Origin of the sequence: Glutamicibacter sp. MCAF14 (assembly GCF_052114325.1) — a bacterium.
In the GTDB taxonomy this organism is placed as follows: Bacteria; Actinomycetota; Actinomycetes; order Actinomycetales; family Micrococcaceae; genus Glutamicibacter; species Glutamicibacter arilaitensis.
Genome location: NZ_JBFREO010000008.1, coordinates 1 through 56,010, shown reverse-complemented (window position 1 = coordinate 56,010; position 56,010 = coordinate 1). Strand labels below are relative to the sequence as shown.

The window sequence follows — 56,010 nt, the reverse complement described above, 5'->3', positions numbered from 1 at the left end:
TTTGAATTTTCTGGTTTCAGCGCAAAGATCGAGCGGGCCAAGCGGATCTCGGGGGCATCCACGATGCGGATGCCTTCCGGAGCATTGGCCATCGCCAGATCAGGAACCAGCGCGGCACCCAGCCCGGAGGAGACGAGGCTCAGCGAAGCGTTGAAATCATCGCAGTACGCAGCGACCTGCGGGTGGATGTTGTAGGAAGAGAACAATCGCGAAATCAAGGTGGCGTCAGAGGTGCCAGGATGGTGGAAGATCCACGGCCATTCGGCCAGCTGGTCCACGGTCAGCTGCGAGTCTTCAGCGATATGCCAGGAAGCTGGGATCACCACACGGAACTGGTCATCGCCCAGCCAGGTGCGTTCCAAGGAGGCTGGCCATGACAGCCCGCCAGGGCCTACTTGGAAGATCAGCGCCAAATCCAGGTCTCCGCCAGTTCCAAGGCCGGCCACGGTTTGCTGGGGTTCGCCAATCCACAGGCGCAGGTTGACACCCAAGGAGGCCCAATCGGGGTCCTTGAGGATTTGCGGCAGCGCGTAGGTCGCGAGGGAAGGGAAGATGCCGAGCTTGATTTCTTCAAGGTCGGTCGTTTCTGTGGAGATGGTTGCGACGTCGGCCATCAGGGCGTCGAGGTCGGTCAGGACGCGTTTGGCGTGGCGCACCATGCGCAGCGCCCCGGGGGTTGGCGTGATGGAACGTGCCCCGCGCAGGAACAGCGTGGTTCCGGTGCTGCGCTCCAGTGCTGTCATCTGCTGCGAGACGGCACTGGCCGTGTAGCCTAGGCGGGTTGCGGCCGTGGCGAAGGAACGATGCGCCACCACTTCGAGCAATGTGCGCAAATGAACTGGATTAATCACTTCTAAAGTCTATGGCCTTAGCCAAAGATTTGCTTAGCCCACGGCCTAGAGTTCGTCCTCAAGGTCAACAAGCTCTGTGGTTTCCTCGTCATCATCGTCGTTTCCGGCGAATTCATTATCGAGCTGATCTTCGGTTTCCAGATCATCATCGTAGAGGTAATTGCGCTGTGCCAGCGGATCGAGATTGCGCATGGTTTCGGGCATGTCGCTTGAGCCCTCATATGCCTGGGAATCGCGTCCGTCATCCGGCTCGTAGATGTCGTTGCCGTACTGTGGCGCAAACTCTGTGGTGTCGAAATCCTTAGTCATCGCGTACTCCTTCGTCGAATACGAGGGATCCGCCGGAAGCCGGGAATTTACCTCGTGACTTCTCGTATCACCAGAGTAGGTCGCGACAACTAGAAACGAAAGACTTGTTTTCTGCAGTGGATGGTGAATGACTTCCTAGTGGTCATGTTCGGCATAATGTTCTAGCAGCGGAGCGGCACGGTAAGCCAAATGCGTATGCAGCGCGAAGGTCGTTTCTGAACGGGTGACGCCCTTGACACGCAAAATCTGGCGTAGTGCAGATTGCAGCTGGTGGGTGTCGGTGGCGATAAGCCTTACCCACGCGTCACCCCGCCCGGAAGTCTCGTGGATTTCCAGCACGCTGGGGATCTGGCGCAGTGCGGTCACTACGGAATCCAGATCGCGGTGATTCACTTCCAGGGTTACGAAGGCGAGTACGTCGTAGCCCAGCTTGCTCAAGTCGATGTCGCGGCCGCCGTCGCGAAGGATTTCCGCACGCTGCAAACGGCGTAAACGCGACTGCGCTGTGTTGCGCGCAACACCCACCTCATCTGCGAGTTCAGAGATTTGGATGCGTGGGTCCTTGATCAAGGAGAGCAGTACTTTCAGGTCTACATCGTCTAATCGCACTATATGCTCACTCCGGGTCCACTGAGGGGTTAATTTTTTGAACAAACTGCTCAAATCCTAACAAGAAATATCTCTGGTTGCTTTCAACCGGAGGATATTAGTGACTGAACGATCTGTTGCAGTAGACAAACTCAAGCAGAACGCTCAACTAACCGGTGGGGCTGCGAGTGGCTCCACCGGTAAAAACTTTTTCTGGGCAATATTCAAGCCCGAATATTCTGAACTACTTTGATCCTGGGAGTGAATTTGTCGGTCATCAGCGAGCTGCGCATGCAACCAATGAACCACCGCGTGCTCTCCTGGAATCCAGGGCTGACCGCCCGACTGGTGATCACCGTAGCCGTCAGCTTCCTGTTGCTGGTAGGCGCCAACCTGGCCACCCCGCTGTACCCAGCCCTTCAAGCTGAACTGCACCTTGGCGCCATGGGAACCACCGTGGCTTTCGCCAGCTATGTCTGTTCGCTGATGCTGTTCCTCTCAACCGTGGGACATTGGTCAGATCATATTGGCCGCCGGGCCGCATTGGTGGTCGCAGTGGTCATTTCCTTCGCAGGGACCCTGGTCTTCGGATCGGCTAGCAACCTACTGGAGCTGTGCCTTGGCCGCGGACTGCAAGGTACCGGCGTCGCCTTGGCTACCGGTGCCAGCGCTGCCGCGCTGCGTGAACTGCTGCCTGCCCGTCCCGAATGGGCATCGCGCTTCACCCTCCTTGCGTCCTCGGGCGGCGTCGCTTTCGGCCCAGTCCTTGGTGGGCTGTTGGCTGACTTTCCCGGCGGGCGCACCACTGTGTTCACGGTGCAGGCAATCTTATTGTTGCTGGTGCTGATTCCATTGAGCACCTTGCAGGCCCGGCCTGCCATTGCGCAGGCCGAACGCGGGCAACGAAGCAAGGCGCTGGCCCCACGCCGTTTGGGTGTTCCAAGTTCTGCCCGTTCGCAGTTCTGGCTCGCTGCCCTAGTGGGCTTCCTGAGCTTTGCCATCTTCGGCTTTGTATTGTCCTTAGCCCCGGGCTACTTCGCTCAGGCTTTCGGACTGGAGTCGTTGCTGGCTATTGGCTTGATTGCCGGTCTGCCCTTGGGTGTCTCGGCGCTTTCGCAGCTGGTAGTTCGTGGCGGCAAAGTCTTGCTGCCTGTCGGATTGGGTTTGATGGCAAGCTCGGTCATCCTGCTGGCCTTGGCCGTGGAGCACCAACTTCTGGTGTGGTCCATCCTTGCGCTGGTTCTCTTGGGTCTGGGCCAGGGCATCGCCTTCCGCACCGCTTTTGCTTCAGCCGTTGACGCCGTAAGCGACCATCAGCACGCCCAAACCGTCTCCACGATTTACCTGGTGACCTACCTTGGCAGTGCTCTTCCAGTGATCGCGCTGGGTTGGGCTGTTAGCGTCTTCGGACAGCAGCAGAGCATTCTTGTGTTCTCCATCTTCTGTGCCGTACTGGCGACCGTGCTGGCTAGCTGGGCCATGGCAGGACAGCGCAAAGCACGCTGATTCGCGCGTAATGTGGAAGGTATGACTAGTCCTCTTCCAACGCCTGCGGCCAAGGGGGCAACGTGGGCCGTTGCGGCCCGTATCTTTATTCCTGCACTGTGGCTCGGCCTGATCATCGGCATTTCATTCATTGAAGCACCGCTAAAATTCACGGCCCCGGGAATCACTATCCCGTTAGGTCTGGGGATTGGCCGTTGTGTTTTCTTCGCCATGAACATGGTAGAAATTCTGTTCTTCATCGCGCTGTTGGCCGGTTCGATCAAGCGCGGCGTCGACAAGATGTGGGGCTGGGGCGTTGGAGCAGTTGGTCTCTTGTTCTTGATTAAAACCGTAGCGATCCGCCCGGGACTCTCAGCACGTACCGATGCGGTACTTGCTGGATCATCCGAGAGCGGATCGCTATGGCATTACGCCTATATTGGCGTGGAATTCTTCTTATTTATCGCATTGGCAGCCTTGCTTGTGATGGCCACCAAACGCTGGGTGAGGATTACTTCGCGCTAGCCAATTGGGAAGCTTCGGCGGTAATCATCACAGAATCCAGACGAGCCTGCTCGCCGGTGGGGTAGTGAATGGTAATCAGTTCATCGGCCTGTGCTGCTGAAGCGAAGTGGCGCAGGTATTCAGCTACCTGATCTCCGGTGCCCACCGCGGTGTAACGCATCATGTCGAGGATTTGCTGCGCCTGCGGCGTATCCATGAGCATGTCCACTTCTGCTTCGGTGAACTCCTTCTTCGCGCTGCGTCCCAGGAAGCTTGCTACGCGGTGGCGCTTGGCCACTTCCAGCAGCTCATGGGCGCGTTCAGCGGTTTCCGCGGCAACTACGCCCACTCCGGCAATGACATATGGCTCGGCCAACTGCTCGGACGGGGTGAATTCTTCGCGGTAGACGCGGATCGCTTCATGCAAGGCCGCTGGTGCGAAGTGCGAAGCGAAGGAATACGGAAGGCCCAACTGGGCCGCCAGCTTGGCACCGAAGAGCGAAGACCCCAAGATATACAGCGGAACGTTGGTTCCGGCGCCGGGGGTCGCTTGCACCGTTGGAATCCTGGATTCCCCGGCCAGGAAGGCCTGCAATTCCAGTACATCGTGCGGGAAGGAATCAGCGGCTGACGGATCACGGCGCAGGGCGCGCAAAGTGGTCATATCGGTACCGGGTGCGCGTCCCAGACCCAGATCGATGCGATCGCCATAGATTTCAGCCAACGTGCCGAACTGCTCGGCAATCACCAAAGGCGAATGGTTAGGCAGCATGATGCCGCCAGAACCCAGACGGATCGTCTGCGTGTGGTGGGCGATGTGGCTGATCAGCAGCGAGGTCGCACTGGAAGCAATGGTCGGCATGTTGTGGTGCTCGGCGTACCAGATGCGTTCGTACCCATGGCGCTCTGCAGTTTGCGCCAAACGGACGGAGGACTTGAAAGAGTCGGAAATAGTTGATCCAGGTTCAACCGGAGCAAGATCCAAAATAGAAAGCTTCACACTTGGTATAACCGGTGATCGCCAGGAAGTATTCCTGTAATTCCTATCCCAAACGCAAGAAACGGTTATCCGCAGTGCGGATAACCGTTTCTTGGCTAAGTCTGGCGTTAGTGCCAAAGACCTTCTTTAGAGAGCGCGAATGTCTGCAGCCTGCAGACCCTTTGGACCCTCAACAACTTCGAACTCCACCTTCTGGCCCTCGTCCAGGGTACGGAAACCCTGGGTCTGGATTGCAGAGAAGTGTGCGAAGACGTCTGGATCGCCGCTGTCTGGAGCGATGAAGCCGAAGCCCTTTTCAGCGTTGAACCACTTGACGATTCCGGTTGCCATATTCTTATTTGGTCCTTTCAGACGTTTCTCGCCGGTTTAGTTGGCGAGCTTGGTTGTAATCTACGCACGTCTCAGGAGTCCGGGTTGGAAGCCTGATAATGCGAAGCAGCCAAGTCATTCACTTCACGTCTAGAAGGGGCTCGCGTCAACCGAGGTGGTACGACATTCACAAACTTCTAACGGGTACTTCGCGAATTACTTTGGAACTACAATGCCTAGCCTACGTGTTTGCTGACGACAATTGAACAACTTTGAACCAATTAATCAAAAATTTGGGAAACTGGTTCACCAGGTTCATCGAAATGCGGGCTTGATGACGCGGAATACTACCCCTGCAGCCAGCAATGACAGCACCGCGGCAATGCCGGAAGTAAGTAATACGCCGTGATCAAAGGCGTGGGTAGCAGATTCCAAGAGCGTTTGGGCATCGCCGGCTGGCAAGGTTGCTGCGAGCTGATGTGCACCACCCAATGTCTCACCTGCCTGCTGGGCCTGCTGGGCTGTCAAAGAGCTTGGAACCAGCAGTCGCGCGGAGTACACCGTATTCAAGATGGTGCCCAAGACTGCGACACCCAAAACGGATCCCACTTCGTAGGCGGTTTCCGAGATCGCCGAAGCGGCCCCTGCCTTGGAAGCTGGAACGGCGGCCAGCACCATGTCATTGGAAAGCGTCTCGGTCATGCCGATGCCGGTACCCAAGACCGCAAAGGCAGCCATGAGCATGAAGGAATTGGATCCTTCCCCAGCCAGAATCACTAGCAGGTAGGCGATGGCGGAAAGAATCAGGCCAACGGCCATGATGTTCGGGGTGCCGAAGCGCCGGGACAGGGCCACCGAGAGCAACCCGAATCCCATGGTCAGCACCAAGCCAGGGGTCATCCACAGACCTGCCTGCATGGGGGAGAAGCCGGCAATGAGCTGCAGGTGCTGGGAAACGAAGTAGATGAATCCCACCAGCGAGAAAATGCCGATCAGGTTAACCATCAGGGCACCGGAGAACAAGGCGTTGCTGAACAAGCGGACGTCGAGCATGGGCTGTTCGGCCTTGAGCTGTCGACGCACGAAAGTCACACCGCAAAGCACGGTCAGCGCAATTGCCGCCGCCGAGAAATACCACGGGGAAGTTGCCGCGGTTTTGATGGCGTAGACAAAGGGCAGAAGGGTGAAGACCACCAGGATGATTGAGAAGGGATCCACACGCCCGGGATTCGGGTCCTTGGATTCGGGGACTAGGATCATTCCGCCGATGAGCAGCGGCAGCAGCATCGGTACGGCCATGAGGAATACCGAGCCCCACCAGAAGTGCTCCAGTAGCACGCCGCCGACAATTGGGCCGAGCACGGCGCCGCCGGAAAATGCTGCAGCCCATACCGCGATGGCTGTGCGGCGCTCAGCATCATCGGGGAAGATGTTCCGGATCAAGGACAAGGTGGCTGGCATCAGCATGGCGCCGAAGACGCCGAGCAGTGCACGGGCGGCCACCAGCTGGGTGGCGTCGGTGGCAAAAGCAGCGAGGGCGGAAACCAGTGCGAAGCCAGTTGCGCCGATCAGCAATAGCTTGCGACGGCCGATCCGGTCGCCTAGTGAGCCCATGGGTACCAGCAGGCCGGCCAGGATCAGCGGGTAGATGTCGATAATCCATAGCAGCTGGTTGCCCGAGGGAGATAGGGCTTTGGTGATTGCCGGTACAGCGAAGGACAACACGGTGTTGTCCACGGAGATCAACAGTACGGGGAACAGCAAGACCGCCAGTGCCGCCCAACGGCGCGGCTTGCTCAGCACTGATGCTCGTAAGGAGATATTTGAAGTCATGACGTTCGCCCTTGGGGTCGTAAGCGGATGCGCGGAGTGTTACCGCAATTATTAACTGTACCGTCCGGACGGTATAGTTACAATTATTGGTAAGGTCAGATCGATCACCAATAAACTTTGGAATGGAGAACCATGGCGCGCCCACCTGCTGCCCGCGGCAAAGTGCTCGATGCTTATATCGCACTGCTGTGTGAAGAAGGAGACCGTGCTGCCACGCTCGAAGCAACGGCAGCCCGAGCGGGAGTCTCCAAAGGGGGGCTGCTCTACCACTTCGCCTCCAAGGAAGCCTTGGCCGACGCCGTGATCGAGGCCAGCGAAGAACCCATCGCCAAAGACATTGAAAGCATGTCCAGCTCTGCTGAAGGAGCCTCGGTTTATTACGTGCGCACCAGCGCGGAAGTCAACACCGACCTGGACCGCTATCTCAATGCCTTGCAGCGGCTGGCGCAAGCCGGAAACAAGGCTGCATCAGAGAAGATCGAAAGCACCAGTGAGCGCTGGTACCAGTGCATTCTGCACGAAGTGGGAAGCAAGGACGTGGCACATCTGGTGATGCTCACCGGAGAAGGACTCTATGCCCAGCTCGCTCTGCCCGGGACATGGTACGAACGGAATTTTGATGGTGAGCTGGATCGCTTACTAGAGTTAGTCACTAGTATCAAGAAGTTGGGACATCTCAACAAAAAATGAGCAGGAAGTAAGCAATGAAAAAAGACAGCGTTGTCTCTCCACGCGCAGGAAGAGTTGGAGCGCTTCTTGGCATCCTGCTACTTGCTCTGTCGTTACGCGCAGCAGTTGTTTCCGTATCCCCATTGCTCTCCCGCATTGAAACGGATATCCAATTCACGGAATTCACCACCGGTCTTTTGGCCATGCTCGCTCCCATCGCCTTCGCCGTCTTCGGGTTGCTTACTCCACGACTGATCAAATCATTCGGCTTGGAAACAACCCTGATGATCTCCTTGGGCTTGGCCGTCAGTGGCCAGATTGCCCGCATCTTCATGCCAGAGGTCTACTCTTTCCTGGGCCTGTCCATCGTGACCCTCGCCGGCTATGGCATGGGCAACGTGGTGCTGCCGCCACTGGTTAAGAAGTACTTCCCGGATCGAATCGGCATGGTCACCAGCGGCTACGTCACGATGCTGGCCATTGGCACCTGGATGGCCCCGCAGTTCTCCGTTCCACTGGCTGACCTCACCAGCTGGCAGATGTCCATCGGTTCCTGGGCCGCGCTCTCGGGCATCGTCCTGATTCCATGGTTGGTTCAGCTCTTTGCCGACCGCGGGGTTGAGCGTCCGGATAACCCGGTCCATGCCAGCGGGCATCCGCAAACTATTGCCAAGATCAATCCTTGGAAGTCCAAAGTCGCCTGGGGCTTGGCAATCTTCTTGGCTGGAAATTCAGCGCAGACCTACGTCTACTTCACCTGGCTTCCGCCATACCTGCAGAACCGCGGCCTGGATGAGCTGGCAGCAGGCAATATGCTTGCGCTCTTTGCAATCCTCGGTTTGCCGGTCAGCCTCTTGGTGCCGCTATGGGTTCCGCGCCTGAAACACCCGATCTTCGCCGTGCTGATCTTCACCGCTTGCTGGGTGTCCGGACACCTTGGCATCTACCTCTCGCCAACCCAGAACACTGCGGTGTGGATCTGCCTTGCGGGCCTAGGCCAGGGAACCTTCGCGATCGCCTTGCTGATGATGAACCTGCGCTCGCGCACGACCTACGGCTCCGGCGTGCTCTCTGGCTTCGCCCAAGGCTTGGGCTATGCCGGAGCCGCGGTAGTTCCGATGCTCTTCGGAGTGGTGCAAAAAGCCACAGATTCGTGGGGCGCGGCCTTCTCCATGCTCGGTGTCTGCGTCATCGTGATGCTGATCGGAGCATTTATCATCAACTCTCCGCGCACTATCGAAGATGATTCGCCGGGCACCGAAGACCTGGGCAAGCTGGAACGCATCAACTAGAAATGACGCTGCGGTCCGTCGCTGGCAGGAGGCGTGGGATTGGGCCGATGCCAATGGCCGGCGGCCAGTGGGACCGACCAGCCAAAGCGGATGGATGCCACACGGATGGCAAAAGCCAGACCGGCAATCCCGGCACCCACCGCAACATTCATGATCCCCAGATGCCACACCACGGCTGTGAGCGCCGCACCAACCATGGCGGCTAAGGCATAGATATCGCGGGGATTGAACAAATCGGGGGTGACGTTGGAAATGACATCACGCATCAACCCGCCGCCCACACTGGTGATCACGCCAAGGAGGACCGCGGTGACCGGATTGAAATCATTCTCCAAAGCCTTGAGCGTACCGGTGACGCAGAACAGTCCCAGTCCGGCGGCATCGAAGAGCTGGACCAGCCGGTGCAGCTTTTGTACCGACGGGGTGAATGCATAAACGCATAGGGCTGCGAGTACCGGTGGAATAAAGTAGATCGGATGCGCGAATGTTGCCGGGGACTGATTGAGAATCAAGTCTCGGACCACGCCGCCACCTAGGCCGCAGACTCCGCCAAGGAAAGCTGACCCGAGCAGGTCAAAACCGCGGCGGGCGGCCATCAGGGAACCCGCGACGGCGAAAAAGAAAATGCCAATGAGTTCAATCAGGATGTACATTCAAGGCCTCTGACAGGTCAATCGGTCGGACAAGGCACAATTATTGCGCACCATTGATCTCAGATGAGAATCTTTGCGACCTTCACTAAGGTGTTGTGATTTCGTGTGCTCACGATGCGCTGCTTTGCCTGCGCATCCATGAGCTTGCCAATGGGATTAGTGGTGCTTTCTCCCTTGCGGACAATCCATGCCACCGCACGGCCCTGGATAGCGTATTCACCATGGTTCGCCAGCCTATCGATGGCCGTTCCAATCTCTTGGGCATCCTGTGCCGTTTCGCAGAGCGTGTAGTACCCATGATGCTCGCCAGCTGGCTGCGGCAAAGGCAACGGGAACGCCGCGGAGAGCTGCTGGATTTCTTCAACGGTATAAACAAGCGTGGGAATCGGGCGCTGATAATGAGATGCCAAGAGCGCGTTGCATTGTTCTTGGATTGCCAGCGGATCGGTGATCTGAACGCTGAGCACCACATTGCCACTGGCCAAAAGTGTTTTCACCTCGGTGAAACCAGCATCCAGAAGCAGCTGCGTCAGATCTTTCATCAGAACTTTGACCCCGCCGACGTTTACTCCACGCAGAAATACGGCGTATCTAGTCATAAGACAATCCAAGCGCATCCGATTGATGCTTGTCGAGCATCGTTTTGCAGGCGAAAGATCGCTAGGATCAAGAACATGCCTCAGCACTTACCTTTTGGATCATGGCCATCAACAATTTCCGCGCAAGAAGTTGCCGCTGGAACCAAACCACTGGGAGGCGCCTGCTTCTTTGCGGACAAGCTCATTGTCCAAGAAGGCCGTCCTGCCGAAGGCGGACGCATCACGCTGATGGAATACGGCACCGACGGAACACCCGGTGCTGAGCTCATTGCGGCTCCATTCAATGTGCGTTCGCGGGTCCACGAATACGGTGGGTCCAGCTGGATGCTGATCGAAGGCGCCACCCCAACCGTTGTCTTTGCGAACTTCGCTGACCAGCGGGTCTACTCCCAGACCGCAGGCGGACACGATGCCATTGAGCTGACTCCGGCCAGTGGTGAGAACGCGGATCCGAAGCTGCGCTTCGCTGAGTTCACCCCAGGACCCGAAGGCACCGTTCTGGCCATTATGGAAGACCTGCGGGCTGAACCGGTGCGCCACATCGTGCAGATCCCGCTTGATGGCAGCGCAGCTAACGATCTGGGCAAGATCCGCATCTTGAGCAGACCTGCACGCTTCGTCGCAGCGCCGCGTTTGAACCCAGCTGGAACCCGGCTGTCCTGGATCAGCTGGGAACACCCGAATATGCCGTGGGATTCCACGCAACTGCACCTGGCTGACTTCACTGAGCAAGGCATCCTTGAGGACACAGTCATTGCCGGGGGCGAAGAAATCTCGGTAATGCAGCCAGAGTGGCTCGATGATGATCAGCTGGCCTTTATCTCTGACGCCAGCGGCTGGTGGAACCCTTACCTCTACCAGGACAGCTCGGCGCGCACCACCAGGTTAGTAGACCGCCCAGCAGAATTTGCCGGTCCGCTGTGGCAGGTGGGAACCAGTTGGTATTTGGTAGAAAACGCCCACACACTGCTGTGCTCCTACGGGACTGGCACCACCAAGCTGGCGCGACTGCACTCGGATACCGGCGGTTTAGAAGATCTGGCGTTGCCCTTCACCCGAGTCCGTCCTTTCGCACTGCGCGACGGTTGGCTGCTTGCCGGTACCTCATCGATGACCCAAGGTGAAGAAATTACCTTGATCAACCTTGAGACCTTGGATCATCACGCGGTGACCCGTGCCATCGCGAAGCTGCCCGAGCCGTCCATGCTTCCTGAGGTTGAAGAATTCGAGTGCAAGAACCTCTCCGGGCAGTCAGTCCACGCTTTGCTCTACCGCCCAGCCCAAGAAGGCTACGCGGGGATGGAAGGGGAACTGCCGCCTTTTGTCACCTTTGTGCATGGTGGACCGACAAGCCAAGCTTCACCTACGCTCAGTGCAACGGTGGCTTATTACACCTCACGCGGCATCGGGGTGGTGGACGTGAACTACGGCGGTTCCACCGGCTACGGACGTGATTACCGAAATCGCCTGCGCGAGGCCTGGGGCGTGGTGGACGTGGCCGATACCGTCGCGGTGATCAACGCATTGGTTGCCCAGGGAATTGCGGATCCAGCACGCATCGGCATCGAAGGCGGCAGCGCCGGCGGCTGGACCGTATTGTGCGCTCTGACGTTCTCGGATGTCTTCACCGCAGGCATCAGCCGATACGGCGTCTCGGATCTGGTAGGACTGGTTCAGGACACCCACGACTTCGAGTCGCAGTACATGTTCTCGCTGGTCGGACCGTACCCGGAAGCCGCAGACCTCTATGAGAAACGCGCTCCGATCAACCACGTCTCGAAGATCTCCTGCCCGGTCCTGCTCCTGCAGGGCGATGAGGACAAGGTGGTGCCGCCGGCACAATCGCAAGTAGTGGCCGAGGCGCTCGCCGAACGGGGCATTGCCCATGCGTACATTCTCTTCGAAGGAGAACAGCATGGTTTCCGGAAGTCCCAGAACATCATCAAGGCGCTGGAAAGCTCTTTGGCTTTCTACGCGCAGATCTTCAAGTTCCAGACCGACGTGCCAAGTATCGAATTGTCCTAGGGCAGATCAACACCGGAATCAGGGGCCTGCCAAGAATCCCGCAAACGATCCATTTCGCGGCGATCTTTCTTGGTAGGCCGCCCTGCGCCACGTTCACGAATCGGGACCTGCGGAATGATCAGGCGTTCTCGCGGTGGAGTGTGGTCGATGTAGCACTTGACGGCAACTGGTGCGCCAACACGCTTGGAAATCAGTGCGCTGACTTCCAAGTCACGGTCGAATCCGTCCTTGCGCACACGGATGCGATCGCCTGGCACAACGGTTTGCGACGCTTTGACCGGGTCGCCGTTCAAACGCACATGGCCAGCACGGCACGCAGTAGTTGCGGCAGAACGGGTCTTATAGATGCGTACTGCCCAAAGCCATGCATCGAGACGAACTTTGCCGCTTGTTGGAATTTGGACCATGGCAAAAGTCTAGATCAGCGACCTGTTAGAGCCGCAGTTAAAACTAGGTGGACACCGTTGCGTCGTCGCAAATCTCAACTAGGCGCTCTTGCAATGCCTCAGGTGCCTGATCTCCGGAATTAGCCAGTTCCTGCAGCACATCAACTAGTTCCTGCGGCAGCCCACCGCCCTGAACAGATTTCACGATGGAAGAAAGAACACGCAATTCGCTGGCATCTATGGTGCCGTCTTGGACCGGGGCGCATGCCTGACGCACGATTTCCTTAGAAGCCGCGTCGGTGAGCTGACTAGCTGCGCCGTTGGCAGTATCCTCAACAAACGCGCAACCGGTGCTCAACAATGCCATAGCTGAGATAGCAACTACCGTTGCTAGCTTCCGAACTTTCTCAATCCCCATAACAATAAATCTTAGCCATTGAGAATGAGATTCTGCTGAATGCCAACCGAGTCGATCATCTGAAGATTGCAGGAGGTGATGCACAATGGATCGGTGACTAGCGAGCAGAAGAACACCGCAAATGACAGTGCCACCAAGCAGCGAATCATCGCTCAATTGGCCCAGGAACTCTCCGTTGAATCCAAGGTAGCAACCTGGCAGATTACGGCAGCCATTGAGCTTTTGGACTCTGGCTCGACCGTTCCTTTCATTGCCAGGTATCGAAAAGAAATTACCGGCATGCTCAGCGATAGTCAGCTGCGCCTGCTCGAAGAGCGCCTGCGCTACCTGCGTGAGCTGGAGGAGCGCCGCGCAACAGTTCTGGAAGCCATCGCTGAAGCCGGCAAGCTCACCGACCAGCTTGCCGAAGCTATTGCACAGGCCAGCACCAAGACTGAACTTGAAGACCTCTACCTGCCGTTCAAATCCAAGCGTCGCACCAAGGCCCAGATTGCCCGCGAAGCAGGACTGGAACCACTAGCTGATCTGCTGCTCTCGGACCCAATGACGGACCCGGTGCAGGCAGCTGCCGACTACCTGAATGCAGAGGCAGGATTCTCCACGGACCAAGACGTGCTTTCGGGTGCGCGCTCCATCGTGACCGAGCGTGTTTCACAGGATGTCGTCCTTGCTGGCGAACTGCGTGAACGTCTGTGGAATACCGGCAAGATTGGTGCGAGCGCCGCGTCAGGTGCCACCGCAGAAGGGCAAGGCAAGTACTCGGACTACCTGGACTACGTGGCGGATCTTGACCGGCTTCCATCCCACCGCGTGCTGGCATTGTTGCGCGGCGAACGCGAAGGCGTGCTGAACCTGCAGCTGGCTGAAGCCGATCCACGCGATGAGGCGGCTTTGGATGAAGCACGCAGTGGGTATGAGAACGCGATTGCTTCTTCGCTGGGACTGAATGTTCCAACCGGTGCACCAGCTGCGAAGTGGATTTCGCAGACCGTGCGTTTGGCGTGGAAGGCCCGCCTGCTCACCCGATTCGAATCCGACCTTCGCTCACGCTTGTTTGAAGCGGCTGAAGATGAATCGGTGAAAATTTTCGCGGCAAATCTTCGCGATGTCCTGCTGGCCGCACCGGCTGGAAACAAGGCAGTACTGGGTTTGGACCCAGGCCTGCGCACAGGGGTCAAGGTTGCCGTGGTGGACCTGACCGGCAAGTCGGCAGAAACGGCAACGATCTATCCGCATGCTCCCGCCAATAAGTGGAATGAATCCCTGGCTGTGCTCATCAAACTGGCAAAGAAGTACGGCACCTCGCTGATCGCTGTCGGCAACGGCACCGCCGGACGTGAAACGGACCGGCTGGCGGCAGAAGTCATCAAGGAGCTCGGCGGCGCGGGCGTTGACCGAGTCATCGTCTCCGAAGCTGGCGCCTCGGTCTACTCTGCCTCTGAACTGGCCAGCCAAGAACTGCCGGACATGGATGTGTCGTTGCGTGGCGCAGTATCGATTGCTCGCCGCTTGCAAGATCCGCTGGCTGAGCTGGTGAAGATTGATCCCAAGTCCATTGGCGTAGGCCAGTACCAGCATGATGTCACCGCTTCGAAGCTGGATCGTGCACTGGATGCCGTGGTTGAAGACTGCGTGAATGCCGTAGGCGTTGACGTCAATACCGCTTCGCCAGCCTTGCTGGCTCGCGTGGCCGGTGTGGGACCGCTGCTCAGCCGCAACATCGTGGATCACCGCAACGCCAACGGTCCTTTCGCTACCCGTAAGGATTTGCTGAAGGTTCCGCGTTTGGGCGCGAAAGCTTTTGAACAGTGTGCTGGATTCTTGCGCATTACTGGTGGCAAGGAAAAACTCGATGCGTCCTCGGTCCACCCCGAAGCCTATGCCTTGGCCAAAACCTTGCAGTCCAGTGCCGAAGCACAGGGCCGCCGACTTGAAGAGCTGAATTTGCAGGAGTTCGTCACCGAGCAGTTCGGTGAACCGACCATTCGTGACGTGATTGCTGAATTGCGCCGTCCTGCTCGCGACCCTCGTGGTGAGTTTGTTACGGCCACCTTGAAGGAGGGTGTAGAGACCATCAAGGACGTTATGCCGGGGATGATCATGGAAGGCACCGTTTCCAACGTTGCCGCCTTCGGTGCGTTCGTGGACTTGGGTGTCCACCAAGATGGCTTGATCCATGTCTCTGCGATGAGCAACAAGTTCATTTCGGATCCGCGCGAAATGGTCAGCTCCGGGCAGATCGTGAAGGTCAAGGTGCTGGAAGTGGACACCGTGCGCAAGCGTATTTCGCTGACGTTGCGTTTGGATGATGAGCTTCCTGCTGCCGGTGAAGCTGCACAGAACAACGGGCCGCGCGAACGCAGGGGAGCCGCTGCCGGACGTTCGGCGCGTCCGGGCCAAAACCGAAACGGGCAGAACCGCAAGAATGAACCCGCGAAGAATATGCCAGCTGCTCCGGGGAACACCGCAATGGCTGAAGCACTGCGTAGAGCAGGTCTGGGTAAGTAGATTACAAACCCTTCGGTAAACCTAACCTAGGTTAGCGTCGGCTAGCTTAACTTGGTCCCAACTAGGGATGATTCCCTAATTCAGCTTGGACTAAGTGAGTGCGAACTTCGGTGACAAGCAGAGAAAACGGGCCTACTCTTTAGGTATGGAACTTACAGGAAAACTGGCAGAAGCCTTCAGCACACAGGTAACTCTCGAACTAACCGCAGCAACGGTTTACCGTCAGCTGGCAGTTGAAATGGAAGTATTGAGCCTTCCAGGCATCGCTGGCTGGTTCCGCGCCCAGGCTGGCGAGGAAATCGTGCATGCGGAGAAGTTCATGACCCACATGACCGACCGCTCGGCGCATCCTCGGATTGGCGAGCAACCAGCACCTACCCTGAACGTGAAGAGCGTTGCAGACGCCTTCGCCGCCTCCTTGGCCCATGAGCAGAAGGTCTCCGAAGCGATTCGCGAGCTGTACCGACTGGCACAGACCGAAGGCGACATTGATTCGATTCCACTGCTGCACTGGTTCATCGACGAGCAGGTTGAAGAAGAGGCCACCGTTGGTGAAATCTTGGACCGCGTCAAGATGATCGGCAACGATGGGAGCGGCCTGCTGCGGTTGGACGCAGAGCTCGGCTCGCGTTCTTCCGCTTCGTAAGAAGGCACGAAGTACGCATCTTCTAAAAATGGAATAAACTTAGGGAAGCAACCGCTGGTTGCTTCCCTAAGTTTTTCATTTGAGGTGGTTGTGAACCAGGTGGGCTTTCCACATCAGTCGGCTCGGACGTCGTCCGTTACCAATACCCACCGGACGACTGCCTCACTCAAGCTACGCAAAGGTGCCGGCCGGCACTACGTTGTACAGAGTCATTTAGATCAGGGCACCGAGCTTGTATTGATCGAGGTCAAGGGTTCGTGGGCGCATGTACTTGTGCACCAAACGTACGGTTGGCTGCCTAACGTCTATCTTGAGGCGATTCCGGCGGTCTTTGACGAGCCTGTAATTTCCGAGGACGAGGATGAGTTGGCCGAGCCAGTTCTTTCTCGTTATTCATTGATTGAAGCCACCCACGTGACAACGGCAACGTTGAATCTTCGCAAAGGCAGCGGAACTGGTTACCCGGTGCTCAAGGTCATTGACCAGGGTTCCAAGGTTCGTTCAATGCTTCAGCAGGGACTGTGGTCCCAGGTTCAGTGCGGTAAGTTGCTGGGTTGGGTTCCAAGCATGTACTTGCAGCAGGTTCCATCGCGTCCAGCAAAGGGCGGATTGATTGCGGTTCCTAATCAGCGTGCGCTGACCACTATTGGTCTGAACGCGCGTCGCGGTCCGGGGGATCATTATTCGCTGGTGCGTATTCTCCCGGCGGATACTGCCGTGGTTATAGTTGCTCGTCAGGGTGCCTGGCGGCAGATTGACCGTGACGGTGAAGAAATGTGGATCCCTGCCAGCCAGCTTCGCACCGTGTACTAATAAGCGGTAACGAACCCTTTAGGCAATCTGTAGATCTGCTGAGGAAACTAAGCCAGACTCTGCGGCCACAACAGCTAGCTGCACGCGATTAGTCACGTCCAGCTCCTCCATGATGCGCGCCAAATGGAGTTTTACCGAACCTTCGGAGATATGCGAAATTCGCGATATCTGAACGTTGGTCAATCCTGCCGCAACCAAACGCACAAGGCTGCTGTCGCGTTCGCTGAGATTGCGTACGATCGCCTGGTTTGTTGAACGGCGGACTATTCGTGCAGTTGCTTCCCATCCGTCCACGGGTTTGGCGAATAGCTGGTATCCGGCGGCGACCATTCGCAAGGCACTCGGAAGTTCATTGCTGATGAAATCCTTTGAGACCAGACCCGAACTGCCCGCATCGTAGGCCCTGGCTATTTCTTCACGGTTGTACCGGGTGGCCAGGACTACGATCTTCGTCTTTGGCGCGCGTCCAGAAATGGAACGGATGGTTTCAAGCAGGTTCGATCCGTTTAGCGACGCTTCTAAAATGACGATATCCGGTCGCAGTTCAGCTGCTGACTCGATAGCCTCGGACATTGAGTCAGTAACGCTCTAAGATCAGCCGGAGAATTGCGTTGGTTACTATTCTTGGAATGCATATCGGCATCGCAGTTGTTATGGGCCTCCCTTTCTTCTCAGGCATTATGGCTTCCGCAGACGCGGTGCTGGTGTCTAGCGCGACCTGGCTGACGATTCAGCGCTGGCTGTACGGGGTATGGAACGACCGGTTCCGTACGAAGAAGCCATCGCTGAAGATTTCTGAAAAGATCGAAATCAACGAGAAATCAGCCGAAAAAGTCTCTTCCAACGCCTAGCCGAAGAGGCTCTTGAGCATAAATTTAGGGGCGAACCGTTTTAGTTCGCCCCTAAATTTATGTAGCTGGTACTTTCCGCCGCTGTTGCGGATCTAAGCAGATTACTCGCCTACGTAGAACAGGCGCTTGTTCACGAATTCGTCCATGCCCAGAGGTCCGAGCTCACGGCCGAAACCTGAGCGCTTGACGCCACCGAATGGCATCTCTGCTCCTTCGGCGCTGGCTGCGTTGACGTTGGTCATGCCAGACTGCAGCTTCTGGGCTACCTTGGAGGCGCGCTCAACGTCGGTGGAGTGCACCGATCCGCCAAGGCCGTAGATGGTGTCATTGGCCAGCTCGGTTGCTTCTTCGTCGCTGGATACCTTGTAGACGACGGCTACCGGACCGAAGAGCTCTTCGTAGTAGGCGCGCATGTCCTTGGTGATCCCGGTGAGCACAGCAGGGGAGTAGTAGGCCGAAGGGCCATCATGCAGCACGCCGCCGGCGTGCAGGGTAGCGCCCTTGGAGACCGCATCCTGAACCTGCTCGTGCAGCGCTTCTGCAGCCTGGCGCGAGGACAGTGGAGCAAAGGTGCCCTCGGCTTCTGCCATCGGGTCGCCCGGCTGCAGGCCTTCGGCGCGCTTGGTCAGTTCGGAGACGAACTCGTCGTAGATGTCGTCCATGACAATCATGCGCTTATTCGAGTTGCATGCCTGGCCGGTGTTATCGATGCGGTAGCCCCAGGCAGTATCCACAATGCCCGAGACATCATCGGAGTCCAGCACAACGAAAGGATCCGAACCGCCCAGCTCCAGTACTGCCTTCTTCAGGTTGCGTCCGGCCTGCTCGCCGATGATTGCGCCAGCGCGCTCCGAACCGGTCAGCGAGACGCCCTGGATGCGGGAGTCGGCGATGATGGTGGAGATCTGGTCGTGGGTAGCGAACAGGTTGTTGTAGACACCTGCCGGGACGCCGGCTTCATCCATGATTTCTTGGATGGCCAGTGCCGAACGCGGGCAGGATTCTGCATGCTTCAAGATGATGGTGTTGCCCAGCATCAGGTTAGGCGCTGCGAAACGGGCTACCTGGTACAGCGGGAAGTTCCACGGCATGATGCCCAGCAGCGGGCCAACTGGACGCTTCTGCACGATGGCCTTGCCGCCGGAGAAGGACTTGATTTCCTGGTCTGCGGCCAAGGTCGGGCCTTCGGTAGCGAAGTATTCAAAGATTTCCTGGCAGAATTCTGCCTCGCCCACGGCTTCAGACAATGGCTTGCCCATTTCCGTGGTCATGATCTTGCCCAGTTCCGCTGCACGTTCAGCGAAGAGTGCGCCGACCTTGGAAACAATCTTGGCACGCTCGGTGATATCAACGTCCTGCCATGACTCGTAGGCGCTCTGCGCTGCGGTCAGTGCCTGTTGAACTTGGTCATCGGTTGCCGCGTTGAATTCTTCAACAACTTCACCGGTAGCCGGGTTCAAGACCTTGTAGGTTGGGGCGCTCATCAATGCTCCTGTCGTAGGTACCAAAGTGGTTGGCGTAAGCCCTATGCGCTTACGCTATCGAACTTCACGCAATAAATGAATGTAATTCACTTCATATTTCGTCTACTTTGAGCCTATCTGGAGAAAGCACTTTGAGCCACCACAGAACAGCAGGCATTGGGCTGAAAATCTGAATGCTGACCGAAGGGAAAGAAAAAGTCACGGTTTGCCAAGATATCCTTGGCAAACCGTGACTTCAATGCACACCAAATTCGGGTGTGATTAGTGGATTGCTAGCCGATAGCGGAAGCGCGCCACCAGTCGATGCCGGCATCGCCCTGGGCAATCTTGGCGATTTCAGCCAATTCAGCTTCGGTGAAATCAACGTTCTCCAGTGCGCCCAAGTTCTCATCAAGCTGCTTGGTCGACGATGCGCCAATCAGCACCGAGGTCGCCGCGCCATCACGCAGCAGCCAGGCCAGGGCCATCTGGGCCAGCGACTGGCCGCGCTTCTGCGCAACTTCGTTCAGGCGGCGAACCTTGGTCAGGTTCTCCTCGGTGAGCTGGGCTTCGAGCGAACGGCGTCCGCCCTGGCGAACGACATCCGTGGTCTCCAAGTACTTGTCGGTCAGCAGGCCTTGGGCCAATGGGGTGAAGGCGATGGCGCCCATGCGTTCTTCCTGCAGGGTCTGCAAGAGTCCGTGCTCAACCCATGGATTCAGGATGTTGTACGACGGCTGGTGGATAACCAGCGGAGTTCCCAAGTCCTTGGCAATTGCCACAGCTTCTGCCGTGCGCTCAGCGGAGTAGGAGGAAATACCTACGTAGGTGGCCTTGCCCTGGCGAACCAGTGTATCCAGAGCACCGATGGTTTCTTCCAGGGGCGTCTTTGGGTCAAAACGGTGCGAATAGAAGATGTCCACGTAATCCAGGTTCATCTTCTGCAGAGATGCTTCGCATGAGGCAAGCAGGTACTTGCGCGAACCGAAGGTTCCGTGAGGACCAGGCCACATGTCGTAGCCGGCCTTGGAAGAGATGACCAGCTCGTTGCGGTAGGGCTTGAAATCCTTGGCCATCATGCGGCCAAAGTTCTCTTCGGCGGAACCTGCTGGTGGGCCATAGTTGTTGGCCAAATCGAAGTGGTTGATGCCCTTGTCGAAAGCGTGGCGCAGGATCTCGCGCTGGGTGTCGAATGGACGGTTGTCACCGAAGTTCCACCAAAGTCCCAAGGAAAGTGGGGGAAGGCGCAGACCCGAATCGCCAACGCGGCGGTAGCCGTAGTGCTCATAACGGTCCGCGGCAGCAGTGTATGGGCGGTGCAGTTCCGAGACGGAAGGGAGGCGTTCGTATTCCACGAGGCACCTTTCTGCCAGCGCATATGCTGGCGACGGTGGAGGATATGAGATCTTCGTTACCAGAATATGTCAGATTACTTAGTGTTTTACAGAGCCATGCGATGAATCCGCTCAATGCGTAACCGGGCTGCAGAAAGAAGCGTTAAATGAGGAACCGACCCGCCAGGCCAAGGAGGTAACGCCTGTGCGGATCGGTTCATCTAGATCACTCGCACCTTGAGAAGGTATTAACCACACTAGAAGCTGAATCTTGAAGGTAGCTGAATACCACGTGTGTTCTCTCTTAGGAAGATGCTGTTTCTAATAATTCGAGGGCGGGTCGGAAGCGGGGAAGGATTCGTCTTCCCATTCTTCGACTAGCGCTTCATCATGCTCGTCGTGCCGCTTCTTCTCTTCTGCGGCAAGCCGTTGCTTTTCCTCTTCCGCACCACCGGCCAGCCCGGCACCTGTTTGTTCAGACATGCTCTTCCTCCCAACATCCGTTCGCCACCTTCGGCAAAGATGACTTGTCCCTGTTCCTTCAGTGTTCACCCATTCACCATGGTTGTCGAGGGCAAAGCAATACTCTGATTTCGACTTCATCGCACGGACAGGATTTAATCGTAGGTATGCCAATGATCAATAACCCCGCCGATGGATCCGAAATCTTCTTTGATGATGACCAGGGCGGGGGCGAACCGATTCTATTCCTGCACGGTTCCGCACTGTCACGATCTATTTGGCGCGGCCTGGGATACACCAAAGCACTGGGCGAGGGGCACCGGACCATCCGGATGGACCTGCGCGGGCATGGCAAGTCCGCCAAATCCCACGACGTGGCTGACTACACCATGGATAAGGTGGTCGGGGATATCCAAGCGGTGCTGGATCACTTGGGCATTGAACGCATCCATATCGTCGGCTATTCCTTCGGCGCACGCACCGGACTTCATATGGCCATGCATCACCCCGAGCAAGTGATCTCCTTGATCATGCTCGGCGGCACCTACGAAATCACTGACGGCGAAATTGGAAAGCTGTTCTTCCCTGGCTATCTCGAGGTGCTTCGAAACGGCGATATCGAGGGTTTTGTCACCGGGCAGGAAAAGAACGGACGCCTTGATCCGTCCACGCGCCTGGCCTTCAAATCCAATGATCCGCTGGCCCTGGCGGCTTACTACGAAGCAGCCGAGACCTTGCAGAATATCGACCCGGCTGACCTTGCAGAAATCAGGATCCCCACCTTGCTCCTGATCGGAACCAGGGACCAGCCGCGCTTCGACCAGAACAAGATCATGGTCCGCACCTTGCCCAATGCACGCATGGTGGCCCTGCCAGGGCGAACGCACGGCAGCACGCTGTTCCCCATCGAACCGGTAGTGAACGCAATCCAGTCTTTTTGGACCGGACGCCAGCGATGAACCCGGTTCGCTTTGACTTGGAGAAGATTTCTTCGGGACTGGCCTTCGGACCAAGCCGCGAAGAACTCTACGCCTCCGTGGCAGCGCATCCTGCGCAGCCGCTGGTTATCCAAGCGCCACCGGGATCCGGTAAAACCACGATCGTTCCTCCTACGGTAGCCAACGCACTGGAACAGGCCGGGTTGACCGGAAAAATCATGGTGACCCAGCCACGCCGTGTCGCAGCCCGTGCCGCAGCCCGCCGCCTGGCCCAGCTTGATGGCTCGGCCTTGGGCGAGCGCGTCGGATTCGCGGTTCGTGGCGAACGCAGGGCATCGGCACAGACCCAGATCGAATTCGTGACCGCGGGCCTGATGCTGCGCAAGCTGCTGGCCGATCCGGATCTTGACGGTGTCAGCGCGGTAATCATTGATGAAGTCCATGAGCGTTCCATCGATACCGACTTGCTGCTGGCGATGGTCAACCAGGTCAGCGAACTACGCGATGACTTGTCGCTGATCGTCATGAGTGCCACCTTGCATGCCCAAGAGCTGTCACAGCTGCTGGCACGCGAGAAGCCAGCTGCGGTGCTCAGCACCCAAACAGCACAGCATGAAGTGCAAGAAGCTTTCGACAGCTTCCCCGGAACGCGCAATACCGAACACGGGTTGAAGGACGAGTACCTGCGCCATGTAGCAACCGTGGCAGTAAAGCATTCGGCCACAGCCAATGCGGCAAGCAGCACCCCGGTCGATACCTTGGTCTTTGTTCCGGGCGTGCGGGAAGTAGAACGCGTCTGCTCACAGGTGGCGGCCACCGGAGGACAGGCCTTGGCCCTGCATTCGCAGATTTCCTCCAAAGAACAGGACCAGATCCTCAGCGAACCCGCAGCAGGCAGCGCCGCACGGATTATTGTCGCCACCTCCATCGCCGAATCGTCGGTCACCGTGCCACGGGTGCACCTGGTCGTTGATGCAGGCTACGCCCGTGAACCTCGCCGGGATAGCTCGCGAGGTTTCTCCGGGCTGGTGACGGTGGTTGCCAGCCGTTCGGCGGCCACCCAAAGGGCCGGACGTGCAGGACGCCTGGGGCCGGGCAAGGTGGTGCGGACCTTGGATCCCAAATCCTTTGCCGCCGCCCCAGCGCATTCCACACCGGAAATCCGTACCGGCGACCTGGCTGCTGCCGGGCTGTCGCTGGCCGCGTGGGGGACACCGCGCGGTGAAGGCCTAAGCATGTGGGAAGCCCCGCCGGCTGCCACCATGGCTCATGATGAGCAGGTCTTGCGCGCACTGGACGCGGTTGACGACTCCGGGCAGATCACCTCATTGGGTGAGCAGATGATGAAGATTCCAACTGATCCGCGTACCGCACGCGCCCTCTTGGAAGGGAACCAGATTTTCGGCACCCGGGCGGCAGCCGAGGCGGTGGCTTTGCTTTCCAGTTCGGAGCGCATTGCCAGCGCGGATCTAAACGAATTGCTCAGCGCCGTGCGCCGGAGCTCGCATCCGGCGAACCGAGCCTGGAAGCATGAGACGCTGCGTTTGGAGAAGCTTCTGGGCGTCGCCGGAAACAGTGCAGGCCGCCAGCCTGCCTCAGCTGCCCAGGGGCTGGCCGGGGTGTGCGCTCTGGCGTATCCGCAATGGATTGCGCGCAAGGTCGGCCAAGAAGAATACCTGTTGGCTTCGGGCACCCGTGCTGCACTGCCCCGCGGCAGCCAATTGGTGCATGAAGAATTTATTGCGGTCGCCGAAGTATCCCGCACTGGTTCCAAATCCATGATTCGTCGGGCTATTGGCATTGACTTTGAAACTGTCTTGGAACTGTTGCCGCAGCTTCACCAGAAACGGGAGACGGCAGAACTGGTTGACGGGAAGATCAGTGCCCGGCAGGTTGAAAGCTTTGGTGCAATCGAGCTGGCAGCCCATCCCATCAAGGCCACCGAAGAGTTGGGCAAGGAAGCAGTTGCTAATGCCATTGCCATCCAAGGTCTTGGCTTCTTCGGCACCCACGATAAGTTCGAGGCCTTGCGCCGGCGTATGGATACGGCTCATCGCTTGCTGGGCGAACCCTTCATCCCGGTAGATGACCAGAGCCTGATCGCATCTGCAGGGAACTGGCTGCAGCCGGTGCTGCGTCAGGTGGCTTCGGGCAAGAACGTGGCCAAGGTCGATTTGTATTCGGCGTTGCGCACGTTGCTGCCTTGGGAGCATGTCCATGATTTTGATGCACTGGTGCCAGAAAGGCTCCAGGTGCCCTCCGGGTCCAGAATTTCCGTGGCGTATCCGGAGATCGGCCAGTCAGGGCCAGCTGTCGTATCGGTGAAATTACAAGAATGCTTTGGAATGGATACTTCCCCGCGCCTGGTCAATGGCAAGCTTGCGGTGCAGTTTCATCTGCTCTCACCGGGAGGGCATCCGCTGGCGGTCACCGACGACTTGGTCAGTTTCTTCAATGGCCCCTATGCGCAGGTTCGCGCTGAAATGCGCGGGCGCTACCCGAAGCATCCATGGCCAGAGAACCCATGGGACCACGTGGCTACCGCCAAAACGAAGAATCGCTTGAACAGGCAGTAGACAGCAGTACGCCGGGAGAGCGGGTGAAAAACACCCGCCCTCCCGGCGTACTTAGTTGTGCGTGCTTAGGCGAAGGCCGAGAAGCCGGTGATGTCGCGGCCCATGATCAGCGCCTGCACGGTTTCGGTGCCTTCATAGGTATGGATTGCTTCCACATCGGCGAAGTGGCGTGCCACGCGGTTGCTTGTCAGAATGCCGTTGCCGCCGAGCAGGTCACGTGCGTTGGAGGCAATGACGCGCGCGGTGCGGGTGGCGGTGTACTTGGCCAGCGAAGCCTGCGGGCCGGTCAGCTCGCCTGCGCCTTCGCGCTTGGTAGCCTGCATGACCAGCACCTGCATGGTGGCCAGCTCCGACTGCATGCGGGCCAGGCGTTCCTGGACAATCTGGCTTTGGGCAAGAGGTCGGCCAAACTGCACGCGCTGCTTGGCGTAGTTCACTGCCGACTCGTAGCAGGCAGTTGCGTGGCCTACTGCCGACCAGGCGACGCCCAGACGGGTAGCGAACAGCACGCGGGAGGTGTCCTTGAAGCTCTGTGCATTAGGCATGACATCTTCATCCGGGACAAAGACGTTTTCCATGCGGATATGCGCCTGCCAGATGGCACGCAGCGAAAGCTTATTTTCAATGGTGGTTGCGCTGTAGCCCTCGGCATCCTGATGGACGATGAAACCGCGGACCTTGCCCTGCTCATCGCGGGCCCACACGATGGACACGCCACCGATGGAGCCGTTGCCGATCCACTTCTTTTCACCGCTCAAGCGGTAGCCGCCCTGGACCTTGGTAGCTCGGGTCTCCAAAGAAACGGAGTCAGAGCCGTGGGTTGGCTCGGTCAGTGCGAAGGCTCCGGGAAGTTCGCCACGCAGCATGGGCAGTGCGTACTTCTGAATCTGCTCATCGCTGCCGCAGTACAGCACGGAGCGCACCGCCAAGCCGCCCTGGACACCGACAATGGTGGACACCGAGCCGTCGCCGCGGGCCATTTCCATATTGACCAGGCCGGCGGCCAGCGGGCTCATCTGCTCGTAGCCCTCAAGGTTCAGGCCATCGCGCAGAAGGTCTGCGTCGCCCAGCTTCTTGATCAGGTGCAGCGGGTAGTCAGCCTTGTCCCAGTACTCGTGGATATTTTCCTTGACCTCGTCGAGGATGAACTTGCGGGCTTTGGCGCGCCAAGCGTTATCGGCTTCGCCTACTTCGGCGAAGACTCCTGTCGGATCGATATTGACGTCGCCGGACCACAGATCATATTCGGGTTCAACAACGCCGGCTGGGAATTCGAAACCGGTCTCCGGCTGGGTCATGACAGATGCTCCTGGTAGCTGTGGTGAAAAAGCTTCACCCCTAGCCTAATGGAACGCAGTGCCATGTCAAGGAACTTGGTTTCAATTGCGTAGTGTCTTCGATTATTTACCGTGTTCGCTCAGCGCGCGGGAGACCGCTTGGAGGATGGACTGCTCATCGGCACCGGCATCCAAGACTGAAACCACCACGGTCGGAGCGGCCGGCTTCTGAGCGGCAGTTTTCTGTTCCGGGTCCAGCAGATCTGCGAAGCGGTTCAGGAACTGGCGGACGTCATTGGCCAATTTGGTGCGGTCTGTGCTGGTCGCATCCTTGAGCCAGCTGCGCAAGTGGTCGTTGTGGATTGCAACCAGGCCAGCGCTCACTCCCAAGCACAGCGACTTCTCTGTGGCAGTCTTGGCCAATTCGCGTCGGTTCAAAAATCCGTAGAAAGCCCGTTCGTAACGGTGCGTGGAAACCAGTTCGCGCTCACGCAGCGAAGGCACCGAGGAAAGCAGCTTATGGCGCAGCGCGGCGCCTTCGGGATTGACCGTGTATTGGTCGAAAACCACGTGGGCGGCATCGATCAGGGTAGTGATCGCATCAACCGACGACGCGGCCAGCGTGGTCTGAACGTGGGTGATGATCATTTCCTGGTCCGCAAAGACCATATTTTCTTTGGAGCCGAAGCGGCGGAAGAAAGTGGAACGCGAAATTCCCGCGGCCGCAGCTAACTCGTCAACACTGGTGGCGTCGAAGCCCTGGGTGATGAGTAGGTCGAGGGCTGCTGGGGGCACTGCGGAAGAAGCGATCATGATTCACGAATTTAGCACGATTCAAGGGGCGGGTTCCTTGTGTTCTGCTGAGCGCGCCGCGTAAATGATTGTGTACTAGTGTCGCCATGACTACGCTGAACAACAAGACGTTCTGAATAAAGACGTCATCTTTAGTTCAATTGAAAGAGAAGTGAGGGCCCATGGGAATCTCGATCGCAAACGCCGCGCTACGTTTGGTCAGTGGCGCATTCATTCTCAACAGCGGTATCAACAAGCTGCGCATTGATGAGGCCAGTGCTGCCGGCCTGCAGCAGGTGGCAGCCAACGGCGTGCCGCAATTGGCTGAAGTAGAGCCAGCAGTTTTCGGCAAGGCACTGTCTATCGGTGAAATCTCCCTCGGAAGCGCATTGCTCCTGCCACTGATTCCAACGCGGTTGGCTGGTCTGGGCCTGGGTGCATTCTCCGGAGCCTTGCTGGCTTCCTACCTGCGCACCCCGGGGATGACCGAATCCGATGGCATCCGCCCTACCGCTGATGGCACCGCACTGGCCAAGGATGTCTGGCTGGCCGGCATCGCTGTGGCATTGATCTTCGGACGCAAGGGCGCCAAGAAGATCAAGAAAGCAAAATAAGCAGCACAAAGCTCTTGAGCAAAACACTCAGCAGGCCGTAAGTTGATCTTGAAGACTGTGATTTTCAGCGGCCACATTTGGACAACAAGCTAAGAGGAGAACCAATGGGTTTCTTAGATGATGCAAAGAAGAAGCTGGGCGAAGCAGTCGAGAACGCGAAGGATTTCGCTGGAGACGCTACCGAAAACATCAAGAGCTTCGCCTCCGATGCCCAAGAAAAGATCGGCGAGAAAATCGACGAATTCAAGCACGGCGAGGACGGCGAAGAGTCGGAAGAAGCTGAAGACGAGGCCTAGAAGCCGCAAAATAAGCGCCTGATCCAATGGTTTCCAAACCAGGATCAGGCGCTTATTTTTTGTGCGTTGCCGGTAGCGCCTAACGCTGTGCTTTCTTGCCATCAGACAAGAATGCAACCACCAGTACAGCCGCTACTGCGATGAAGCCGGGCAGCATCAAGGCCTGGCCCAAGCCAGCGGAAGTCGCTTCCATGATCACCGCCGGATCCTTGGAGTCCGCTTGGGAGATCAATGCGGAAACACGCGCCTCCATCATCACCGCGATCAGCGCCGAACCAAGCACCGAACCGATCTGTCGGGTGGTGTTGTAAATTCCGGAACCAGCCCCGGCATCACGTGCCGTCAGATCCTTGGTGGCTGCCAGCGACAGCGAAGGCCAGATCATCGCCGAACCGATGCCCTGAACCGCTGAAGGAATCAATAATGTCCACAACGGGATCTCGGCGTGCATCATGAATGCATAAACCACGGTGGCTCCGCCAAAGAGGAAGAACCCGGGTATTGCCAGGATGCGGGGGCTGAGCTGGTTGACCTTCTTGCCCAGCTGCGGGGCGATGAAAATCGCCACCACTGCCATCGGCGAGATCATCAAGGCAGACTGGGTTGGAGTCAGCCCGCGAACGTTCTGCAAGAAGAACACCATAGGCAGCGCAATGGTGGAAATGGTCAATCCCATGAACGAGATCGCGACATTGGACAAGGAGAAGTTGCGGACCTTGAACAGGCGCAACGGAACCAGCGGTTCAGCGGTGGTCTTGTTCTGCCACCAGATGAACACCCCGAACAGTGCTATGCCAATGATGATCAAATGCCACGAACCAAGCGGGCCAATAAATGGTTCCCAATTAGTTGCATCGCCTTCCTGGATGCCGAAGACCAGGCAGAACATTGCCAATGCGGAAAGGAAGACTCCAAACCAGTCGAAAGAATGCGCATGCGATTCGAGGCGTGGAACGAATTTGAAGACCATGATCAAGCTGAACACCGCAATGGGCAGATTGATGAAGAAGATCCACTCCCAGCCGACGGAGTCCACCAGCAAGCCGCCGGCAATGGGACCGATCAGCGAGGCGATGCCAGCGACCGCACCCCACAGGCCCATGGCTGCGCCACGATGCTCATAGGGGAAGAGCCGGGTAATGAGCGTCATGGCCTGAGGCGAAATCATCGACGCGCCAAGGCCCTGAACCGCGCGGGCTGCTACCAGGGAGCCCAAGGAATCGGATAAGCCGCACCACAGCGAGGCCAGCGAGAAGATGACCATGCCGATGAGGTAGATATTGCGCGGACCGAAGCGGTCGCCAAGGCGACCGGTGATCAACAGCGGCACCGCAAAAGTCAGCAGGTAGGCGCTGTTGACCCACAAGATGCTTGAGATGTCGGCATCCAGCGAACTCATGATGGCAGGCATCGCGGTGGACACAATCGTGGTGTCAAGAAGGATCATGAAGAAGCCGATGACCAATGCCCACAGGGCACGCCAAGCAGACTTCTTGTCAAAAGGTATTTCGGTATTCGCAGTTTCAGGCACTGGTCAAGGCTAGTCCCTATTGGCCAAATGCGAAACGGATAGCGAAACTATGGAAAGGAAATTAGTCGAAACTCACATCACCGCTGATGCGGGTGGCGACATCGCCGCTGACCCAGACACCGCGTTCGGTGGCTTCGATATGCAAGATCGCTTCGCGTCCCAAACGAGTGCCCTGTCGCACGGTGTAGCGCTGCGGTGCATAGCCGGACTGCGTCAGCCAGGTGCCGAATGCGGCATTCAGCGAACCCGTGGCAGGATCTTCGGGAACCGCCTCGCCGGGAATGAACGCGCGGACTTCATAGTCTGCAGGCGGCTGGAGTACGACATTGCGGAAGCGCTCTTCGGAGCGTTCGAAGTCCGAGAAGTCCAAGGGGCGAAGTTCTTCACGGGTACCGGAGAGCCGCGGCAACACCGATTGGCGTGGCTGCCACACGCCTTGCGAAACGCTGGAAGCGGTATACGGACCGATCACTCCAACTTCCAGCCCCTGCAGTGCTGCAAAGTCCGGTTCAATGCCCAAGACCACATCCGCGTCTCGCAGCACCAGGCCTGCAGGGTGCGGACCGTTGACCAGCCAATGGTGGTCCACCACGTCGGACTCTTCAATGCCCAGTCCCGCGACGGCCCACTGCAAGACATCTGGCTCCAACGGGCCCGAGCGGGTCAGTGGGGGAGCCAGGAAAGCCAAGCGGCGCGAATGGTTTTCGCTGCTTTCGCGTTCTACACGCACCGGAATCAACCCGGAACCGCATTCTTGAATCAAATGGCCGGACGGGCCTGCTTCGCCACCTGACTCCAGCCAAGCGTGGGCCGCACCGAGGGTGGGGTGGCCAGCGAAAGGCAATTCAGTGCTCGGGGTGAAAATGCGAATGGCATAGTCCGCTTCTTCATCGGTAGGTTCGACGAAGAATACTGTCTCAGCAAGATTCATCCACTGCGCAAAGTGCTGCATCTGCTCATCACTCAGGCTGTCAGCATTGAACACGACACCTAGACCATTGCCGTTGAAAGCAGTGGGAGCAAAAACGTCAACCTGCTGATATGAGAATGTGCGCGACATACTTAGCATGGTGGCACATTAACCAGCAGGTTGACCCGGTGTTACGTGGTACGTCACGCAAAAAGTTACTAACCCATCATCGTCGTGAACCTTCTTTACCAATGATGCGCAACATCGATGACTAGGCGTGATCCGCCCTCAGGTCCGGCCAAGGTGAAGACCCTCATAGGAAGCCGTGCCCTGGTCGATAGCCCGACTTTGGTTTGGCCTTCAAAGCTGCCCAGCCACATCAACTGGCGCATGGTTGTGTAGCCCAAGTTCTTCACTTGGGTGCCGGGGTTGAATCCCTGGTCTGCTGAAGCATGAACCAGGATTTCCAGGTTGGCACCACCGGTTGTAGCGACCGGCAAGCCTGATCCGATTCCCGTTAGCTTATTGACGTATTTCACCGAATAGCTGGCTGCAGGTCCGGAGAGGTCAATGACCAGCCGGTCAAAGCAATCATGGCGTCCGGTCCGAAGATTTTCCACTGCGGACTGGGTGGACAAGGAACTGGCTTTAGCCAGCGAACCCCAGTACACCGTAGGGCAGGCGACAGTAGCTTGGGCTGCAGGAGCCGGCGCGGCACCAGCTGCTGAGGCGACCACGAGCATGGCAGCTGCCATCGTGCCCAGGAGAATTCCAATTTTTTTCTGGCGCATCTGGATCACCGGCTTTCTTGGTTTGCGCCGAGCGGCAGCGGGTACTGCCGGTGAATCAACTAAAGGCCTTGGAAACCTGCGAGGCAATGGCAAAAAGGAATTGGAATCGCTCCGAGACGCATCTGCAATCTGGTTGCGCAATGCCCGCTCCAGAAGGCTAGAACAAGGTTGCGCACAGCATTTATTAAGCGCCATGTGACATGCTTTATTCATGACACCTTCCCCCGTTGCTCCCATCGACGAAACCGTCGAGGAAGTCATTACAGTTTCAAGCTTCCTCCCCGAATCGTTGCAATTTTGGGTTGTTCTGCTCGTCGGTGCTGTCGTAGCCGCAATCTTGGCATTCGTCTTCAGCGGCGTGGCCCGGCGCGTGCTGCGCCGAATCGGCGTAGACGAAGCCGATGTGAAGGCCACCCGATTCCCATTCTTCGGCCTGGTGACATTCATCGTTGCCAAGTCCGCTCTCGCGATCTTCTATGGTGAAAAGTCTTGGTACAACCCATGGCAATTTGCCATCCTGATCGTCCTGGTCATTTTTCTGACCTGGTTCATCATCAAACTGGTTCGCGTCATCGAGGCCGGCATGATGGCCCGCTTCGAAGCGAAATTCGGGCCAGGACGGCGACTGGCCAAGGTGCAGACCCAGGTCGGTCTGATGCGAAGGGTGCTGATTGCGGTGCTGTGCATCATCGCGGTCGCCGCCGTGCTGCTGACAATCGAACAAGTCAGGGCACTAGGAGCCGGTCTGCTGGCCTCGGCCGGCCTGGCATCGGTAGTCGTCGGCTTGGCAGTGCAGTCCACCTTGGCCAACGTTTTTGCTGGTCTGCAGGTCGCCTTTACCGACTCCATCCGGGTGGATGACACCGTGGTGGTCGAAGGCGAGCGCGGCACGGTTGAAGAGATCACCTTGTCCTACGTTGTGGTTCTGCTGATCGACGGACGCCGGATGATCCTGCCATCGACCTACTTCACCACGACCCCATTCGAGAACTGGTCGCGCCGCAGCACCGAGATCACCGGCAACGTCGCACTGCAGCTCAAGCTCAATGCTCCAATTGCCTACCTGCGCCAGCGCAGCAGCGAACTGCTTGAATCCTCCGACTGGTGGGATGGCCGTTCCAATGAGCTACTTGTGACCGACGCGCAAAACGGCCTGCAAACAGTGACCATTTATTTATCAGCACGCGATGCCGGAGACTTGTGGAACCTGCGCAATATGCTCCGCGAGAAGCTGCTGGCCGAGCTGGTGGAGAACTACCCAGAGTGCCTGCCTGATCCGCGGATGATTCCGGGCAACCCGGTCTAGGGGCAAAGCGAAAGCCACTGGCTTCAGTTTATTGAACTGGAGATCAGTGGCTTTTGTTTTCTGCGAGCCTAGAGCCGCAAGGCCGCCGGGCCATAGTAGTTGTAGCGCTGCTGGCGGGCGGTTGCTTCACGCAGGGCCGAAATCAGTGATTCAGCTTTATCGATGAGATCTTGGATCAGCTCGTCGTCGCGTTCCACCCACAGGTATTCGGGTACCGCGCGTACCGGCACAAAGTTTTCGTGCTCTTCCCACACGAATAATGTGCGTTCGGCACCAATCACATGCTGCTGCCAGAGCACCTGGCGCAAATAGTTCTTCGGGATCTTCTTGAATGGCTTATTGGTGGTCTTGATTTCCGCCAAGACTGGAATGCCCGATGCGTCAAAACCCAAGCCATCGGGAGTTGCTAGATGCAATTTCGAATGCTGCGAGTGGAAGAGCTGGGAGGAGGGGAAAATATTGAAATTCTCCTGGACCCACGCAGCGATAACAGGTTCGCGCTTGCGCCCGTGATCGGTGTAGGGATTACCGGAAAAGCCATTGCCGTAGAGCTTGTCCCATGCGGCATTCTTGATGGACTTCTCGGTGGATAACTTGGCTACATCCGTCGCCGTGATGCCCTGGGAACGTGCACGCAACCACTCGATGCGGTTTGAAGAGTCAGCTAAAACACGTTCGAAGCATTCATGTCGGGCGCCGGGCACAGTAATCACTTCATCTATTCTTCCCCATGGAAGGGCCAGAACCGTGCAGCCTGGGCTTGGAACTGAAGTGAGACTAGTCGCTGGCTTGTGCGATGGCGGTCAATAGCTGATTGACAGTCGGTGTTTGACTGGAGCGGAATTTCTCCGTGTCTTCCTGCAATAGCCGGATTACCGGGGTGCTGGTGATTCCCATTTCTTCGCCACGACTCACCTGGGCGACCACATTGATCTCTTCGACCTGAAGCTCGGGAAGCAATTCCTGGACGCGGGCAACGGTAAGCCGGGTGCGCATGCAAGGCGCGCAAAACGGTTGCGTATACAGTTCCAACTTCATCGGCTGCAAAATGCTCCTGCTGTGGATGTGAACAAACTACCGGCAACTGATACCGGGGGATGAGTCTGGCTGGCGGCCAAATGGAACCCTGCACTGATGCGCGCATATACCCATTGTTGAAAACATGGAGGCATGCTTGAAAATTCCCTTGGATATCCACCTATACTCGCCGCCCATGGACTCTGCCGCGCCTTTGGCTCCACCACGGCCCTGAACGGTGTCGACCTGCAGATCACGCTGGGCCAATCCCTGGCCATCATGGGACCCTCGGGTTCAGGCAAGTCCACGTTGCTGCACGCACTGGCAGGCATTGAACTGCCCGATGCAGGAAGCATCATGCTGAACCTGCCAGGACGTGCACCGGTGGACATCCAAGGACTCAAAGATAAAGCGCGAACCAGATTGCGCCGTGAATCCTTTGGCTTTGTCTTCCAATCCGGGCTGCTGATTCCAGAGCTCACCGCCCAAGAGAACGTAGCCATGGCCTTGATGATCAACGGGGTGCCGCGCGGCACTGCGATTGAACGGGCCGCAACTGCCTTGGCAGATCTGGGCTTGGCAGGCATGGAAGAACGCCGCATTGGCCAGCTCTCCGGAGGGCAGCAGCAGCGCGTGGCCATCGCCCGTGCCCAGGTGACCGGGGCGATGGTGGTCTTTGCCGATGAACCGACCGGCGCATTGGATTCAACCACAGGCTTCGAGGTACTGGAAACCTTATTGGAGTGCACCGTGGGTGCAGGGAAATCCTTGGTGATGGTGACCCATGATCCCAATGTGGCGGCACGCTGCGATCGCGTGGTGCAGCTGCAAGATGGAAAGCTGATCAGCGATAGCCCGCAGCCGTTGAACACCATGCACGGCGGTGTGCAGAAGTGAATATCCTGCACCTTTCATGGATGCTCGGCCGTCCGGCCAAATCACGGTTGGCTCCACAGGTTTTGACCGCTTGCGCCTACGCAATGGTCAGTGCGATCCTGCTGATCGTCTTGGGTGGCGCCTACTCCTTTACCAGCTTCAGCCTCGAAGCCCAGAGCATGTATCTGCCATTGGCAGCATTCGCCGTGGTACTGCTCGTGGTTCCGCTGCTGGTGCTGGGCTCAGCTGCTGCAAGGCTTTCGGCGCGCTCCAATGACCGGGCCCTGTCCTCGCTGCGGCTGCTTGGTGCCACCGGTAGGCAGATCAGCCTGGTCGCCGTGCTGCAGGCCGCAGGTACTGCGCTCGCCGGTGCACTGACCGGAGTGCTGCTGTATTTCCTGGTCGCTCCGCTTGCATCGATGCTCCGGTTCCAGGGTGCGCTCATCGGGTCGGCAATCTACCTGCCGCTGTGGATGCTGGTTATAGCAGTAGTCGCTGTCGTGCTCCTTTCTGCGGCAAGTGCAGCTGCGGGCCTGCGCAAACTGGTGATCACCCCGTTGGCGGTCGCAAGCCGTCGCCAGGTTCCCACCCCCGGCTGGTTGCGTGCGGTTATAGCCGTAGGCGGGATCGTGGTGCTGGGCTTGGTGTTTGCCAATATGGGGCAGTTCCTGCAATCAATCGCAGCGATCATTGCGGTGGTGGTTGGCGGGTTCGGATTTGGTTTGCTGATCATGAACCTGATTGGCCCGTTTCTGGTTTCCAAGGTTGGCAAGCGCAAACTGCGCAAGGCCAATACTCCGCAAGAACTCTTGTCAGCCCGCATGATCCTGGAAAGCCCTGCCGAATCCTGGCGCCAGGTTTCCGGGGTAGCCATGGCGTCCTTTGTGGCCGTGGTGGGAGGCAGCGGCGCAGCCATGATGTCAATGACCGATGATGGCCTTTCCCGCGGCACCTGGCTGGAACACGTTCCAGCCGATGTCACCACCGGCGTGCTGGTGACCTTGGCGATCAGCTTCTTCTGCGTGGCCGCCTCGGCGGCGATCTCCCAAAGTGCCAGCACCTTGGACCGTGCCGAGCTGTATCGCGGGCTGCATCGGCTGGGGATGCCGTGGGCAACGATGAACGCCGCACGGACCAAGTCGATCATGATCCCGGCATTGGCTGCCTCGATCGGGTTTGCCATTGCCTCCACGGTTCTCGTATTGCCGTTGGCCGGAGCCGCCATCATCTTCAAGCCGTTGACGGTCATCACGGTAGTTGCGTGTGTATTACTTGGCATGTTGTTGATCCGGGGCGCAATTTTGGTAGCCGATCCGCAGAAGCTGCTAGCAACTAGAGAATAAAATCTCTGGTCAACTAGCCGAAAATCCGGACCTCTTTGGTTAGGTTCACTTCAGAGTCGGTGATTAGGGACGTTCCGTGTTGCGTAATGGTGAATTTAACGCGTATTGTGGCATACGGCTCGGATAGGCATGCCTAACCTAGCCAACCGATACGTTTACAGAACCTCGCATAGTCTGGAATCACCGACCCATGAAAAATTCACGTCGCGCCGGAATCATCGCCGCTTCAACTGCCATTTTCGCGCTGAGCCTGTCCGCTTGTGGAGCGTCGAGCACCACCGCGGAGCCATCGACTGATTCTTCGGCACAGGGTGCAGAAGACTTCACTCCGGTCACCATCAAGAACATCTACGGTGAAACCAAGATTGAAGAAGCCCCAGAGCGCGTTGCGACCATCTCGTGGGTCAACGCTGATGTCCTGCTGTCGCTGGACACCGTACCTGTGGGCATGGATGCCGACACCTACGGCATGAACGATAACAACTCCACCACCTGGAAGGACGCGGCTCTTGAAGGGCTGGACGCTTCCATCGGTTCCGAGAATGCCCCAGTGCAGTACAAGGTCGGCGACGACATCGACTACACCGGCATCGCCGCCTCGAAGCCAGATGTCATCTTCGCCCCGTACTCGGGCCTGGCAAAAGAGCAATACGAGAAGCTGCAGAAAATCGCTCCGGTGGTTGGCCCCATCGAGCCTAGCTACCTGACCAGCTGGGAACAGGTCACCGAAGCTGCCGGCCAGATGCTGGGCAAGGAAGAAGAAGCTGACGCCCTGATCGAAGATATCGAAGGCAAGCTGGCCAAGGTTGGCGAGGAGAACCCAGTCCTGAAGGACACCACCTTCATCGCCGCTGACCTCTCGGCCCCTGAGACCGCCTACGTCTACTCCGAAGGCGACACCCGTCCACGCTTCCTGAGCGCACTGGGCATGACCCAGGCCGACTACGTGCAGAAGAACGCGGCCAAGGACACCTTCTACTTCACCGTTTCCCCTGAAAAGGTCAACGAGTGGGACTCGGATATCGTCTTCTCCTCGGCCGTTGCAGGCAACACGATGGAAGACATCATCAAGGGACAGCCGCTGTACGGCCAGATCCCAGCAGCGAAGAACGATGCCGTAGCACTGCCGGGCACCGATGAAGCAACCTTGGCAATCTCCTCGGCTTCGCCACTGTCCATTGAATGGGCACTGGAGAACGTCGTTCCCGGTATCGTCAAGGCTGCCGAAAACGCAGCCGCAGCAAAGTAAATTCGGCTAAGGATTCACTGACAGATAGTGCAACTGCGCTTCCAGGGAATGGGTAGCCGCGCCCGCCAGGCGCGCATCGAGGTCGGGGTAGACAAGCTCCAGCAATTCAGCTGGTCGCGCGTCGGCCCCGGCCTTGCCGAGTTTCTGCAAAGCGGCGCGAACTTGATCCAAACGCGCATGCCGATGCTCCAAATACATCCGGAGCAGCGGATGCGAGGAATCGTGCTGCTGGCCATGGGCCGGATGCAAAGCCATATCCTCCAAGTCCAGCAGCCGTTGCAAGGAACCCAGATAATCGGCCAGGGTGCCATCGGGATGTTCCAAGATGGTGGTACCCCGGCCCAGCACCGTATCTCCGGTAAACAGGTGGTCGCTTTGGCCCTGGCGGATGAAGCACACCGAGTCCGAGGTGTGGCCCGGTGTGAAGAGCACCTGGATATCCACCCCGGCAGCGTTGACCACTTCCTGATCGGTGAAGACCGCAGCATCCCGGCAGAACTCAGGCAGCACGGCGCGCACCGGCGCCCCGGTCATCCGGTAGAAGGAATCAATTCCTCCCGTGTGGTCCGAATGCCGGTGGGTAATGAGCACCAATTGGATATCAAAGGCCGCCAAGGCCTGCAAATGGTCTTCAAGATCCGGCCCCGGATCAATGAGCACCGCAGGTGTTCCGGGCGCCAGTTCATCCAAAGCAGGATCGAACAGCAGATAAGAATTAGTCCCGTCCAACGTCATTTCAGAAGGGTTCTGGGCACGCAGCAAGCCGATGCCTGGGGCGATAATGGTGGGCGAGGGAAGAAGAGCCATAGCAATGAGTGTAGGAACCAATGATCGCGACTGAAAGTGTTACGCGCCCAGCGCGGCCTGTCAAAGCACCAAAGACCAGCCGGAAGCTCAGTGCTTTTGCGCTGCTCTTCGTGCTGCTGGCCCTCGCGCTCTTCGCATCGTTGCTGCTCGGGGCGCGAAGCGTTTCGCTGGGTACCGTCTTTGATGCGATCTGGGCCTTTGACCCGGACAACGCGGACCAAGGCGTGGTGGCTTCGCGCTTTGCGCGCACCGTTGGCGCCCTGGTGGTGGGCGCTGCCCTGGGCCTGGCCGGCGCCGGATTGCAGGGACTGACCCGCAACCCGCTGGCCGATACCGGCATCCTCGGGCTGAACGCAGGTTCTTCCATGACAGTCGTGCTGGCGATCGCCTTTTTGGGCGTGAGCTCCTTGACCGGAATCATGATCGCCGCCTTCCTGGGTGCCGCGGTGGTGATGACCCTGGTGTACCTGGTGGCTAATGTGGGCCGCGACGGTGCCACCCCCATTAAGCTGGCCCTGGGCGGTGCCGCCATGGCGGTAGGCGTGGGCGCGATTACCAATGCGATCTTGATGATTTCCGATGCCACCATGGATCGATTCCGCATGTGGCAGATCGGTTCGCTCTCCAGCAGCGGCATTGACACCTTCCTCGGCGCCATCCCCGTTGTGGCCATCGGCACGGTAATCGTGCTTTCCACTGCCAAAGTTTCCAACGCCGTCTCCATGGGGGATGACACGGCAGTTGCCCTGGGCTTCAATCTTGGCCGGGCTCGGCTGATTGGTTCCATCGGCGTGGTGATCCTTGCCGGTACGGCCACCGCAGTGGTCGGCCCCATCGCCTTTGTGGGCTTGATGATCCCGCACGCTGTCCGCTTGCTTGTCGGCTCGGACTACCGCTGGCTGATGCCCGCGTGCGTCATCGCCGGACCGATTCTGCTGCTGGTAGCTGATACCGTAGGACGGATCATCGCCCCGCCTGGTGAAATCCAAGTCGGCGTCATGTGCGCCATGCTCGGCGGACCGATCTTCATCATCATGATGCGCAGCGGCATGAAGTCGGTGAGCCTGTGAGTACAAGCGAAATGGCAGCAGCCGAAATGACCCAGCCTAGCAAGACCAAAGACTCGGACAGCTCCGCGCAGGCACCGAAAGCGATCACCGCAGTGCCCCTGGCTTCGCGCCGCAAGAGCCGTACGCGGCGTACCGCGCTGTGGATGATCCTGGCCCTGCTGCTGGCCATCGCGGCCTACCTCTTCTGGGGACGGGACCGGTTGCCGGCCGATGAAGTGCTGCAGGTATTGACCGGGCAAAGCGTTCCGGGCACCAGCTTCATCATCATCGAAGACCGCCTTCCCCGGATAGCCGTAGGCGCCTTGGCCGGTGCCGGCCTGGGCATCTCCGGCTCCCTGTTCCAGCGCTGGCTGGGCAACCCGCTGGCCAGCCCCGATGTGATCGGCGTGGGCTATGGTGCCTCGGCGGCCGCAGTGCTTGCGGTGATCATCCTGGGCTATAACGACTGGAAGCTCAACGCCTTTTCCCTTGCCGGCGGTCTGCTGATCGCCGCCTTGATCTACTGGCTCTCGGCTTCAGGCAAGCGCACCGGTTCCCGGCTGATTCTCGCAGGCCTGGCCATCGGGGCCATGCTGCAGGCGCTGATCCAATACCTGCTCACCCAAGCGCAGGTGAACACCGCCAGCGACGTCATGCACTGGCTGACCGGCTCGCTGTCATCGAGCAACTGGGAGAACGCCCTGCTGCTGCTGGTGTCCCTGGGTGTTATCGGAATTCTGCTGCTGCCGGTGGTGCTACGCCAGCTGAAGATGCTGGAGCTGGGGGAGGACACCGCAGCCGCCCTGGGCTTGCACGTGGGCTGGGCCCGGGCACTGCTGGTCTTTGCCGCGGTAGCCATGGGTGCCCTGCCGATTGCCGTCACCGGGCCGCTGGCCTTCGTGGCGTTCCTGGCCGGGCCGATTACTGCGGCGCTGACCCGCGGTCCCATCAACATCCTGCTCTCGGGCTTAACCGGGGCAACGCTGGTGATCGTGGCCAATTTCTTTGCTGCGAACCTTTTCGCAGAACTGTCACTGCCGGTGGGAGTCATCACCGGCGCATTCGGCGCACCATTCCTGATCTGGATCCTGGTGCGCGCAAACTCAACTGGAAGCGGTGCATAACCATGGCTACTTTGCAGGCTAGCGATTTGACCTTGGCCTATGACAAGGTCACCATCGTCGACGAGCTGTCACTGGATATCCCCACCGGGCAGGTGAGCATCGTCGTCGGCGCCAACGGCTGCGGCAAGTCCACCTTGCTGCGCGCCTTGTCGCGGCTGCTCAAGCCAGCTGGCGGCCAGGTGCTGCTGGACGGAGCCGATATCCATTCCAGGCCGGCCAAGCAAGTTGCCAAGACCCTGGGCTTGCTGCCGCAGTCGCCCACCGCACCGGATGGCATCACCGCCCGTGAGCTGATCAGCCGTGGCCGCTACCCGCATCAGGGACTGTTCAAGCGTTTCTCCGCCGAGGACGAGGCGGCGGTGAACCGCGCCATGGAGCTGACCGGAACCACCGAGCTGGCCGAACGCTCGGTCGATGAGCTCTCCGGCGGCCAGCGCCAGCGTGTCTGGATCGCCATGGCGCTGGCCCAGGAAACCGATTTGCTGCTGCTGGACGAGCCGACCACATTCTTGGACGTGGCGCACCAGCTTGAAGTGCTCGATGTGGTCAGTGAATTGAACCGCAGCCGCGGAATCACCGTGGTGATCGTGTTGCATGATTTGAACTTGGCGGCGCGCTACGCCGATTACCTGGTGGCCTTGCGCCACGGCAAGATCTACGCCGCCGGACATCCCAATGAAGTGGTCACCGAGAAGACCGTCAAGGATGTTTTCGGCATGCCAAGCCGCGTGATCCCGGACCCGGTGGGCGGCACCCCGCTGGTTCTGCCCATCGGCCGCCACCGCGTGCTGCGCACCGAACAGGTGCTGGCCTCCAAGGGCATCTTCCGTGCCGAGCCTGCGCGGAAGAACGCCGAAGCCGCGCAGGTAGTCGATGTGCAGCAGGCGATGCAGGCCGCCGCCGAACTGGATCCGAACACCACGCGCCCTGCCTTTGAGCATGTGCCGACGCTGGCCTTCGAGACTACCGTGGTCAACAGCCAGCAGCTGGCACCATCCTTCCGCCGCGTTACTGTCAGCGGCCATGATCTGGAGTACTTTGGCACCAACAGCCATCCGCTGGATATGCGCATTAAGCTGCTGTTGCCACCGGCTGGCGGCTCTGCGCTCACCGAAGAAATCGAATCGATGCGTCCGCTGGCGATGACCAGCCCGGCCGAGCAGCAGGGCTGGTACAAGCGCTGGCTATCGATTGATCCAGATACGCGCGGCTACATGCGCACCTACACCGTGCGTGCCTTCCGTGAAGCCGGCCACCGGGACAACATCGGAGCCACCCCCGAACTGGATATCGACTTCGTGATGCACGGCCACATGGTTGACGGGCAGCTTCAGGGCGGTCCGGCCACCGAATTCGGCGACCGCGCCAAGGTGGGCGACCCGCTGTTGCTGCTGGGGCCAAATAAGATGCTCAACGATTCCAGCTACGGCGGCATCGAGTTCCGCCGCGGGGATGCCACTCGCGTGCTGCTGGCTGGCGATGAGACTGCGGCCCCGGCCATTTGCGCGATCCTCGAAGCCCTGCCGTCGAATGTCACCGGCCATGCACTGATTGAAGTTCCGGAGACCACCGACATCCTCGGTGCGTCCACCCGTTCGGGTGTTTCGGTGCAGTGGCTGACCCGTGGCAGCCACGAGCACGGCGAATTGCTGCTTTCGACGCTGCGCCAGGTCGTGGCCATTCCAGCTGCCGGCGTGGTGCATACCAATGCCGAGCCGGAAGATATCGACGTTGATGCCGACATCCTGTGGGAAACCGGCCAGGCGAACACCGCTCCGTTCTATGCGTGGATTGCTGGCGAGGCCGGCACGGTCAAGGAAATGCGCCGCTATTTGGTGCGCGATGCTGGTGTGGACCGCAAGCAGGTTGCCTTCATGGGCTACTGGCGTCGCGGCAAGACCGAAAACTAGCGGCCTTCGGGCCGAGGGCGGTTTCTAGCTGTCCTTGGCCGGCTGCTTGCAGCCGGCGCGAATTGGGCGTGGGTTCTCCCGGTCCAAGATCCCCAGTAGGCGGGTCAGCTCGGCGCGTTCCTCGGTGCCCAGCTTGTCAAAGTAGCCTTCCATGCTGGAACGGCGCAGTTCGGCCAATTCGCCCAGCTGCGCCCGCCCGGTAGGGCTCAACGCAATCAAGGTAGCCCGGCGATCGGCAGGATCGGGGGTGCGCACCACCAGTGACTTGGCCTCAAGCTGATCGACTACCTCGGTGGTCGAGCGTGCTGCGATGTGCAGTTGTTCGGCCAGCTGCGAGTTGCGCAGCCCAACTTCGTCGGCGCGGGACAGCAAAGTCAGCACCCGGGACTGGTGCGGCGTGATCCCCAGGGGAATCAAACTGTCTCTCCAGCGCCCGCGAAGCATGCGCGAGGCGCGGAGGAAAAGATCTGCCAAGTCAGGCTTGGACTCGTCGTTCTGCATATGTTCAAGGATAGTGTGTTTCTGCGAACAACTTCAAGATGCGACCACATAGTGAGGTAACCTCTGCTATTCTTGATTTACAAGAATCAGCGAAAGGCGGTGCCTATGAATCCAATGGGTATGCCCGGCGGCGGGCCCGGTTCAGGCCGGAACTCTGCACAAGACAAGCAATGGCTATCCGAACATCCGGTATCCCTGAAGCGTATTGCAGCACTCTTCCGGCCGCATCTGGCCTCGGTCGGCGTGGTGATGGCGCTGATCGTGGCCTCATCGATCATCGGCTTGGCGCAACCGTTTATCGTCCGCGAACTCATTGATGACGCCATCCCCAATAACAACGTCCGGTTGCTGCTTTTGGGTGCCGGGGGATTGGTGCTGATCTCCTTGGTCACCGCGATTCTGGAAGTCATCCAGACCTGGCGGGCAACCTTGATGGGCCAGCGCGTGATGCATGGATTGCGCACCGGTCTGTTCAGGCATCTGCAAAAGCAGTCCTTAGGATTCTTCACCAACTCGCGCTCCGGAGACGTGCAGTCTCGACTGATCAACGACGTCGGGCAAATGCAGTCGGTGATCACCAATTCGGCAACCAGTATTGCCTCGAATCTCACCACCGTGGTGGCCACCGCCTGCGCCATGGTGGCGATTTCCTGGAAGCTGAGCCTGATCTCATTGGTAGTACTGCCTCCTGCGGTACTGCTGGCAAAGCAGACGGCAAAACTGCGCCGTGCAGTGACCGGAAAGCGCCAGCGAGAGATGTCCAACCTGACTTCCTTGATCGAAGAGCGGTTGAGTATCTCAGGTGTCCGCTTGGCCAAGATCATGGGCACCGGAAGCGCCGACGCGGCGGCCTTTGAGGATTCCAGCCACAAGCTCATAGACCTGGAAATGAAAAGTGCATTGGCCGGTCGCTGGCGGATGGCAACCATGAGCATCATCTTCGCCGCTATCCCTGCGGTGCTGTACCTTGTCGCTGGCCTGCCGGCCACCGGACAAGGAATGAGCATCGGCACCCTGGTGGCCTTTACCGGGTTGCAAGCCGGCATCTTCCGGCCGGTGATGGGCATGATGCAGATTTCCGTCCAATGGGTTTCTGCCATGGCCCTGTTCAGCCGAGTCTTTGAATATCTCGACACGGACCAGGCGCTGCCTGTCGCGCCGCGGCCGCGCGCCATTGATGCTGAAAACCTGCGTGGTGAAGTGCAGCTGCGCGATGTCAGTTTCCGCTACCCCGAAGCACACCGCGCCACCTTGGACCAATTGGACCTCGTGCTGGAGGCCGGAACCATGACCGCGGTTGTCGGAGCGACCGGGTCGGGTAAATCCACGCTCGGATCACTGCTGCCCCGGCTATTGGATCCCACTAGCGGGCAGATCTTGCTTGACGGGGTAGACCTGAAGGAATTTGATCCTGAAAGCATCGCCCAGGTGGTCTCCGTGGTCGCCCAAGAAAGTTACCTGCTGCATGCCTCGGTGCGCGAGAACCTCTTGTGGGCCGCGCCGACGGCAACTGAAGCTGAACTCTGGCAGGCGCTGGAAGCCGCGCAAATTGCGGAGTTGGTTCGCGGTCTGCCGCAGGGGCTGGAGACCCAGGTCGGGCAGCGCGGCCACCGGTTCTCCGGCGGTGAGCAACAGCGTTTGGCCATTGCCCGCACCATGCTGCGCAAGCCCAAGGTCCTGGTTCTGGACGAAGCTACCAGCGCATTGGATACGGTGACCGAAGCGCTAGTCCAGCAAGCGCTGGATGAACTTGCCGTGGGGCGCACTACCTTGCTGATCGCGCACCGCTTGAGTACCGTGATGCGAGCTGATCGCATCGTGGTGCTCGAAGATGGCCGGATTGCCGAATCGGGAACATATGACGAATTGCTCCAGCTAGGTGGACGCTTCGCCCAGCTGGTATCAAGAAACGAAATGGCTCAACGGGCCAGCTAGCACGAGCCGTCTTTCAGACCCTGCTGTTCCAGAGAAGCCAGGATCTTGGGCAGTGCGGATTCCAACGCCGAGCGTTCGGTTTTATTCAGCGAGTCAAAGAAGGCTTCACGCACGAAGCTGACATGCGCAGGCGCGGCTTCCTCCACGGTCGTCCGGCCCTGGGCAGTCAAGGTAATCTGGTGACCACGGCGGTCAGTCTCATCTGCGCAACGGCTGATCAGACCCTTGGACTCCATTCGGCGCAGCAGGTGGGAGAGCCGTGAGCGATCCCAGCGCAGTGCGGTGGCGACATCGGCCGGGCGCAAGCTTGGTTCAGTGCTTTCTGAAAGTACGGCAAGCACGGAATATTCTCCGGATAGCATATTTGAATCGCGCAGCAGCTGGCGATCCATGGCACTTGGAAACTGCCAGAGGAACTCGCGTATGGTCCGCCAGAGTTCCTGCTCAGCATCGGTGAGCCAGCGGGTCTCTTCGCTCTTCATTTTCTTCCTCGCCGTCGGTGCTCCAAGATGGAGCAAGAAATATTGTTGACGCATCAATCATCTCGTGTATAGTTGAATTTTGCAAGAGATAGTGACGTGTCAGCTAAAAATTGGTCGCATGGTTTCAAGGAATGCGGCCTGCTGGAGAACGCGCCGACTGGCAATGCATAAAGCAGAGCACCTGCACGGCATCCATTCGGAACTGCAGATCGCCCGCCTCCAGATCTCCGGCCTCAGCCCGCAGGTCAAAGGCTAGGCATTTCGATGCGCACATTCGGTTGAAAATGGAGGAGAGCTGGAAAACAGCTGTCGGCCATTTCCTTACCCGATCAACTGTCATAGTCTCGATGTGAGTGGTTTATGCACGGGACTTCAAATTCTTTGGAAGGAATGCGATGAGTCAGGAATATTCAACCAAGGGCGCCTACGTCACGGGCGGAGAATTCACCCGAGATACCAACTACATCCAAGACCGCATCGTGGCCGACATTAGCGCCGAGCACTATGGGGACGGGAATTGCCACAGCAAAATCGGACACCCCAATGCCGGGCTATCCGAAGGCGCCCAGCTCTGGCCGGTGGAAGCAGGGCGCTACCATCTGGTGGCCGCCCGCGCCTGCCCATGGGCTAACCGCACCCTGATTGTTCGCCGTCTTCTGGGTTTGGAAGATGCGCTGTCCGTTGGCCTGCCCGGGCCAACCCACGACGCCCGCAGCTGGACCTTCGACCTGGATCCAGGAGGCAAGGACCCGGTTTTGGGTACCGAGCGAGTGCAGGAAAACTATTTCAAGCGCTTTGCCGACTACCCGCGCGGCATCACCGTCCCGGCCATCGTAGATATTCCAACAGGAGCTGTGGTCACGAACGACTACCCGCAGATCACCTGGGACATGTCGACGCAGTGGAAGGAATTCCATCGTGAAGGCGCACCGAACCTGATTCCCCAGGACCAGCTCGAAGAGATGCTTCCGCTGATCAAGCGCATCTTCACCGAGGTGAATAACGGGGTCTACCGGGCAGGTTTCGCCGGAGACCAGCAGGCCTACAACGATGCCTATGACCGCCTATTTGCCGCCTTGGATTACCTCGAAGAGCGGCTGGCGACCCGCCGCTTCCTGATGGGCGACTACATTACCGAGGCCGACGTCAGGCTGTTCACCACGCTGGTGCGTTTCGACCCGGTCTACCATGGCCATTTCAAGGCCAACCGCAACAAGCTCATCGACATGCCAAACCTCTGGGGCTACGCACGGGACTTGTTCCAAACCCCAGGTTTCGGCGACACCATCGACTTTGAGCAGATCAAGGCCCACTACTACGTGGTCCATGAAGACATCAACCCAACGCAGATCATCCCCAAGGGACCGGAGCTGGGCAACTGGCTCGAAGCTACCGGCCGCGAAGAACTGGCCGACACCGGCCCGTTCCTAGACGGCACGGCACCGGACGAAGTTCGTGCCGAAGAGCGCGTCCAAAGCGGGCATAACCCGCTATACCCGGCCTAGGCTGCCGAAAACTTCAGCACATCGGCTGCGGGCACCAACATGGAGTTGATGCCCGCAGTCGTTTGCGTCTATTCGAAATCGAAGCCTTGGGCTTCGCAGGCCTTCTGGAAGGCCTCCAAGTCGGTGATCTTCGGTGCACCGGATTCATCGGTGGCTACCGCAGCGCTGATCTCGGTGGTGGAGGCCGCAGCGCCATGGTCGGCGGCCTTCTTCATGTTCAAGGCCCCGGCGCCTTCAGGGCTGATCAAGCCGCCGCCGAAGTGGATGCATGCGGTATGGCCTTCTGGATCCTGCTCGCGCAGCTCATCGATCGAAGGGCCAGCGCAGGAGCAAAGGGCCAAAGCTAGTACGGCCAGTAGCGGCAGAATCTTTTTCACCACTCAATCCTAGGCGTAGTTCAGCAAAGAACCTGTGATTCATCAAGCAAACAATGGATGACGACATGACCGGGGGCGTGAAAGCATGCGTGGCCATCGACATGGCAGGATTAAACTATGACGATCATTGCAGCTGCGGATGGATCAGCCCTAGGAAACCCCGGACCAGCCGGATGGGCTTGGTACGTGGATCAGGACAACTGGGCCGCAGGCGGGTGGGACCATGGCACCAACAACATGGGCGAACTCCAAGCGGTGCTCGAACTCTTCCGCGCCACAGAACACCTGCCGGAAGAAGAACTGAAGATCCTGTGCGATTCGCAGTATGCGATCAACTGCATCAGCAAATGGATGCCGGGATGGAAGAAAAAGGGCTGGAAAAAGGCCGACGGCAAGCCGGTACTGAACCAGGACATCCTCGAGGAACTCGACCAGGCTATCGCCGGACGCAAATACACCTTTGAATGGGTCAAGGGCCATGCCGGCCATGACCTGAACGAAGCTGCCGATGATCACGCACGTGCAGCTGCCACCGCGCACCAGAAAGGCACCGCGGTCGAGTCCGGCCCGGGATACACCGCCGCTGGTGGTGCAGCTGCTTCCAGTGCGCCGGCCGCGGCTGAAGCAGTGGCCGCACCCGAGGCAGAACCTGTCCCCGCACCTGAACCCGCCGTGGACCTTGCCGCCACCGTCTACGAGCTGGAACAAGGCTTCTTGGACCCGCAGATCCGTTCCAGCTTCGCGGAACTCAACGACTTCCTGCATCCCGGCTACCAAGAAGTGACCCGCCACGGAGGGCTGCTGGATGTGGCCACGGTCCGTGCCATGCTGGAATGCGGAGCGAGCCTGCCCGGCACCGGACAAGTCCAGGTCCTCGCCGCTCGTGAAGTGGACGCGCAGATGGTGCTGCTGGCCTATCGGATGAAACCGGCCGATGCTCCGGTGCTTGTGGTTTCGTCGTGGTGGCAGCGCACCGATGGCGGTCTCAAGCTCCGTTTCCGCCAAGAAACCGTCGAGCAAAACTCCTAAGAACAGCTGTTAACGCAGTGAGGCCCGCCAATTGTCGGTCCTCACTGCGTTAACAGCTGGGGATCAGTACTGACCAGGACGGGTCTCGATGACACCCTTCTTGTAGTTGATCCGGTTGATCAACCAGGTCACTGCCCACAGGGCTACGCCGATGACCAGCAGCAGGCCGGCAATCTCATACTGGATCCAGTCTTCGCGGGAACGGGCCCATGGGCCTGCAAGGAACAGGCAGAAGCCCACGCCGAGGATCGGGATGATCGTTGGCGTGCGGAACGCACCAGGTTCAGGCTTGTCGCGGCGGAGCACCAGCAGGGCCACATTGACTACCGCGAAAACGCAGAGCAGCAGCAGCGCGGTGGTGCCGCCCAGCGAACCGACAATGCTGTTCTCCTTGTCCAGGTTCACATAAGCCACCAGTGCCACGGCCAGAACGGTGCTGAACAAGATCGCTGCCCATGGGGAACGACGAGTCGAGTGCACCTTGCCCAGGAATTGCGGCAGCACGCCCTGGCGGGCCATGCCGTACAGCAGGCGGCTGGCCATGAGCATGTTCATCAGCGCGGTGTTGACCACTGCGAAGACGGTCAAGAATGGGAAGATCGCGTCAACTGGCAAGCCGGGCAGGCCAATGCGCACCACATCCAGCAGGATGCCGGCATCAGGGTTCTTCGGGTTCAGCAGGTCACCGGTCGGGATCACCATGATCACGGTGACTGCCACCAGCATGTAGATCGCTGCGCAGATGCCCAAGCCGATGAGCATGATCCTCGGGAAAGTTTTCTTGGGATCCTTGGTTTCTTCCACCAGGTTCACCGAGTCTTCGAAGCCCACCATGGCGAAGAAGGCAATGGCGGTACCCATGGTCACTGCGGCGAAGATGCTGCGGTCGTTCGGGGTTTCGAAGACCACCAGACGGGAAATATCTCCGTGGCCGGAGGCGATGACAGACAGTCCGATACCGATAATCGCAGCCATGATGGCCAGCGAAACAATGGTCAGCACGAGGTTGAACTTCACGCTCTCGCCCACGCCGCGGAAGTTGATGATCGCAAGAATCACGATGATGGCGATCGCTGCCCACATGCCGGCCTCGGGAGTGTTCGGCACGCCCTCAACAAATTGGCCGATGCCAATCAGCAGGTTCCGCCCCACCAAGGTGGCTGAGGTCGCGGCACTGGTAATACCCGAACAGGCGACGGTGAAGGCCACCAGGAACGTCACGAAGTGGATGCCGAAAGCCTTGTGGATGTACAGGGCGGCACCGGCAGCGTGCGGGTATTTGGTGACCAGTTCGAGGTAGCTGAAAGCGGTAAGGGTCGCGATCGTGAAAGCGATCAGGAACGGCAACCATGCGGCCCCACCAACCTGGCCGGCAACCTTGCCGGTGATGGCGAAAATGCCGGCACCGATGATATCGCCCATGATGAGGAATAGCAGCAGTTTCGGGCCAATCACCCTGTGGAGTTCTGTTTCTTTGCCGTCGGTTACGGCCGTTTCACTGTTCACAGTCATGCGATCGAGATCATCTCCTTCAATTTTGTAGGCAAACATTACAACTTTAGGGTCAGCGATTGAACTGGGCAAACCAGGCTCCGGGCTGGCTCACAGAGGCGTGGGATGAGCGGTCACCTGCCGTCGATGAGTGGGGGAAAAGCGCTGATTGTGTGAGCTGACGTACCTGTGCGCTTAGTATCGAATCAGCGTGTAGAACCCTGAGCGAATACGATCAAAGCGACTAGGGTTAGTTGAAGAGAGACAAGCACTTTAAGGATTTTGATGCAATCGGTGATCACTGAAGATTTCGCGCCCCTGGCACAGGCCCTGGAAGCACGAGCCGCTGAAGAAGAGAATTATTCGGCGCAGCTGGCCATTTACCACCGCGGTGAACTGGTGCTCAGCCACAGCGTAGGCGAGCACCTGGCCGGGGATGCGCTGACCTGCGTCTTCTCCTGCACCAAGGGATTGAGCGCGCTCGTCGTGGCGCTGCTGGTGCAAGACGGCCTGATCGACCCGAAGGCCTCGATGGCCACCTACTGGCCGGAATTCGCCGCCAACGGCAAGGGCCAGCTCACTGTCGGTGAAGTGCTCAGCCACCAGGCCGGAGTCTTGGGCGTGCCCGGGGGAGTGCCAAGCAAGATCCTGCTGAACTCCGCCGAATACGCCAAGGTCCTGGCTTCCATGCCAAGCATCTGGCCCTTGGGCCAGAACATCGTGGGCTATCACGCCATCACCATGGGCGTGCTCATGGAAGAACTGGTGCGACGGGTCACCGGCAAGGAACTGAAGGAAGTCTTCGAAGAGCGCATTCGCAAGCCGCTGGGTGCCGACGCCTATATCGGCCAGGACCCAGCGCTGGAACCGCGCTACCGCGACGTGCTGCCGGCAGCGGAAGAACGCTCGGAATTCTTCGACCCGTTCTCCCCGGCTGGCCTCGCAGTGAACTCGGCTTCCGGCTTCGCACTGGAATCCGGTCCGGTCTACAACTGGCACGAACTGGCCAACTCTCCGCAGGTGCGCCAGGTGGGACCGGCATCCATGGGTGCGGTAGCCAATGCCCAGTCGCTGGCCGCCATCTACGCGGCCTCCTTCGGGGCAGTACCTCAGCTGGGCGTGAGCAAGGGATTGCTCTCCGAGGACACCTGGTCCCAGGTTTCCACCGAATTGGTCTACGGGCATGACCGGACCAGCGGCCTGCTGCAGGCCTTCGCGCTGGGGTTCATGAAGGCCACCGCCCGGAACAACTACGGATCGATCTTCGCCTACGGCCATGATGGTGCGAACTCCTCGCTGGCCTTTGCCGACCCGGCCTACCAGCTGGGATTCGGCTACATCCCATCGCGCAATGAAGGCCTGAAGGAAACTTCCACGGGAGTGAAGCTCAGCCAGCTGGCCCGCCAGCTGATCATGCAGAAGAACATGAAGGCCTAGGCTGCAGGCAGCAACGCGTAGCCCGGATACCGAGTAGAAACCAAGCAGGAGTGAAGTGAAGAAGTTTGTGGCACTAGGTGACTCGTTCACCGAGGGCGTTGGCGACGTTGATTCAACCCGACCTAATCAGATGCGCGGCTGGGCAGACCGGGTCGCCGAGGTGCTCTGCGCCGAAGGGGATTGGGAATATGCCAACCTGGCGGTGCGCGGCAAGAAAATTGGCCAGGTGATCAACCAGCAGCTGGACCAGGCGCTGGCACTGTCCCCGGATCTGGTCACCATTTACGCCGGAGGCAATGACATCCTGCGCCCCAAGGCAGACCTGGATGCGCTGATGCGCGGCTATGAAGGCATGGTGCGCCGATTTGCCGAAGCAGGGAGCAAGATCGTGCTGTTCACCGGTTTCGACACCGTGGAATCGCCATTGTTCTCCAAGACCCGTCCGCGCACTGCCATCTACAACGAGAAGGTCCGTGAAATCGCGGATCAGCACGGGGCGGTCATCGCTGACTACTGGCGTTGGCGCGAGTTCTCGGATATCCGCTACTGGGCGGTTGACCGGCTGCACATGAACGAGCTGGGCCATGCGCTGATGGCCGCCAAGGTTCTCGAGGTCCTCGGCACCCAGGGCATTACCGATGAAAACTGGTCTTCGAAGATCCAGCAGCCTTCCTTGCCGGACTTTGCGGTGAACTCCCGTGGCGAGAAGCTGAAGCAGGAATTGGGCTGGGCCAAAGAACATTTAGCTCCGTGGGTTAAACGCCGTTTAACCGGTACGTCTTCGGGTGATTCCTTGTCAGCGAAATATCCTGATTACATCCGATTAACCGTCGACGCAAACTAAATACATTTATGACTTTTCCTGGCGCTGCTCCTGTTTGACCTTCGGAGCGGGGCAGGTAACATGGTTGTGTCCTGCAGGTCTCCGACCCGCAGCACACGCCACAGACGGATGGCGGGAGAGTCCCGTTCACACCATGGACGGGCGCCGTAGGAGCAATTCCTCCCCAGGAAACTCTCAGGCACCCGTACCGCCATCACGAGGCAACTCTGGAAAGAAACCGGCCCGTTCCGGTTCACCGAAGGTGCAAGTGTCCGGCTTAGTTTGCTGGATGCGTAAAACTCTCAGGTTATGCAACAGGGATGGGGAGGTAAAAAGACCTTCCTTTGGCATGCGCCAAGACAGATCCCATGGAGATACCAGCACCATGACCATCACGCAGACTTCGGCACCTTCGAATACTGAATTTGTTGCCCGCCACATCGGCCCGCGTCCATCGGACGTAACCACCATGCTTCAGACTCTGGGCTATGACAGCCTCGAAGCGCTGATCGATACTGCCGTTCCGGCTGACATCCGCCAGGAATCCGCACTGGATATCCCCAATGCCCTGACTGAAACCGAAGCACTGGCCCACCTGCGTGCGCTTGCCTCGAAGAACGTCATAAAGACCCAGATGATCGGTCAGGGCTTCTACGACACCATCACCCCAGCGGTTATCCGTCGCAACATCGTGGAAAACCCAGCCTGGTACACCGCATACACCCCGTACCAGCCAGAAATCTCCCAGGGCCGCCTTGAAGCCCTGCTGAACTTCCAGACCATGGTCATGGACCTGACCGGCTTGCCAATCGCCAACGCCTCGCTGCTGGATGAATCCTCCGCCGCAGCCGAAGCCGTGCTGATGATGCGACGCGCCAACAAGAAGAAGTCCAAGGGCAAGACCGTCTTGGACTCCAACATCTTCCCGCAGACCCTGAAGGTCGTGCAGGGCCGTGCCGACGCACTGGGCTTCGAAGTTGAAATCGCCGACCTCTCCGCAGGCCTGCCAGAAGGCGACATCTCCGGTGTCGTGCTGCAGCAGCCAGGCAACAACGGCTCGATCGCCGACCACGCTGCGATCATCGCAGCGGCCAAGGAATCCGGCGCCATGGTCACCGTCATCGCCGACCTGTTGGCTCTGACCATGATCACCCCTCCGGGTGAGCAGGGTGCAGATATCGCCGTGGGCAACACCCAGCGCTTCGGCGTGCCGCTGTTCTTCGGCGGTCCGCACGCAGCCTACATGGCAGTAGCTGATGGCCTGACCCGCTCCATGCCAGGACGCCTGGTGGGCGTTTCGGTGGACGATGCCGGAGTCCCTGCCTACCGCCTGGCACTGCAGACCCGCGAACAGCACATCCGCCGCGAAAAGGCGACCTCCAACATCTGCACCGCACAGGCCCTGCTAGCCATTTGCGCATCGATGTACGCGGTCTACCACGGCCCAGCCGGCCTGAAGCAGATCGCAACCCGCGCCCATAACCACGCTCGCGTGATCGCCAGCTCGCTGGTAGCCGCCGGCTTCACCCTGGCTTCGGATTCCTTCTTCGACACCGTTGTGGTGAACGTGGAGAACGCCGACGCCATTGTCGCCAAGGCCATCGAGTCGGGCATCAACCTGCGCAAGGTCAACGACACCCAGGTGGGCATCTCCACCGATGAGGCCACCACCAGCGCCATCGTCAAGTCCCTGCTTGAGGTCTTCGGCGCGCAGCTCTCGGCTCCTGAAGGATTCGAGATCCCCGCCGGCCAGGTCCGCACCAGCGACTACATGACCCACCCGATCTTCAACACCATTTCCTCGGAAACCCAGATGATGCGCTACCTGCGCCGCCTCTCGGACCGCGACCTGGCGTTGGACCGCACCATGATCCCACTGGGCTCGTGCACCATGAAGCTGAACTCGGCTGCCGAGATGGAATCCATCACCTGGCCTGAATTCGCTTCGATCCACCCTTACGCACCTGCAGCGCAGACCGAGGGCTGGCGCGAGCTGATCACCGACCTGGAAGGCCGCCTGACCGCCATCACCGGCTACGCCGGCGTTTCGATTCAGCCAAACGCGGGCTCGCAGGGCGAGTACGCAGGCCTGCTGGCCATCTCGGATTACCACCGTTCGCGCGGCGAAGGCCAGCGCGATTTGTGCCTGATCCCGGCTTCGGCCCACGGCACCAACGCCGCTTCGGCAGTACTTGCCGGCATGCGCGTGGTTGTTGTGAAGACTGCTGCCGATGGCACCATCGACGCCAATGACCTGGATGCCAAGATCGAGGCCAACAAGGACGTCCTTGCGGCCATCATGATCACCTACCCATCCACCCACGGCGTCTACGATGCCGATGTGCGCGAGGTCTGCGACAAGGTCCACGCTGCCGGCGGACAGGTATACATCGACGGCGCGAACATGAACGCCATGGTCGGACTGGCCCAGCCAGGCAAGTTCGGCGGCGACGTATCGCACCTGAACCTGCACAAGACCTTCTGCATCCCGCACGGCGGCGGCGGCCCGGGCGTTGGCCCGATCGGCGTCGGCGAGCACCTGCTGCCATTCCTGCCAGGCGATGCCTCGGGCACCTACACCGAGCGTGACGGCGTGCCAGTTGTGGCTACCGCCTTCGGCTCGGCCGGCGTCCTGCCGATCTCCTGGGCCTACATCGCGATGATGGGCGGGGACGGGCTGACCGAAGCCACCAAGCATGCGATCCTGAACGCCAACTACATCGCCAAGCGCCTGAACGAGCACTTCCCGATCCTGTTCACCGGCAATAAGGGCCTGGTAGCCCACGAGTGCATCCTGGATCTGCGCGAACTGACCGCCAAGACCGGGGTCACCGCTGAGGATGTCGCCAAGCGCCTGATCGACTTCGGCTTCCACGCACCAACCCTGTCCTTCCCGGTAGCAGGTACCTTGATGGTCGAGCCGACCGAATCCGAGGACCTGGGCGAGATCGAGCGCTTCATCGAAGCGATGATCACCATCCGCCAGGAAATGGACGAGGTCCTCTCCGGTGCCTACAGCATCGAAGAATCCCCATTGCGCAACGCACCGCACACAGTTTCCGCAGTGGTCAACAGCAACTGGGACCGCAAGTACTCCGTCGAGCAGGCTGCCTTCCCGGTACCAGCGTTGAAGTTTGACAAGTACTTCCCAACCGTGGGCCGCATCGACGGCGCCGGTGGCGACCGCAACCTGATCTGCTCCTGCCCGGCTCCTGAAGCCTTCGAAGACTAAGGAAGAGTTAGAGATGACTGAGACTACCCAAGCACTCAAGCACACCGCACTGCACGCGCAGCACGAAGAGCTCAGCGCCAACTTCACCGACTTCGGCGGCTGGGACATGCCACTGAAGTACGGTTCGGAACTGGCCGAGCACAAGGCAGTACGCTCCACCGCCGGCCTGTTCGACCTCTCGCACATGGGCGAGGTCTACCTGACCGGTCCAGAAGCCGGCAAGGCGCTGAACACCGCGCTGGCAGGCAACCTGAACGTGATGAAGGTCGGCAAGGCTAAGTACTCGCTGATCCTGAACGCCGAAGGCAAGATCATTGATGATCTGATCGTCTACCGCCTCGAAGAGGAAAAGTTCCTCGTGGTTCCAAACGCCGGCAACGCTCCAGTGGTTGCAGCCGAACTGGCTGCCCGCGCCGCCGGCTTCGACGTGGTCGTTGACGACGCCTCGGATCGCCAGTCGCTGATCGCAGTCCAGGGACCAAACGCTGAAGCGATCCTGAAGAACCTGTCTGCCGACGAAGCCACCGTCCAGGCCGTGACCGAGCTGAAATATTACGCAGCTGTGAACGTAGTGCTTGGCGGCATCAACGTGCTGCTCGCCCGCACCGGCTACACCGGCGAAGACGGCTTCGAGCTGATCATCGAAAACGAAGATGCAGCAGCCATGTGGGAGAAGACCGTTGAAGCCGGCAAGGACCACGAGCTGGTTCCTTGCGGCCTGGCTTCCCGCGACTCGCTGCGCCTGGAAGCGGGCATGCCGCTGTACGGCAACGAGCTCTCACTGGAACGCACCCCGTTCGATGCGGGATTCGGCCCGGTTGTCTCCTTCAAGAAGGAAGAGAACTTCGTCGGACGAGAGGCACTTGAAGCCCTGCGCGGTGCCACCCCGGCACGCAAGCTAGTTGGCCTCAAGGGCCTGGGCAAGCGCGCTGGACGCGGAGGTTACGCGATTGTTAAAGATGGCGCGACCATTGGTGAAATCACCTCCGGCCAGCCATCGCCAACCCTGGGCTACCCAGTAGCACTGGGTTATGTCGATGCCGAATTCGGTGAAGTTGGTACCGAGCTAGAAGTAGATCTTCGTGGTAAGACTTTGCCTTTTGTCGTCGTCGAACTGCCGTTCTACACCCGAGCCAAGTAACGTTAAACATCAGTAGGGCCAAGCTGAAGGCCCGCTAAATTCCCTTGGGAGAGGAAATACCGTGAGTAAAGTTCTTTCGTCATTGCGCTACTCGGCTGAGCACGAGTGGATCGATGCAGCATCGCCAGCAAAGGTCGGCATCACCCAGGTTGCCGCAGACGCCCTGGGCGACGTGGTCTACGTAGACCTGCCAGAGGTTGGCGACACCGTAACCGCAGGCGAGACCTGTGGCGAAGTTGAATCGACCAAGTCGGTTTCCGACCTGTACTCGCCCGTGACCGGCACCATTGTTGCCATCAACGACGAGGCAGTAGATAACCCAGCCATCCTGAACGAAGACCCATACGGCGCCGGCTGGCTGTTCACCGTTGAGGTCGCCGAAGAAGGACCGCTGCTCTCGGCAGCCGACTACGCTAGCACGAACGGTGGAAACGTCGAGTAATGAGCAACCAGACTTTTGAATCCGTTGCAGCAGCATCGCTGACTCAGTCGCTGGCTTCGCTGGACCCGGAGGTGGCGCAGCGTATCGACGCTGAGCTGGCTCGCCAGCAGCGCGGTCTGGAAATGATCGCGTCGGAGAACCACACCGCGCAGGCAGTGATGCAGGCGCAGGGTTCGGTACTGACCAACAAGTACGCCGAAGGCTACCCGGG

At 58.9% G+C, this 56,010-nt stretch carries 55 protein-coding genes, 1 pseudogene and 1 riboswitch (1 of these 57 only partly in view); of the genes and pseudogenes, 30 read left to right on the top strand and 26 right to left on the bottom strand.

Going from position 1 to position 56,010, the window contains the following annotated elements; translation table 11 throughout:
* The 3 genes from AB4Y71_RS15470 to AB4Y71_RS15460 form a co-directional block, all read right to left on the bottom strand.
* Positions 1–851: the 5' portion of a LysR family transcriptional regulator gene (locus AB4Y71_RS15470; RefSeq protein WP_441721717.1), read on the bottom strand. Its footprint begins 55 nt before the window's first position; the window shows 851 of its 906 coding nt (coding positions 1–851); its start codon is at positions 849–851; the stop codon falls past the left edge of the window.
* Between the two features lie 45 nt (positions 852–896).
* Positions 897–1,160 (bottom strand): hypothetical protein, encoded by a 264-nt coding sequence (locus AB4Y71_RS15465; protein ID WP_441721714.1) that lies wholly within the window; start codon positions 1,158–1,160, stop codon positions 897–899.
* 135 nt (positions 1,161–1,295) lie between these two features.
* Entirely contained in the window at positions 1,296–1,772 is a 477-nt protein-coding gene (locus AB4Y71_RS15460; RefSeq protein WP_441721793.1) for an Lrp/AsnC family transcriptional regulator, read from the bottom strand.
* Positions 1,773–2,009: 237 nt separating this feature from the next.
* Between AB4Y71_RS15460 and AB4Y71_RS15455 the strand changes: the two genes are divergently transcribed.
* Both AB4Y71_RS15455 and AB4Y71_RS15450 read left to right on the top strand, forming a co-directional pair.
* On the top strand, positions 2,010–3,254 hold the full coding sequence (locus tag AB4Y71_RS15455; RefSeq protein ID WP_441721711.1) for an MFS transporter: 1,245 nt from the start codon (positions 2,010–2,012) through the stop codon (positions 3,252–3,254).
* Positions 3,255–3,275: 21 nt separating this feature from the next.
* Entirely contained in the window at positions 3,276–3,758 is a 483-nt protein-coding gene (locus AB4Y71_RS15450) for a hypothetical protein (protein ID WP_441721791.1), read from the top strand.
* On the opposite strand, the gene AB4Y71_RS15445 is transcribed toward AB4Y71_RS15450, so the two are convergent.
* The 3 genes from AB4Y71_RS15445 to AB4Y71_RS15435 all read right to left on the bottom strand — a co-directional run bounded on the left by AB4Y71_RS15445 (position 3,745) and on the right by AB4Y71_RS15435 (position 6,879).
* Complete coding sequence (locus AB4Y71_RS15445) at positions 3,745–4,737, bottom strand: LLM class flavin-dependent oxidoreductase (RefSeq protein ID WP_189638379.1); 993 nt, start codon at positions 4,735–4,737, stop codon at positions 3,745–3,747. The genes AB4Y71_RS15450 and AB4Y71_RS15445 overlap by 14 nt on opposite strands.
* Positions 4,738–4,863: 126 nt before the next feature.
* Entirely contained in the window at positions 4,864–5,067 is a 204-nt protein-coding gene (locus AB4Y71_RS15440) for a cold-shock protein (RefSeq protein WP_013349999.1), read from the bottom strand.
* Positions 5,068–5,361: 294 nt separating this feature from the next.
* Entirely contained in the window at positions 5,362–6,879 is a 1,518-nt protein-coding gene (locus AB4Y71_RS15435; protein ID WP_441721708.1) for an MFS transporter, read from the bottom strand.
* A 132-nt stretch (positions 6,880–7,011) separates the two neighbouring features.
* Between AB4Y71_RS15435 and AB4Y71_RS15430 the strand changes: the two genes are divergently transcribed.
* Positions 7,012–7,569, top strand: coding sequence for a TetR/AcrR family transcriptional regulator (locus tag AB4Y71_RS15430; RefSeq protein ID WP_441721705.1), 558 nt, complete (start codon positions 7,012–7,014; stop codon positions 7,567–7,569).
* A 14-nt stretch (positions 7,570–7,583) separates the two neighbouring features.
* The gene (locus AB4Y71_RS15425; protein ID WP_441721702.1) at positions 7,584–8,840 is read left to right on the top strand and encodes an MFS transporter; all 1,257 of its coding nucleotides are present in this window, start codon (positions 7,584–7,586) and stop codon (positions 8,838–8,840) included.
* Here AB4Y71_RS15425 and AB4Y71_RS15420 read toward each other — a convergent pair.
* Entirely contained in the window at positions 8,837–9,493 is a 657-nt protein-coding gene (locus AB4Y71_RS15420) for a trimeric intracellular cation channel family protein (RefSeq protein ID WP_013349995.1), read from the bottom strand. The two genes, AB4Y71_RS15425 and AB4Y71_RS15420, sit on opposite strands and share 4 nt — an antisense overlap.
* Positions 9,494–9,552: 59 nt before the next feature.
* Positions 9,553–10,110: a DUF1697 domain-containing protein gene (locus AB4Y71_RS15415; protein WP_441721699.1), complete on the bottom strand. Its 558-nt coding sequence runs from the start codon at positions 10,108–10,110 to the stop codon at positions 9,553–9,555.
* Between the two features lie 57 nt (positions 10,111–10,167).
* Between AB4Y71_RS15415 and AB4Y71_RS15410 the strand changes: the two genes are divergently transcribed.
* Positions 10,168–12,117 (top strand): prolyl oligopeptidase family serine peptidase, encoded by a 1,950-nt coding sequence (locus tag AB4Y71_RS15410; RefSeq protein WP_441721697.1) that lies wholly within the window; start codon positions 10,168–10,170, stop codon positions 12,115–12,117.
* Here AB4Y71_RS15410 and AB4Y71_RS15405 read toward each other — a convergent pair.
* Together AB4Y71_RS15405 and AB4Y71_RS15400 are read right to left on the bottom strand one after the other, a co-directional pair.
* On the bottom strand, positions 12,114–12,524 hold the full coding sequence (locus AB4Y71_RS15405; RefSeq protein WP_441721694.1) for an RNA-binding S4 domain-containing protein: 411 nt from the start codon (positions 12,522–12,524) through the stop codon (positions 12,114–12,116). The two genes, AB4Y71_RS15410 and AB4Y71_RS15405, sit on opposite strands and share 4 nt — an antisense overlap.
* Positions 12,525–12,567: 43 nt before the next feature.
* Positions 12,568–12,870, bottom strand: coding sequence for a hypothetical protein (locus AB4Y71_RS15400; protein ID WP_441721691.1), 303 nt, complete (start codon positions 12,868–12,870; stop codon positions 12,568–12,570).
* 144 nt (positions 12,871–13,014) lie between these two features.
* On the opposite strand from AB4Y71_RS15400, the gene AB4Y71_RS15395 reads away from it, so the two are divergent.
* From AB4Y71_RS15395 to AB4Y71_RS15385, 3 genes are all read left to right on the top strand, one after another.
* A complete protein-coding gene (locus tag AB4Y71_RS15395) occupies positions 13,015–15,429 on the top strand; it encodes a Tex family protein (protein WP_441721689.1) in 2,415 nt (804 codons plus the stop codon).
* Positions 15,430–15,574: 145 nt separating this feature from the next.
* Entirely contained in the window at positions 15,575–16,075 is a 501-nt protein-coding gene (locus tag AB4Y71_RS15390; RefSeq protein WP_417367062.1) for a ferritin, read from the top strand.
* A 273-nt stretch (positions 16,076–16,348) separates the two neighbouring features.
* On the top strand, positions 16,349–16,888 hold the full coding sequence (locus AB4Y71_RS15385; RefSeq protein ID WP_417367064.1) for an SH3 domain-containing protein: 540 nt from the start codon (positions 16,349–16,351) through the stop codon (positions 16,886–16,888).
* An 18-nt stretch (positions 16,889–16,906) separates the two neighbouring features.
* On the opposite strand, the gene AB4Y71_RS15380 is transcribed toward AB4Y71_RS15385, so the two are convergent.
* A complete protein-coding gene (locus AB4Y71_RS15380; protein ID WP_441721687.1) occupies positions 16,907–17,461 on the bottom strand; it encodes a LuxR C-terminal-related transcriptional regulator in 555 nt (184 codons plus the stop codon).
* A 56-nt stretch (positions 17,462–17,517) separates the two neighbouring features.
* On the opposite strand from AB4Y71_RS15380, the gene AB4Y71_RS15375 reads away from it, so the two are divergent.
* On the top strand, positions 17,518–17,739 hold the full coding sequence (locus tag AB4Y71_RS15375) for a hypothetical protein (RefSeq protein ID WP_441721684.1): 222 nt from the start codon (positions 17,518–17,520) through the stop codon (positions 17,737–17,739).
* A gap of 101 nt (positions 17,740–17,840) precedes the next feature.
* On the opposite strand, the gene AB4Y71_RS15370 is transcribed toward AB4Y71_RS15375, so the two are convergent.
* The 3 genes from AB4Y71_RS15370 to AB4Y71_RS15360 form a co-directional block, all read right to left on the bottom strand.
* The gene (locus AB4Y71_RS15370; protein ID WP_441721680.1) at positions 17,841–19,223 is read right to left on the bottom strand and encodes an NAD-dependent succinate-semialdehyde dehydrogenase; all 1,383 of its coding nucleotides are present in this window, start codon (positions 19,221–19,223) and stop codon (positions 17,841–17,843) included.
* A gap of 272 nt (positions 19,224–19,495) precedes the next feature.
* The gene (gene mgrA, locus AB4Y71_RS15365; protein WP_441721674.1) at positions 19,496–20,557 is read right to left on the bottom strand and encodes an L-glyceraldehyde 3-phosphate reductase; all 1,062 of its coding nucleotides are present in this window, start codon (positions 20,555–20,557) and stop codon (positions 19,496–19,498) included.
* A 300-nt stretch (positions 20,558–20,857) separates the two neighbouring features.
* A complete protein-coding gene (locus tag AB4Y71_RS15360) occupies positions 20,858–21,019 on the bottom strand; it encodes a hypothetical protein (protein ID WP_441721671.1) in 162 nt (53 codons plus the stop codon).
* Between the two features lie 152 nt (positions 21,020–21,171).
* Here AB4Y71_RS15360 and AB4Y71_RS15355 point away from each other — a divergent pair, with 152 nt between their 5' ends.
* Positions 21,172–21,957, top strand: coding sequence for an alpha/beta fold hydrolase (locus AB4Y71_RS15355; protein WP_441721668.1), 786 nt, complete (start codon positions 21,172–21,174; stop codon positions 21,955–21,957).
* Positions 21,936–24,512 carry an ATP-dependent helicase HrpB gene (hrpB, locus tag AB4Y71_RS15350; protein ID WP_441721665.1) on the top strand — a complete coding sequence of 859 codons (2,577 nt, stop codon included), beginning with the start codon at positions 21,936–21,938 and terminating at the stop codon, positions 24,510–24,512. Before AB4Y71_RS15355 ends, hrpB begins: the two co-directional genes overlap by 22 nt.
* Before the next feature lie 65 nt (positions 24,513–24,577).
* Here hrpB and AB4Y71_RS15345 read toward each other — a convergent pair whose 3' ends face one another.
* Together AB4Y71_RS15345 and AB4Y71_RS15340 are read right to left on the bottom strand one after the other, a co-directional pair.
* Positions 24,578–25,810 carry an acyl-CoA dehydrogenase family protein gene (locus tag AB4Y71_RS15345; protein WP_134779556.1) on the bottom strand — a complete coding sequence of 411 codons (1,233 nt, stop codon included), beginning with the start codon at positions 25,808–25,810 and terminating at the stop codon, positions 24,578–24,580.
* 102 nt (positions 25,811–25,912) lie between these two features.
* Entirely contained in the window at positions 25,913–26,602 is a 690-nt protein-coding gene (locus AB4Y71_RS15340; protein WP_013349977.1) for a TetR/AcrR family transcriptional regulator, read from the bottom strand.
* 161 nt (positions 26,603–26,763) lie between these two features.
* Here AB4Y71_RS15340 and AB4Y71_RS15335 point away from each other — a divergent pair, with 161 nt between their 5' ends.
* Positions 26,764–27,195 carry a hypothetical protein gene (locus AB4Y71_RS15335; RefSeq protein ID WP_441721662.1) on the top strand — a complete coding sequence of 144 codons (432 nt, stop codon included), beginning with the start codon at positions 26,764–26,766 and terminating at the stop codon, positions 27,193–27,195.
* Between the two features lie 104 nt (positions 27,196–27,299).
* Positions 27,300–27,491, top strand: a complete 192-nt coding sequence (locus AB4Y71_RS15330; RefSeq protein ID WP_441721660.1) for a hypothetical protein — start codon at positions 27,300–27,302, stop codon at positions 27,489–27,491.
* Positions 27,492–27,570: 79 nt separating this feature from the next.
* Here the strand turns inward: AB4Y71_RS15330 and AB4Y71_RS15325 are convergent, their stop codons facing one another.
* The 3 genes from AB4Y71_RS15325 to AB4Y71_RS15315 form a co-directional block, all read right to left on the bottom strand.
* On the bottom strand, positions 27,571–29,022 hold the full coding sequence (locus AB4Y71_RS15325) for a DHA2 family efflux MFS transporter permease subunit (protein WP_441721658.1): 1,452 nt from the start codon (positions 29,020–29,022) through the stop codon (positions 27,571–27,573).
* Between the two features lie 61 nt (positions 29,023–29,083).
* Positions 29,084–30,082, bottom strand: a complete 999-nt coding sequence (locus tag AB4Y71_RS15320; protein ID WP_441721655.1) for a PhzF family phenazine biosynthesis protein — start codon at positions 30,080–30,082, stop codon at positions 29,084–29,086.
* A 95-nt stretch (positions 30,083–30,177) separates the two neighbouring features.
* A complete protein-coding gene (locus AB4Y71_RS15315; RefSeq protein WP_441721651.1) occupies positions 30,178–30,687 on the bottom strand; it encodes an AMIN-like domain-containing (lipo)protein in 510 nt (169 codons plus the stop codon).
* On the opposite strand from AB4Y71_RS15315, the gene AB4Y71_RS15310 reads away from it, so the two are divergent.
* Positions 30,674–30,922 carry a hypothetical protein gene (locus AB4Y71_RS15310; RefSeq protein ID WP_441721648.1) on the top strand — a complete coding sequence of 83 codons (249 nt, stop codon included), beginning with the start codon at positions 30,674–30,676 and terminating at the stop codon, positions 30,920–30,922. The genes AB4Y71_RS15315 and AB4Y71_RS15310 overlap by 14 nt on opposite strands.
* Positions 30,923–30,934: 12 nt before the next feature.
* Positions 30,935–32,029, top strand: coding sequence for a mechanosensitive ion channel family protein (locus tag AB4Y71_RS15305; protein ID WP_441721645.1), 1,095 nt, complete (start codon positions 30,935–30,937; stop codon positions 32,027–32,029).
* A 68-nt stretch (positions 32,030–32,097) separates the two neighbouring features.
* On the opposite strand, the gene AB4Y71_RS15300 is transcribed toward AB4Y71_RS15305, so the two are convergent.
* On the bottom strand, positions 32,098–32,742 hold the full coding sequence (locus AB4Y71_RS15300; RefSeq protein ID WP_441721642.1) for a YqaJ viral recombinase family protein: 645 nt from the start codon (positions 32,740–32,742) through the stop codon (positions 32,098–32,100).
* A 64-nt stretch (positions 32,743–32,806) separates the two neighbouring features.
* A complete protein-coding gene (locus AB4Y71_RS15295; protein ID WP_102597238.1) occupies positions 32,807–33,025 on the bottom strand; it encodes a thioredoxin in 219 nt (72 codons plus the stop codon).
* A gap of 174 nt (positions 33,026–33,199) precedes the next feature.
* Here AB4Y71_RS15295 and AB4Y71_RS15290 point away from each other — a divergent pair, with 174 nt between their 5' ends.
* From AB4Y71_RS15290 to AB4Y71_RS15280, 3 genes are all read left to right on the top strand, one after another.
* On the top strand, positions 33,200–33,943 hold the full coding sequence (locus AB4Y71_RS15290; protein ID WP_441721640.1) for an ABC transporter ATP-binding protein: 744 nt from the start codon (positions 33,200–33,202) through the stop codon (positions 33,941–33,943).
* Entirely contained in the window at positions 33,940–35,265 is a 1,326-nt protein-coding gene (locus AB4Y71_RS15285) for an FtsX-like permease family protein (RefSeq protein WP_441721637.1), read from the top strand. Before AB4Y71_RS15290 ends, AB4Y71_RS15285 begins: the two co-directional genes overlap by 4 nt.
* 190 nt (positions 35,266–35,455) lie before the next feature.
* Positions 35,456–36,514 carry an ABC transporter substrate-binding protein gene (locus AB4Y71_RS15280; RefSeq protein ID WP_417367094.1) on the top strand — a complete coding sequence of 353 codons (1,059 nt, stop codon included), beginning with the start codon at positions 35,456–35,458 and terminating at the stop codon, positions 36,512–36,514.
* Positions 36,515–36,520: 6 nt separating this feature from the next.
* Here AB4Y71_RS15280 and AB4Y71_RS15275 read toward each other — a convergent pair whose 3' ends face one another.
* The gene (locus tag AB4Y71_RS15275) at positions 36,521–37,321 is read right to left on the bottom strand and encodes an MBL fold metallo-hydrolase (RefSeq protein WP_013349965.1); all 801 of its coding nucleotides are present in this window, start codon (positions 37,319–37,321) and stop codon (positions 36,521–36,523) included.
* A gap of 20 nt (positions 37,322–37,341) precedes the next feature.
* On the opposite strand from AB4Y71_RS15275, the gene AB4Y71_RS15270 reads away from it, so the two are divergent.
* From AB4Y71_RS15270 to AB4Y71_RS15260, 3 genes are read left to right on the top strand one after another with little or no spacing between them, the layout of a single operon-like run.
* Positions 37,342–38,391, top strand: coding sequence for a FecCD family ABC transporter permease (locus tag AB4Y71_RS15270; protein ID WP_441721632.1), 1,050 nt, complete (start codon positions 37,342–37,344; stop codon positions 38,389–38,391).
* The gene (locus tag AB4Y71_RS15265; protein WP_441676799.1) at positions 38,388–39,494 is read left to right on the top strand and encodes a FecCD family ABC transporter permease; all 1,107 of its coding nucleotides are present in this window, start codon (positions 38,388–38,390) and stop codon (positions 39,492–39,494) included. Before AB4Y71_RS15270 ends, AB4Y71_RS15265 begins: the two co-directional genes overlap by 4 nt.
* Positions 39,495–39,496: 2 nt before the next feature.
* Complete coding sequence (locus AB4Y71_RS15260; protein ID WP_441721629.1) at positions 39,497–41,404, top strand: SIP domain-containing protein; 1,908 nt, start codon at positions 39,497–39,499, stop codon at positions 41,402–41,404.
* 24 nt (positions 41,405–41,428) lie between these two features.
* Here the strand turns inward: AB4Y71_RS15260 and AB4Y71_RS15255 are convergent, their stop codons facing one another.
* Positions 41,429–41,905: a MarR family winged helix-turn-helix transcriptional regulator gene (locus AB4Y71_RS15255; protein ID WP_417367100.1), complete on the bottom strand. Its 477-nt coding sequence runs from the start codon at positions 41,903–41,905 to the stop codon at positions 41,429–41,431.
* A gap of 105 nt (positions 41,906–42,010) precedes the next feature.
* Here AB4Y71_RS15255 and AB4Y71_RS15250 point away from each other — a divergent pair, with 105 nt between their 5' ends.
* On the top strand, positions 42,011–43,840 hold the full coding sequence (locus AB4Y71_RS15250; protein WP_441721626.1) for an ABC transporter ATP-binding protein: 1,830 nt from the start codon (positions 42,011–42,013) through the stop codon (positions 43,838–43,840).
* Here AB4Y71_RS15250 and AB4Y71_RS15245 read toward each other — a convergent pair.
* A complete protein-coding gene (locus tag AB4Y71_RS15245) occupies positions 43,837–44,322 on the bottom strand; it encodes a MarR family winged helix-turn-helix transcriptional regulator (protein WP_013349959.1) in 486 nt (161 codons plus the stop codon). The two genes, AB4Y71_RS15250 and AB4Y71_RS15245, sit on opposite strands and share 4 nt — an antisense overlap.
* A gap of 395 nt (positions 44,323–44,717) precedes the next feature.
* Here AB4Y71_RS15245 and AB4Y71_RS15240 point away from each other — a divergent pair, with 395 nt between their 5' ends.
* Complete coding sequence (locus AB4Y71_RS15240) at positions 44,718–45,827, top strand: glutathione S-transferase family protein (RefSeq protein ID WP_441721623.1); 1,110 nt, start codon at positions 44,718–44,720, stop codon at positions 45,825–45,827.
* Between the two features lie 68 nt (positions 45,828–45,895).
* Here AB4Y71_RS15240 and AB4Y71_RS15235 read toward each other — a convergent pair whose 3' ends face one another.
* Positions 45,896–46,204, bottom strand: a complete 309-nt coding sequence (locus AB4Y71_RS15235) for a hypothetical protein (protein WP_134779568.1) — start codon at positions 46,202–46,204, stop codon at positions 45,896–45,898.
* 117 nt (positions 46,205–46,321) lie between these two features.
* Between AB4Y71_RS15235 and AB4Y71_RS15230 the strand changes: the two genes are divergently transcribed.
* Entirely contained in the window at positions 46,322–47,233 is a 912-nt protein-coding gene (locus tag AB4Y71_RS15230) for an RNase H family protein (protein WP_441721620.1), read from the top strand.
* Positions 47,234–47,296: 63 nt separating this feature from the next.
* Here AB4Y71_RS15230 and AB4Y71_RS15225 read toward each other — a convergent pair whose 3' ends face one another.
* On the bottom strand, positions 47,297–48,745 hold the full coding sequence (locus AB4Y71_RS15225; RefSeq protein WP_041650050.1) for an APC family permease: 1,449 nt from the start codon (positions 48,743–48,745) through the stop codon (positions 47,297–47,299).
* Positions 48,746–49,018: 273 nt separating this feature from the next.
* On the opposite strand from AB4Y71_RS15225, the gene AB4Y71_RS15220 reads away from it, so the two are divergent.
* The 6 genes and pseudogenes from AB4Y71_RS15220 to AB4Y71_RS15195 all read left to right on the top strand — a co-directional run.
* A complete protein-coding gene (locus AB4Y71_RS15220; protein WP_441721618.1) occupies positions 49,019–50,161 on the top strand; it encodes a serine hydrolase domain-containing protein in 1,143 nt (380 codons plus the stop codon).
* 55 nt (positions 50,162–50,216) lie between these two features.
* Positions 50,217–51,005, top strand: coding sequence for an SGNH/GDSL hydrolase family protein (locus tag AB4Y71_RS15215; protein ID WP_417367116.1), 789 nt, complete (start codon positions 50,217–50,219; stop codon positions 51,003–51,005).
* Between the two features lie 102 nt (positions 51,006–51,107).
* A riboswitch (glycine riboswitch) is annotated at positions 51,108–51,205 on the top strand.
* A gap of 164 nt (positions 51,206–51,369) precedes the next feature.
* Entirely contained in the window at positions 51,370–54,216 is a 2,847-nt protein-coding gene (gcvP, locus tag AB4Y71_RS15210; RefSeq protein ID WP_441721616.1) for an aminomethyl-transferring glycine dehydrogenase, read from the top strand.
* A 13-nt stretch (positions 54,217–54,229) separates the two neighbouring features.
* Complete coding sequence (gene gcvT, locus AB4Y71_RS15205; RefSeq protein WP_441721614.1) at positions 54,230–55,357, top strand: glycine cleavage system aminomethyltransferase GcvT; 1,128 nt, start codon at positions 54,230–54,232, stop codon at positions 55,355–55,357.
* Between the two features lie 61 nt (positions 55,358–55,418).
* Positions 55,419–55,799 (top strand): glycine cleavage system protein GcvH, encoded by a 381-nt coding sequence (gene gcvH / locus AB4Y71_RS15200; RefSeq protein WP_013349949.1) that lies wholly within the window; start codon positions 55,419–55,421, stop codon positions 55,797–55,799.
* Positions 55,799–56,010 (top strand): annotated as a pseudogene (locus AB4Y71_RS15195) (serine hydroxymethyltransferase); the annotation flags it as partial. The gene gcvH and the pseudogene AB4Y71_RS15195, both read left to right, overlap by 1 nt.

Coding starts and splice junctions, on each gene's coding strand:
- AB4Y71_RS15465 (WP_441721714.1), bottom strand. CDS start 1,160: ATGACTAAGGATTTCGACACCACAGAGTTTGCGCCACAGTACGGCAAC.
- AB4Y71_RS15450 (WP_441721791.1), top strand. CDS start 3,276: ATGACTAGTCCTCTTCCAACGCCTGCGGCCAAGGGGGCAACGTGGGCC.
- AB4Y71_RS15440 (WP_013349999.1), bottom strand. CDS start 5,067: ATGGCAACCGGAATCGTCAAGTGGTTCAACGCTGAAAAGGGCTTCGGC.
- AB4Y71_RS15435 (WP_441721708.1), bottom strand. CDS start 6,879: ATGACTTCAAATATCTCCTTACGAGCATCAGTGCTGAGCAAGCCGCGC.
- AB4Y71_RS15430 (WP_441721705.1), top strand. CDS start 7,012: ATGGCGCGCCCACCTGCTGCCCGCGGCAAAGTGCTCGATGCTTATATC.
- AB4Y71_RS15425 (WP_441721702.1), top strand. CDS start 7,584: ATGAAAAAAGACAGCGTTGTCTCTCCACGCGCAGGAAGAGTTGGAGCG.
- AB4Y71_RS15420 (WP_013349995.1), bottom strand. CDS start 9,493: ATGTACATCCTGATTGAACTCATTGGCATTTTCTTTTTCGCCGTCGCG.
- AB4Y71_RS15415 (WP_441721699.1), bottom strand. CDS start 10,110: ATGCGCTTGGATTGTCTTATGACTAGATACGCCGTATTTCTGCGTGGA.
- AB4Y71_RS15410 (WP_441721697.1), top strand. CDS start 10,168: ATGCCTCAGCACTTACCTTTTGGATCATGGCCATCAACAATTTCCGCG.
- AB4Y71_RS15405 (WP_441721694.1), bottom strand. CDS start 12,524: ATGGTCCAAATTCCAACAAGCGGCAAAGTTCGTCTCGATGCATGGCTT.
- AB4Y71_RS15400 (WP_441721691.1), bottom strand. CDS start 12,870: ATGGCATTGTTGAGCACCGGTTGCGCGTTTGTTGAGGATACTGCCAAC.
- AB4Y71_RS15390 (WP_417367062.1), top strand. CDS start 15,575: ATGGAACTTACAGGAAAACTGGCAGAAGCCTTCAGCACACAGGTAACT.
- AB4Y71_RS15380 (WP_441721687.1), bottom strand. CDS start 17,461: ATGTCCGAGGCTATCGAGTCAGCAGCTGAACTGCGACCGGATATCGTC.
- AB4Y71_RS15375 (WP_441721684.1), top strand. CDS start 17,518: ATGCATATCGGCATCGCAGTTGTTATGGGCCTCCCTTTCTTCTCAGGC.
- AB4Y71_RS15370 (WP_441721680.1), bottom strand. CDS start 19,223: ATGAGCGCCCCAACCTACAAGGTCTTGAACCCGGCTACCGGTGAAGTT.
- AB4Y71_RS15360 (WP_441721671.1), bottom strand. CDS start 21,019: ATGTCTGAACAAACAGGTGCCGGGCTGGCCGGTGGTGCGGAAGAGGAA.
- AB4Y71_RS15355 (WP_441721668.1), top strand. CDS start 21,172: ATGATCAATAACCCCGCCGATGGATCCGAAATCTTCTTTGATGATGAC.
- AB4Y71_RS15345 (WP_134779556.1), bottom strand. CDS start 25,810: ATGACCCAGCCGGAGACCGGTTTCGAATTCCCAGCCGGCGTTGTTGAA.
- AB4Y71_RS15340 (WP_013349977.1), bottom strand. CDS start 26,602: ATGATCGCTTCTTCCGCAGTGCCCCCAGCAGCCCTCGACCTACTCATC.
- AB4Y71_RS15335 (WP_441721662.1), top strand. CDS start 26,764: ATGGGAATCTCGATCGCAAACGCCGCGCTACGTTTGGTCAGTGGCGCA.
- AB4Y71_RS15330 (WP_441721660.1), top strand. CDS start 27,300: ATGGGTTTCTTAGATGATGCAAAGAAGAAGCTGGGCGAAGCAGTCGAG.
- AB4Y71_RS15320 (WP_441721655.1), bottom strand. CDS start 30,082: ATGTCGCGCACATTCTCATATCAGCAGGTTGACGTTTTTGCTCCCACT.
- AB4Y71_RS15310 (WP_441721648.1), top strand. CDS start 30,674: ATGGCAGCTGCCATCGTGCCCAGGAGAATTCCAATTTTTTTCTGGCGC.
- AB4Y71_RS15315 (WP_441721651.1), bottom strand. CDS start 30,687: ATGGCAGCTGCCATGCTCGTGGTCGCCTCAGCAGCTGGTGCCGCGCCG.
- AB4Y71_RS15305 (WP_441721645.1), top strand. CDS start 30,935: ATGACACCTTCCCCCGTTGCTCCCATCGACGAAACCGTCGAGGAAGTC.
- AB4Y71_RS15295 (WP_102597238.1), bottom strand. CDS start 33,025: ATGCGCACCCGGCTTACCGTTGCCCGCGTCCAGGAATTGCTTCCCGAG.
- AB4Y71_RS15290 (WP_441721640.1), top strand. CDS start 33,200: ATGCTTGAAAATTCCCTTGGATATCCACCTATACTCGCCGCCCATGGA.
- AB4Y71_RS15280 (WP_417367094.1), top strand. CDS start 35,456: ATGAAAAATTCACGTCGCGCCGGAATCATCGCCGCTTCAACTGCCATT.
- AB4Y71_RS15275 (WP_013349965.1), bottom strand. CDS start 37,321: ATGGCTCTTCTTCCCTCGCCCACCATTATCGCCCCAGGCATCGGCTTG.
- AB4Y71_RS15270 (WP_441721632.1), top strand. CDS start 37,342: ATGATCGCGACTGAAAGTGTTACGCGCCCAGCGCGGCCTGTCAAAGCA.
- AB4Y71_RS15260 (WP_441721629.1), top strand. CDS start 39,497: ATGGCTACTTTGCAGGCTAGCGATTTGACCTTGGCCTATGACAAGGTC.
- AB4Y71_RS15255 (WP_417367100.1), bottom strand. CDS start 41,905: ATGCAGAACGACGAGTCCAAGCCTGACTTGGCAGATCTTTTCCTCCGC.
- AB4Y71_RS15250 (WP_441721626.1), top strand. CDS start 42,011: ATGAATCCAATGGGTATGCCCGGCGGCGGGCCCGGTTCAGGCCGGAAC.
- AB4Y71_RS15245 (WP_013349959.1), bottom strand. CDS start 44,322: ATGAAGAGCGAAGAGACCCGCTGGCTCACCGATGCTGAGCAGGAACTC.
- AB4Y71_RS15240 (WP_441721623.1), top strand. CDS start 44,718: ATGAGTCAGGAATATTCAACCAAGGGCGCCTACGTCACGGGCGGAGAA.
- AB4Y71_RS15230 (WP_441721620.1), top strand. CDS start 46,322: ATGACGATCATTGCAGCTGCGGATGGATCAGCCCTAGGAAACCCCGGA.
- AB4Y71_RS15225 (WP_041650050.1), bottom strand. CDS start 48,745: ATGACTGTGAACAGTGAAACGGCCGTAACCGACGGCAAAGAAACAGAA.
- gcvP (WP_441721616.1), top strand. CDS start 51,370: ATGACCATCACGCAGACTTCGGCACCTTCGAATACTGAATTTGTTGCC.
- gcvT (WP_441721614.1), top strand. CDS start 54,230: ATGACTGAGACTACCCAAGCACTCAAGCACACCGCACTGCACGCGCAG.